At 59.9% G+C, this 57,671-nt stretch carries 44 protein-coding genes and 1 tRNA gene (1 of these 45 running past the window's edge); 19 read left to right on the top strand and 26 right to left on the bottom strand.

The features are described from left to right. On the top strand, window positions 1–1,257 hold the 3' portion of the coding sequence (gene uvrB, locus Q0L62_RS13260) for an excinuclease ABC subunit UvrB (RefSeq protein WP_296680705.1). Its footprint begins 930 nt before the window's first position; only the last 1,257 of its 2,187 coding nucleotides appear in the window; the start codon falls outside the window, past its left edge; its stop codon occupies window positions 1,255–1,257. A 108-nt stretch (window positions 1,258–1,365) separates the two neighbouring features. Here uvrB and Q0L62_RS13255 read toward each other — a convergent pair whose 3' ends face one another. The 4 genes from Q0L62_RS13255 to tsaD are packed head-to-tail and all read right to left on the bottom strand — an operon-like array spanning window position 1,366 to window position 5,433. Further along, a complete protein-coding gene (locus tag Q0L62_RS13255; RefSeq protein WP_296680702.1) occupies window positions 1,366–1,893 on the bottom strand; it encodes a hypothetical protein in 528 nt (175 codons plus the stop codon). A 17-nt stretch (window positions 1,894–1,910) separates the two neighbouring features. Continuing rightward, entirely contained in the window at window positions 1,911–3,401 is a 1,491-nt protein-coding gene (locus Q0L62_RS13250; RefSeq protein ID WP_296680699.1) for a lipopolysaccharide biosynthesis protein, read from the bottom strand. Beyond that, entirely contained in the window at window positions 3,398–4,396 is a 999-nt protein-coding gene (locus Q0L62_RS13245) for an NAD(P)H-dependent glycerol-3-phosphate dehydrogenase (RefSeq protein WP_296680695.1), read from the bottom strand. The genes Q0L62_RS13250 and Q0L62_RS13245 overlap by 4 nt, the downstream gene beginning before the upstream one ends. Next, entirely contained in the window at window positions 4,393–5,433 is a 1,041-nt protein-coding gene (tsaD, locus tag Q0L62_RS13240) for a tRNA (adenosine(37)-N6)-threonylcarbamoyltransferase complex transferase subunit TsaD (protein WP_296680692.1), read from the bottom strand. Before tsaD ends, Q0L62_RS13245 begins: the two co-directional genes overlap by 4 nt. Before the next feature lie 43 nt (window positions 5,434–5,476). Between tsaD and hemC the strand changes: the two genes are divergently transcribed. Genes hemC through Q0L62_RS13225 form a run of 3 tightly spaced genes read left to right on the top strand, consistent with a single transcriptional unit; the run spans window position 5,477 to window position 8,067 of the window. After that, window positions 5,477–6,400, top strand: a complete 924-nt coding sequence (gene hemC, locus Q0L62_RS13235) for a hydroxymethylbilane synthase (RefSeq protein ID WP_296680690.1) — start codon at window positions 5,477–5,479, stop codon at window positions 6,398–6,400. A gap of 3 nt (window positions 6,401–6,403) precedes the next feature. Further along, window positions 6,404–7,105, top strand: a complete 702-nt coding sequence (locus Q0L62_RS13230) for a uroporphyrinogen-III synthase (RefSeq protein WP_296680687.1) — start codon at window positions 6,404–6,406, stop codon at window positions 7,103–7,105. Window positions 7,106–7,125: 20 nt separating this feature from the next. Beyond that, a complete protein-coding gene (locus Q0L62_RS13225; protein ID WP_296680685.1) occupies window positions 7,126–8,067 on the top strand; it encodes a hypothetical protein in 942 nt (313 codons plus the stop codon). On the opposite strand, the gene Q0L62_RS13220 is transcribed toward Q0L62_RS13225, so the two are convergent. Further along, on the bottom strand, window positions 8,064–9,278 hold the full coding sequence (locus Q0L62_RS13220) for an FAD-dependent monooxygenase (protein ID WP_296680682.1): 1,215 nt from the start codon (window positions 9,276–9,278) through the stop codon (window positions 8,064–8,066). The two genes, Q0L62_RS13225 and Q0L62_RS13220, sit on opposite strands and share 4 nt — an antisense overlap. Next, a complete protein-coding gene (locus tag Q0L62_RS13215; protein ID WP_296680679.1) occupies window positions 9,275–10,981 on the bottom strand; it encodes an alkaline phosphatase family protein in 1,707 nt (568 codons plus the stop codon). The genes Q0L62_RS13220 and Q0L62_RS13215 overlap by 4 nt, the downstream gene beginning before the upstream one ends. Window positions 10,982–11,043: 62 nt before the next feature. On the opposite strand from Q0L62_RS13215, the gene Q0L62_RS13210 reads away from it, so the two are divergent. Beyond that, entirely contained in the window at window positions 11,044–13,110 is a 2,067-nt protein-coding gene (locus Q0L62_RS13210; RefSeq protein WP_296680676.1) for a thioredoxin family protein, read from the top strand. Here Q0L62_RS13210 and Q0L62_RS13205 read toward each other — a convergent pair. Next, window positions 13,103–14,623: an acetyl-CoA acetyltransferase gene (locus Q0L62_RS13205; RefSeq protein ID WP_296680673.1), complete on the bottom strand. Its 1,521-nt coding sequence runs from the start codon at window positions 14,621–14,623 to the stop codon at window positions 13,103–13,105. The genes Q0L62_RS13210 and Q0L62_RS13205 overlap by 8 nt on opposite strands. After that, window positions 14,620–15,375, bottom strand: coding sequence for an SDR family NAD(P)-dependent oxidoreductase (locus tag Q0L62_RS13200; protein ID WP_296680670.1), 756 nt, complete (start codon window positions 15,373–15,375; stop codon window positions 14,620–14,622). Before Q0L62_RS13200 ends, Q0L62_RS13205 begins: the two co-directional genes overlap by 4 nt. Before the next feature lie 400 nt (window positions 15,376–15,775). Here Q0L62_RS13200 and Q0L62_RS13195 point away from each other — a divergent pair, with 400 nt between their 5' ends. The 3 genes from Q0L62_RS13195 (at window position 15,776) to Q0L62_RS13185 (ending at window position 19,639) form a co-directional block, all read left to right on the top strand. Further along, a complete protein-coding gene (locus tag Q0L62_RS13195) occupies window positions 15,776–18,067 on the top strand; it encodes a cadherin-like domain-containing protein (protein ID WP_296680667.1) in 2,292 nt (763 codons plus the stop codon). A 106-nt stretch (window positions 18,068–18,173) separates the two neighbouring features. After that, complete coding sequence (locus tag Q0L62_RS13190) at window positions 18,174–18,857, top strand: DJ-1/PfpI family protein (protein ID WP_296680663.1); 684 nt, start codon at window positions 18,174–18,176, stop codon at window positions 18,855–18,857. A 179-nt stretch (window positions 18,858–19,036) separates the two neighbouring features. Beyond that, window positions 19,037–19,639, top strand: a complete 603-nt coding sequence (locus tag Q0L62_RS13185; RefSeq protein ID WP_296680662.1) for a LuxR C-terminal-related transcriptional regulator — start codon at window positions 19,037–19,039, stop codon at window positions 19,637–19,639. Window positions 19,640–19,714: 75 nt separating this feature from the next. Here the strand turns inward: Q0L62_RS13185 and Q0L62_RS13180 are convergent, their stop codons facing one another. After that, entirely contained in the window at window positions 19,715–20,161 is a 447-nt protein-coding gene (locus tag Q0L62_RS13180) for a hypothetical protein (RefSeq protein WP_296680660.1), read from the bottom strand. 136 nt (window positions 20,162–20,297) lie between these two features. Continuing rightward, window positions 20,298–23,285, bottom strand: a complete 2,988-nt coding sequence (locus Q0L62_RS13175; RefSeq protein WP_296680659.1) for a TonB-dependent receptor — start codon at window positions 23,283–23,285, stop codon at window positions 20,298–20,300. A 268-nt stretch (window positions 23,286–23,553) separates the two neighbouring features. Here Q0L62_RS13175 and Q0L62_RS13170 point away from each other — a divergent pair, with 268 nt between their 5' ends. The 3 genes from Q0L62_RS13170 to Q0L62_RS13160 are packed head-to-tail and all read left to right on the top strand — an operon-like array spanning window position 23,554 to window position 27,245. Continuing rightward, complete coding sequence (locus Q0L62_RS13170) at window positions 23,554–25,119, top strand: toll/interleukin-1 receptor domain-containing protein (RefSeq protein WP_296680657.1); 1,566 nt, start codon at window positions 23,554–23,556, stop codon at window positions 25,117–25,119. 18 nt (window positions 25,120–25,137) lie between these two features. Then, window positions 25,138–25,650, top strand: coding sequence for a hypothetical protein (locus tag Q0L62_RS13165; protein ID WP_296680654.1), 513 nt, complete (start codon window positions 25,138–25,140; stop codon window positions 25,648–25,650). Further along, on the top strand, window positions 25,650–27,245 hold the full coding sequence (locus Q0L62_RS13160) for a hypothetical protein (RefSeq protein ID WP_296680651.1): 1,596 nt from the start codon (window positions 25,650–25,652) through the stop codon (window positions 27,243–27,245). The genes Q0L62_RS13165 and Q0L62_RS13160 overlap by 1 nt, the downstream gene beginning before the upstream one ends. Window positions 27,246–27,250: 5 nt before the next feature. On the opposite strand, the gene Q0L62_RS13155 is transcribed toward Q0L62_RS13160, so the two are convergent. The 3 genes from Q0L62_RS13155 to Q0L62_RS13145 are packed head-to-tail and all read right to left on the bottom strand — an operon-like array spanning window position 27,251 to window position 30,957. Then, on the bottom strand, window positions 27,251–27,934 hold the full coding sequence (locus tag Q0L62_RS13155) for a Crp/Fnr family transcriptional regulator (RefSeq protein ID WP_296680649.1): 684 nt from the start codon (window positions 27,932–27,934) through the stop codon (window positions 27,251–27,253). Window positions 27,935–27,979: 45 nt separating this feature from the next. After that, window positions 27,980–29,449 carry a glycerol kinase GlpK gene (locus Q0L62_RS13150; RefSeq protein ID WP_296680647.1) on the bottom strand — a complete coding sequence of 490 codons (1,470 nt, stop codon included), beginning with the start codon at window positions 29,447–29,449 and terminating at the stop codon, window positions 27,980–27,982. Continuing rightward, window positions 29,446–30,957: an SLC5 family protein gene (locus Q0L62_RS13145; protein ID WP_296680644.1), complete on the bottom strand. Its 1,512-nt coding sequence runs from the start codon at window positions 30,955–30,957 to the stop codon at window positions 29,446–29,448. Before Q0L62_RS13145 ends, Q0L62_RS13150 begins: the two co-directional genes overlap by 4 nt. 140 nt (window positions 30,958–31,097) lie before the next feature. On the opposite strand from Q0L62_RS13145, the gene Q0L62_RS13140 reads away from it, so the two are divergent. From Q0L62_RS13140 to Q0L62_RS13130, 3 genes are all read left to right on the top strand, one after another. Then, window positions 31,098–33,230 (top strand): alpha-galactosidase, encoded by a 2,133-nt coding sequence (locus tag Q0L62_RS13140; RefSeq protein ID WP_296680642.1) that lies wholly within the window; start codon window positions 31,098–31,100, stop codon window positions 33,228–33,230. Between the two features lie 211 nt (window positions 33,231–33,441). Next, window positions 33,442–33,705 carry a hypothetical protein gene (locus tag Q0L62_RS13135; protein ID WP_296680640.1) on the top strand — a complete coding sequence of 88 codons (264 nt, stop codon included), beginning with the start codon at window positions 33,442–33,444 and terminating at the stop codon, window positions 33,703–33,705. Between the two features lie 312 nt (window positions 33,706–34,017). Beyond that, window positions 34,018–34,155: a hypothetical protein gene (locus tag Q0L62_RS13130; RefSeq protein WP_296680639.1), complete on the top strand. Its 138-nt coding sequence runs from the start codon at window positions 34,018–34,020 to the stop codon at window positions 34,153–34,155. 11 nt (window positions 34,156–34,166) lie between these two features. Here the strand turns inward: Q0L62_RS13130 and Q0L62_RS13125 are convergent, their stop codons facing one another. From Q0L62_RS13125 to Q0L62_RS13105, 5 genes are all read right to left on the bottom strand, one after another. Then, window positions 34,167–34,562 (bottom strand): recombinase family protein, encoded by a 396-nt coding sequence (locus Q0L62_RS13125; RefSeq protein WP_367183294.1) that lies wholly within the window; start codon window positions 34,560–34,562, stop codon window positions 34,167–34,169. Window positions 34,563–34,855: 293 nt separating this feature from the next. Continuing rightward, window positions 34,856–39,055: a glycosyltransferase gene (locus tag Q0L62_RS13120; RefSeq protein WP_296680635.1), complete on the bottom strand. Its 4,200-nt coding sequence runs from the start codon at window positions 39,053–39,055 to the stop codon at window positions 34,856–34,858. Then, window positions 39,055–41,838 carry an FkbM family methyltransferase gene (locus Q0L62_RS13115; RefSeq protein ID WP_296680633.1) on the bottom strand — a complete coding sequence of 928 codons (2,784 nt, stop codon included), beginning with the start codon at window positions 41,836–41,838 and terminating at the stop codon, window positions 39,055–39,057. Before Q0L62_RS13115 ends, Q0L62_RS13120 begins: the two co-directional genes overlap by 1 nt. Before the next feature lie 923 nt (window positions 41,839–42,761). After that, a complete protein-coding gene (locus Q0L62_RS13110) occupies window positions 42,762–43,616 on the bottom strand; it encodes an integrase arm-type DNA-binding domain-containing protein (protein ID WP_296680631.1) in 855 nt (284 codons plus the stop codon). 177 nt (window positions 43,617–43,793) lie between these two features. Then, window positions 43,794–43,880: transfer RNA gene (locus Q0L62_RS13105), tRNA-Leu, on the bottom strand. Window positions 43,881–44,096: 216 nt separating this feature from the next. Here Q0L62_RS13105 and Q0L62_RS13100 point away from each other — a divergent pair. Continuing rightward, complete coding sequence (locus tag Q0L62_RS13100; RefSeq protein ID WP_296680629.1) at window positions 44,097–45,047, top strand: SDR family NAD(P)-dependent oxidoreductase; 951 nt, start codon at window positions 44,097–44,099, stop codon at window positions 45,045–45,047. Here Q0L62_RS13100 and Q0L62_RS13095 read toward each other — a convergent pair. Together Q0L62_RS13095 and Q0L62_RS13090 are read right to left on the bottom strand one after the other, a co-directional pair. Next, the gene (locus tag Q0L62_RS13095; RefSeq protein ID WP_296680626.1) at window positions 45,044–45,526 is read right to left on the bottom strand and encodes an NfeD family protein; all 483 of its coding nucleotides are present in this window, start codon (window positions 45,524–45,526) and stop codon (window positions 45,044–45,046) included. The genes Q0L62_RS13100 and Q0L62_RS13095 overlap by 4 nt on opposite strands. Beyond that, window positions 45,526–46,539, bottom strand: a complete 1,014-nt coding sequence (locus Q0L62_RS13090; RefSeq protein WP_296680624.1) for an SPFH domain-containing protein — start codon at window positions 46,537–46,539, stop codon at window positions 45,526–45,528. The genes Q0L62_RS13095 and Q0L62_RS13090 overlap by 1 nt, the downstream gene beginning before the upstream one ends. Before the next feature lie 214 nt (window positions 46,540–46,753). Here Q0L62_RS13090 and Q0L62_RS13085 point away from each other — a divergent pair, with 214 nt between their 5' ends. Beyond that, entirely contained in the window at window positions 46,754–47,431 is a 678-nt protein-coding gene (locus Q0L62_RS13085; protein ID WP_296680622.1) for a CDP-alcohol phosphatidyltransferase family protein, read from the top strand. Between the two features lie 13 nt (window positions 47,432–47,444). Here Q0L62_RS13085 and Q0L62_RS13080 read toward each other — a convergent pair whose 3' ends face one another. Beyond that, the gene (locus Q0L62_RS13080) at window positions 47,445–48,353 is read right to left on the bottom strand and encodes a dienelactone hydrolase family protein (protein ID WP_296680621.1); all 909 of its coding nucleotides are present in this window, start codon (window positions 48,351–48,353) and stop codon (window positions 47,445–47,447) included. A gap of 145 nt (window positions 48,354–48,498) precedes the next feature. On the opposite strand from Q0L62_RS13080, the gene Q0L62_RS13075 reads away from it, so the two are divergent. Then, the gene (locus Q0L62_RS13075) at window positions 48,499–50,649 is read left to right on the top strand and encodes a PQQ-dependent dehydrogenase, methanol/ethanol family (RefSeq protein ID WP_296680617.1); all 2,151 of its coding nucleotides are present in this window, start codon (window positions 48,499–48,501) and stop codon (window positions 50,647–50,649) included. 19 nt (window positions 50,650–50,668) lie between these two features. Here Q0L62_RS13075 and Q0L62_RS13070 read toward each other — a convergent pair whose 3' ends face one another. Then, a complete protein-coding gene (locus tag Q0L62_RS13070) occupies window positions 50,669–51,679 on the bottom strand; it encodes a nitronate monooxygenase (protein WP_296680616.1) in 1,011 nt (336 codons plus the stop codon). A gap of 214 nt (window positions 51,680–51,893) precedes the next feature. On the opposite strand from Q0L62_RS13070, the gene katG reads away from it, so the two are divergent. Further along, complete coding sequence (gene katG / locus Q0L62_RS13065) at window positions 51,894–54,071, top strand: catalase/peroxidase HPI (RefSeq protein WP_296680614.1); 2,178 nt, start codon at window positions 51,894–51,896, stop codon at window positions 54,069–54,071. Window positions 54,072–54,276: 205 nt separating this feature from the next. Here the strand turns inward: katG and Q0L62_RS13060 are convergent, their stop codons facing one another. Next, on the bottom strand, window positions 54,277–55,542 hold the full coding sequence (locus Q0L62_RS13060; protein ID WP_296680828.1) for an aspartate kinase: 1,266 nt from the start codon (window positions 55,540–55,542) through the stop codon (window positions 54,277–54,279). Window positions 55,543–55,611: 69 nt separating this feature from the next. Here Q0L62_RS13060 and ubiG point away from each other — a divergent pair, with 69 nt between their 5' ends. After that, window positions 55,612–56,361 (top strand): bifunctional 2-polyprenyl-6-hydroxyphenol methylase/3-demethylubiquinol 3-O-methyltransferase UbiG, encoded by a 750-nt coding sequence (ubiG, locus tag Q0L62_RS13055; protein WP_296680611.1) that lies wholly within the window; start codon window positions 55,612–55,614, stop codon window positions 56,359–56,361. Here the strand turns inward: ubiG and Q0L62_RS13050 are convergent. The 3 genes from Q0L62_RS13050 to Q0L62_RS13040 all read right to left on the bottom strand — a co-directional run. After that, a complete protein-coding gene (locus Q0L62_RS13050; RefSeq protein WP_296680609.1) occupies window positions 56,322–56,834 on the bottom strand; it encodes an ATP-binding protein in 513 nt (170 codons plus the stop codon). The two genes, ubiG and Q0L62_RS13050, sit on opposite strands and share 40 nt — an antisense overlap. Further along, window positions 56,831–57,403, bottom strand: coding sequence for a nicotinamide riboside transporter PnuC (gene pnuC, locus Q0L62_RS13045; RefSeq protein WP_296680606.1), 573 nt, complete (start codon window positions 57,401–57,403; stop codon window positions 56,831–56,833). The genes Q0L62_RS13050 and pnuC overlap by 4 nt, the downstream gene beginning before the upstream one ends. A gap of 12 nt (window positions 57,404–57,415) precedes the next feature. Continuing rightward, the coding region (locus tag Q0L62_RS13040; protein WP_296680603.1) for an ArsC/Spx/MgsR family protein at window positions 57,416–57,671 on the bottom strand (256 nt) is incomplete at its 5' end.

Here is a 57,671-nt window from a genome sequence, read left to right as displayed (position 1 = left end):
TTGCTTGAAATGCAACGACTGGAACAGCGCACCAATTTCGACCTGGAAATGATTGCTGCTACCGGCTCTTGTGCAGGTATTGAAAACTACTCGCGGTTTCTGACGGGTCGATTGCCGGGCGAACCGCCACCGACGCTGTTCGAATACCTGCCCGACAATGCCCTGCTGTTCGTCGATGAAAGCCACCAGACCGTGCCTCAGATCGGCGCGATGAGCAAAGGCGATCACCGCCGCAAGATTACGCTCGCCGAATACGGCTTTCGCCTGCCCAGCTGTATCGACAACCGCCCACTTCGCTTCAACGAATGGGATGCGATGCGCCCACAAACCGTCGCGGTATCGGCCACCCCAGGCGGATGGGAGATGGAACAATCAGGCGGGGTGTTTGCCGAACAGGTGATCCGCCCGACCGGGCTGATCGACCCGCCAGTAACCATTCGCCCGGTTGAGGATCAGGTCCAGGATTGCATCGAGGAATGCCGCCAGACTGCCGCCAAAGGGTATCGCACGTTGGTCACGACACTGACCAAGCGGATGGCCGAGGACCTGACCGAGTTCATGCATGAGGCTGGGCTGCGGGTGCGTTACATGCATTCCGACGTCGAAACATTGGAACGCATTGAACTGATCCGCGACCTGCGGCTGGGCGTATACGACGTGCTGGTCGGGATCAATTTGCTGCGCGAAGGGCTGGATATCCCCGAATGCGGGCTGGTTTGTATTCTGGACGCAGACAAGGAAGGTTTTCTGCGCAGCGAAACGTCACTGATCCAGACAATCGGCCGCGCGGCGCGTAACGTCGACGGCCGCGTAATCCTATATGCCGACCGGATAACCGGCAGCATGGAACGCGCCATGGCGGAAACCGACCGCCGCCGTGAAAAGCAGCACTTGTACAATATTGAACACGGCATCACGCCCGAAACGATCAAGCGCAGCATTCACGACATCGTTGCGGACACTGCATCGCGCGACGGCGTGCTCGTCGAGATCGATGCCGAAGGCGCCAACAACCTCGTCGGTCACAACCTGCGCGCCTATATCGAAGACCTGGAAAAGAAGATGCGAAACGCAGCCGCCGACCTTGAGTTTGAGGAAGCGGGGCGGTTGCGTGATGAAATCAGGCGCCTAGAGGCTGACGAACTTGGCATCCCCGACCCCGACAAACGCGCGCCGATCGTTGGGCGCAGCAACGAGGGAAAACCAGGCACGCGCAAGACGCGCTTCGGGAAGAGTCAGAAGAAGTGGGGACGGTAAAAGGGTGCGGGACAAGGTGATGTCACGCGGGCTTTTCGATGTGACTCTGGTTTTGTCTAAGGTTGGCGGCGTGGCTTTGTATTTTGCCGCCTTCTGGAAAACCGTCAGCTAGATCTTTCCGAACTTACTTTCAAAGCCCAGTAAATCGCCTGCAGCCAGCATTCGCGCCTGTTCAGCCCAATTATCCTTCGCCGGTCTTCCAGCAAACGGCCCCAGCTTGGCGTCCAGCGCCGCCAGCCCGGCTTCGTCGAGCGCTGCGATCTGGGCATACGTGGTAATACCAAGTGTGGGCAGCAGCGCCTGGAGCTTGGGCCCCAGCCCCTTGATGCGGGAAAGATCATCGCCAGCCGCCGCAGCTTCTTCGATGACGTCCTGCGCGCCGACCGCGACGGCTTCGGCAACGCCGCCCAATATCCCGGCGCCAGGTAGCGGCGTGACCACCACTGCTGCCGGCGGCGCGTCGATCAGCGCCTGATTGCGCGCTGCAGGAGCCTGCCCTTCATCCAGCACATCGGGTTTGTATTCACGCCGTGCAGGCGCGCGGCTGGCCCGTCGCAGCATCCACCAGGCTACAAACAGCGCGGCGACCACCACCGCAGCAAGAACTATCCAGTTCGCTTGAATTTGTTGCAGCATCGTCCGCTCCCTATCCTTCAGGCGCCTACGTTGCGGCGGAACAGCACACGGTCCTCTGGACCAAAGCCCTTGTGCCAGATGACAAACCCATAGGCCAAGAGGATCGTGGGAATGCCGAATGCCAGTTCTGCCCATTCAGGCAGAAAGCTGGTCACCGCCCAGCCCAGCACCACCGCGGGCGCCGCCGCCCAAACCAGCGGCCAGCGCCAGTTGTTGACCGATTGGTGCAAGAACCGGGCAAGCAACCGAGATTTGACCCAGCTGGCCATTGCAAGCGCAACCATCAGCCCCGCCCCGGCCATCGCCGCCTTGTAATTGTCATTAAGACCCAAACGCTCAACCAGTTTTATCAGGCCAATGGTCGCGGCAGCCTGAATGGCCAGCGTGGCCAGACTGACCCACAGATTTTGTATCCGTTTGACATAGATCAGCACGGCTTCGCTAACTACGGCAGTGGCTGCAGAAACTTCCGCCGCCAAAAGGAAACACAGCGCTCCAGTGCCGCCGACGAACAGCGGGCCGACGAGGCCCATCACGCCTTCGCCCGGTATCCCAAGCGCCAGCGCCACTCCGGCTTGGGCAGCCGTGATCCAGAAGCCGACCTGGCAAACCTGCTGTGCTATTGCCGTGAAGTTCTGTTCCTTCAGATTGCGGGTGATCACCGGGCCAAGGATCGGTTCGAAACTGGTTTTCAGCTTTTGCGGGACCGAAGCAATTTGCTGGGCTACGTAATAGACCCCAACTGCCTTGTCCCCGGCAAAGAAGCCGAGCAGGTATATGTCGAACCGCCGCGTTCCCCATTCAATCGCATCGGCAGCAGCCAGCGGCAGATTGGCGATTGCCAGCTGGCCGATAGCCAGGGGATGCGGCTTCCATTGGCGCGGCAAGCCATAAGTTCGAAGCATCGGCCACAGCGCGGTCACTGCCGCGGCCATGACCGAAAGGTTGTAGGCGATTAGCAGCCCCGCCTGGCGATAGACGAAGAACAGCACCCCCGACATGATCGACAAGGTCCACGGTTCAACCAATGCTCGGGCCCGGACCGAAGTAGCAATGTCGAAACGATAAGCCTGTGCCGCCAGGGCGATCTCGGTCAGGGTCAGCGGCAGAATTGCCAGCACCACCAGACGTTCTTCCTGGGTGTAGGCACCATTGAACATGACGTCGGGGAACAGATAGATCACCACGGTGGCCAACAAGGCCAGCGATCCGCCCAGCAGCATGGCATCGGCTACGGCGTTGGCGGGATGCTCACGTTCGTGGCTGAGCCGCATGGCCAGCCCGCGCTTTTGCCCCAGCGTGCACAGCTGCGCTGACAGTTCGACTACCACCAGAGCCAGGGCAAAGCGGCCGAGCGATTCAGCACCATATAGCCGTCCGGCGATGAAAAGGAACGGCAAACGCGCCGCCAGGCGAAGCAGAAAACCCAAGAAATTGGTGCGCCCACCCTTGGCCAGCGCCTGGATATCCTTTTGTTGCTGGTCAGGGGCGGCAGGATCCTCGCTCATCCCGGCTCACCTTCGGCTTTCAAGGGGCGGGATAATAGATCGGCTACCACATCGCGCGCAGGCATCTCGCCGCGAAGCAGTCTGCTGACCGCTGTAACAATCGGCATCGAAATGCCCTCACGTTCAGCCAGCAGCGCAAGCACGGGGGCGGTATGTGCGCCTTCAGCAACACTGTTCTTGCCAGCCAGTGCCTCGGCCGCGCTCATACCCTCGCCCAGTGCTTTGCCGAGCGAAAAATTGCGGCTCGAAGTGGACGAGCACGTGAGTACCAGATCGCCCAATCCGCACAATCCCGCCAGCGTTTCGGCGCGCCCTCCGCGCGCCAGGCCAAAGCGGACCATTTCGGCATAGCCGCGTGCGATCAGCGCGGCGCGCGCGTTTTGGCCCAGCCCCAACCCGTCAACCACTCCGCAGGCGATCGCCAGCACGTTCTTGACTGCGCCCCCGATTTCCGCGCCGATCACGTCATCGGAATAATAGGGCCGCAACATCGGGCGCGAAATCGTCTGCGCGAGCCGCTCCCACTGCGGCTCACCGCCGCCGCAGGCAAGCGTTACCGCTGTGGGCAGACCGGCGGCAACTTCATGCGCGAAAGTCGGACCGGACAGCACGGCGATCTGAGCCGCCGGCGCTGCGTTCATTGCCACTTCCGCCATCAGCCGACCGCTGCCGGCCTCGATTCCTTTGGAGCACAGCACCAGGTCGCGCGGTACATCGGCAAGGCCCGCCACCACACGCGCCAGATGTTGCGCCGGAGTCACAACCAGCAGGACTGACAGATCGGTCAGAGTGGCAAGGTCGGACGTCGCTCTAATTGACGATGCCAGCTTAGCTGAGGGCAGGAACAGACTGTTTGTGTGGGCGCTGTTGATCTCATCGACCAGTTCCGGTTCGTGCGCCCACAGCAACACTGCCCCGCCGTCGCTGGCCAGACTTTGGGCCAGTGCGGTGCCCCAGGCGCCCGCACCAATTACCCCGATCGCCGCGCGGCTCATGCCTTGACCCCCGCGCCGCGCACCGGCGCAGCGCTTGGATCCAGCGGCCAGCGTGGCCGAGCCGCGATGTCAAGTGGATCAGACGCAAAGCGCGGCATGGCAAGCCGCTCCTGACCGGCCCAGGCAATCATCGCTGCATTATCGGTACAGAGCGCCAAAGGTGGGGCGACGAAAGGCAGGCCAAACTCAGCCGCCAGATTCTCGAGAGCGGCACGCACGGCTTTATTTGCCGCAACGCCGCCTGCGACAACCAGTGCAGTTGGCGTGTCGCTTGACTGCAGCGCGCGCCGGCTGCGGTCTACAACGCAATCGATCGCCGCTTGCTGGAACGACGCAGCGATATCGGCCGGGTCATATTTTTCAGAATCCCGCGCCCGCAGAACAGCACTTTTTAGGCCGGCGAAGGAGAAGTGCGGTTCTGCGCTGCCCAACAACGGGCGCGGCAAGGGAACGTTGCTGGCATCGCCGGCGGCGGCTATCCGTTCAACCGCCGGTCCGCCAGGAAAGCCCAGCCCAAGGATCTTGGCTGTCTTGTCGAATGCCTCACCCAAAGCGTCGTCGATTGTGGTAGCCAGCCGCGTGTAGCGCCCCACCCCATCAATCCGCAGTATCTGGCAATGCCCGCCAGAAACCAGCAGCAGCAGATAAGGAAACTGCAACTTCGGATCGGACAGCCGGGGAGAGAGCGCATGGCCTTCAAGGTGGTTGATCGCGATCAGCGGCTTGTCAGCAGCCAGGGCCAGGGCCTTGGCCGTGACCAGGCCAACCATCACCCCGCCGATAAGTCCGGGGCCGGCCGTTGCTGCAATTGCGTCGATATCGCGCAGCGAGACCCCGCCATCGTCCAGCGTGGCCGCGATAAGCGGAGTCAAACGCTCGGAATGGGCGCGCGCAGCGATTTCAGGGACCACGCCGCCAAAGGGGCGGTGCGCTTCATCCTGCGAAGCTATACGCTGCGCAACGATACGGCGGCCTTCATCGACCAGCGCTGCTGCGGTTTCGTCACATGACGATTCAATGCCCAGGACCAGCCCCATGTCCCCTTTCCCTTACCGCCATTGCGGGCTAGCACAAGAACACATGCCTGACCGTCCCCTGAAACTCGGCAGCCGCCGTTCTCCTCTGGCAATGGCCCAGGCTGAAGAAGCGCGCGACCGTCTACAGGCGGCTCACCCGGGTATTGCGGTTGAGATCGTGCCTGTCACCGCCAGTGGCGACCGGGTGCTTGGCTCGCTGGCCGACGCCGGGGGAAAGGCATTGTGGACCAAAGAACTGGACGCCTGGCTGATGGCCGGAACAATCGACTTCGCGGTCCACTCGGCCAAGGATGTTGAAACTATTCGACCTGCCGGCATTGCCATAGCGGCCGTACTGCCGCGCGAAGACGTACGCGATGTACTGGTCGGCGTAGCCAGTCTGGCCGAACTGCGGCCGGGCGCGCTGATTGGCACCAGTGCTCCGCGACGCGCTGCGCTGGTTCTTCACGCACGGCCGGATTGCCGCGTGATCACATTTCGCGGCAATATCCAGACCCGGCTGGCAAAGCTGGCGGCTGGCGAGGCGGATGCGACCTTGCTGGCACTCGCCGGTCTCAACCGCACCGGGCAAGGTTCAGTCGGCACCCCGCTTGACCCTGAAATCTGGCTACCCGCCCCGGGTCAAGGTGCCATCGCGATAGAGTGCCGCAGCGATGATGGCGAGACTTTCGCAATCCTGTCCGCTATCGACGATCGGACAAGCAATGAAGCCCTTCACGCCGAACGCCGTCTGCTGGCTGCTCTCGGGGGCAATTGTCACAGTCCGGTCGCTGTGCTTAGCGGACGCGAAGGCAACACTATCACCATGCGTGCCGCGCTGTTCAGCCCCGATGGGCGGGACCGGGTAGACGGCGCGCGCAGCTTTGCCGCAGAAGATGCGGCGGGCCCGGCGGCTCTTGCTGCAGATTTGCTTGCGCGTGCGGTGCCGTCGATCCGGGAACATTTCGTCGGGAGCCAAGGAGACTGAACAATGGTGCCACTGGTCGTAATTCGCCCCGAACCCGGCTGCAGCGCCAGCCTGGCGGCAGCGCGAGCGGTACGGCTGGAGGCTCACGGCTTTCCCTTATTCGAAGTCGTCGCGAAAAGCTGGGAAGCCCCGATTTCAGGATATTTCGATGCCATCCTGGGCGGCAGCGCAAATGCCTTCCGCCTTGGCGGTAAAGGCTTGAGTGTATTGCGCGATTTGCCCGTATATGCCGTGGGTGTCACAACCGCCGCTGCCGCACACGAAGCCGGATTTTCTGTGACAGCCACGGGCAACGGCGGGCTTCAGGGAATGCTTGCAGACCTTGACCCAGTCCATCGCCGCCTGCTCCGGCTTGCCGGGGATGAGCGCGTACCGCTGAATCTGCCCAAGGGTGTCACGATGGAAGAACGCGTGGTCTATGCCAGCGTGCCGCGGGCAATGCCGCCCGATTTGGCATCCTTGCTGCGTGCCCCGGCTATGATCGCGCTCCATTCGGCCGAGGCAGCGCGGCACTTGGCGGCGCAGTGCGTCACCAATGGCATCCGCCGTTCGTTATTGCGTCTGATCGCGCTGAGCCCCCGGATTGCCAGCGCCGCGGGCGAGGGTTGGGGAGAGGTGGCCACAGCCAGCCTGCCCAACGACAAGGCCTTGCTAGCCTTGGCCCTGCAGATGTGCCAAGACCCTGGACCAAGAGGCCGCGACTGATAACCATGCCGGACAACCCTATGCCCGACGATTTTTATTCGACTGCAACAAGACCGCCCGCTTCGGTTCGCGGCAAATCGTTGCGCACCATTCTACTCTCTGCTGCGTTGGCCTTTGCCGGCGGTGCCGCCTTGGTCGGTTATCTCGCGTGGAACGGCACCCTGAAAATGTCCGATCGGGATATCGCTGCGATGATCGGCGAACCGACACCGGCTGCGCAGACTGCCGCCGCGCTGCCCAACGCGGTGCCACAACCGTCCCCGGCTCCCAGTGCCAGTTCCGCCGCAGTGCTTGCCGCAGGCGGAGTGGACAATCGCGTGGCAGCGCTGGAACAGCGGCTCGCCCGGCTCGATCTGCAGGCTGCCGCAGCTGAAGGCAACGCTGCCCGCGCCGAAGGCTTGCTCGTGGCGTTTGCCGCCCGCCGCGCGATCGAACGCGGTGCGCCGCTGGGTTATCTAGCTGATCAGCTCAAGTTGCGTTTCGCAGCTGCCCAGCCTGCTGCCGTGCAAACCGTGATCGAAAGCGCGGCCATGCCGGTCACGCTGGATCAGTTGGCTGGTGGGCTTGATACTATGGCTCAGGCGCTGGCGGCCGCACCCAAGAACGAAGGCGGCTGGCAGCGCTTGCGCCGCGAAGTTTCAGGGCTGTTTGTGGTCCGCCATGATGATACGCCCTTGACCAGTCCGGAAAATCGCCTCGACCGAGCGCGGATGCTGCTGCGAACGGGCCAGATTGACGCGGCGGTAGACCTTATCGCCCGTATGCCTGGTGCTGACGCGGCGAATGAGTGGGCGACGCAGGCCCGGCGTTTTGCTGCCGCACAAAAGGCGCTCGACCTGATCGAAACGACTGCGCTGCTCGATACGGACAAGCTGCGCGGCAGCACGGGACAAAATGTGCAGCAGGCCAGCCCGGCCGGCCCTAGTGTTGCGCCAGCATTTACACCCGAAGGAACGTTTTAGGCCCTGAGCAGCTCTGGCAGGTCGCCTGACATGCCGCGCGCTTCGTTCATGAAAAAGGTCTTCAGCCAGCCGGAGCGCTGCACGGCCGCCATGCCGAGGCGCCGCACCGCACTTGGTAGCTTGCCAGGCACGCCAAACAGCCGGACAATGGCATCGGTCGCAGCCATTACGGTCAAGCTGTCCAGGCTGCGCCACCGCTCATACCGCGCCAGAACCTGCGCATCGCCTGGGTCGAGCCCCAGCCGAAGGCCTTCCGACAGGCATTCAACCAGTACACCGACATCGCGCAGTCCCAGATTCAGCCCCTGGCCGGCGATCGGATGCATCCCGTGCGCGGCATCACCGACCAGGACCAGCCGCTGATCGACGATTCGCCCGGCATGATGAAAACTTAGCGGATAGCCCATGCGCGGAGCTGCAAGTTCGATCTTTCCGAAAATGCCTTCCAACCGGGCGGCTATTTCGCCCACGAAGACGGCATCGGGCAAGGCGGCAACTCCGTTGGCATCGCTTTCGTCCACGGTCCACACCACCGCGCTGCGGTGTCGTCCGTCGGGCAGGTCATTCAGCGGGAGCAAGGCAAGAGGGCCGGCCGGGAAGAACACTTCCCAAGCAACGCCGCCATGCGGCTTTTCATGGGTGATTGCGGTCACGAAAGCACGGTGGCTGTAATCCCATTTGGCCGAGACCAGTCCGGCATCGGCCCGGGTGGGTGATTGACGGCCCTCTGCCCCTACCAGCAAGCTGCCTTCCAGCATCCGGCCATCGTCAAGTGTCACCGCCACCGCGTGCTCTCCGCGATCACGCGAAAGCGGCTCGACCCCGCTGTGCAATGCTATCAGTGGCCGCCCGCGCGCAGCTTCAAACAGGGCCAGGCGAATATCCCGGTTGGCGAACATCCGGCCCAACGTGCCTTCATCGGCCTTGGGCTGAAAATCGATCCGTCCCGGTTTCATCCCGTCGGTTACCGCGATCGAGGTGATCGGACAGCCAAGCGGCTCAAGCGGCTGCGCCAGACCGATGTTGCAGAACAGGTTCCAGCTGGCGGTGCTGATGGCCGAGGCACGGCCATCCGTGCCTTCAGCAGTTAATTCCGCGGGCGTGGCCTTGTCGATCACATGGCTGGACAGGCCCCGGCGCGCAGCAGCCAAAGCCAGCGTCATGCCAACCAGTCCGCCGCCCAGAATAACCAGATCGCGCCGATCACTCACTTGATAACCTCGCAGGTGTTGCGTTCTCCGCCATCGACGTCGAGGCAGCGGCCGTCAAATGTCCCTTCGGGCACGGCCAGCCCCAGCATGGCCGCCAGCGTCGGGGCGATATCGATCGTTTCCACCGGGGCGGGCTGTTCGAACCCGCGCAGACCTTTGCGCCAGAACAGCATCGGTACGCGCCGGTCATAGTCCCAGGCGCTGCCATGTGTAGCGACGAACGAGCCTACTGCTGGCTCGGGGATCGGGGTCACGGCCCGGTCTAGCAGGATGACGACATCGCCGGAACGGGTTGGATCGAACGAAGCACGTGCCCGGTCCTTAAGCGTGAAATCTTGCGGACTGCCCGAAGGCAGCGGAGTTTTGGCCAGTTCATCGGCGGTGAACACGGCGGCAACCTGCGGGTGCGCACGGGCCAGTTTGACCAGCGCGCCAATCACCCGTGCGCGGTCCGCCGCACCAATTTTGCGGCTGACATAGAAATCACCGAACAGTCCGTCGGATGACAGCAGCGGATCGGGGCTGGTCACGCCTGTCTGAACGCTGAGCGCCTTCGCCAGCGCCTGGGGGGCAAGGCCGGGATCGGCGCGCACCGCCCGGGGTAGCGCCTGTTCGCGCTGACGTTCCGGAATATCAAGTCCGCCGTGATCGGCGCTGAGCACCACAGCGTAATCGATTCCGCGTGCATCCAAATGGGCGAGCAACCGCCCGATCGTGCGATCAAGCTCGGCCATCTGCACGCACATCTCGCCACCTTCGGTGCCGTTTGCATGGCCGATATAATCGGTGGCTGAAAGGCTGACCGACAGGATATCTGCCACCGACCCTTTACCCAGGTTCATTTCATCAATCAGCGCATTGGCCAGATCGACCGTGGCGCTGTCCATCCGGGGGGAAGCGCGCAGGGCGTCGGGCTTACCCGCCTCCAGCGCAAAACGACCGGTGCCCAGCTGACCCTTGCCCACCGCGATCGGTTGGTCGGCAGATGCGCACCACGCCGGCATTGGCATGGCCGGTGCGCCCTTTTTGACCAGGGCGGCTACCGCGTTGTTGATCGCATTGGCAGCCGGGCTTGGCTCGCGGCCCTTAAGCGTCGCAAACTGACCTTTGTAGTACCAGTACGCCGCGTCAATCCGGTGCCCGCCCATCATCATGACCGCGCGGTCCTTTGCCGATACCGAGACGTTGCGGGTGGCCGGGTTGGCCCCTTTCATCAGGTCGCCCAATGTCGGCACCTTAAGGTGCACTGCCGATACGACAGGATCGCGGCTGCTGCTGGCAGGGTCGTTTTCATCCTCGGCGCAGTAGATCTTTTTTTCGGCCCGCGCCGTGCCAAGATCGTACCAGTTGTTAGCAATTATTCCGCTGCGCGCCGGGCGCGTCCCGGTCAGCAAGGTAGCGTGGCCAGGGCACGTTTCGGTGGCCGCATGGGCCTGAAAGCCCGAAGGGAAAACCGCGCCTTGCTGCAGCCGCGCCAGGCCGCTGGAAAAGCGGGAGCGGTACTGCGCAAACAGATCGGCAGAGAACTGGTCAACCGAAATGGCGACGATCAGTTTTGGCGGTCCGGACGGGGCCGTCTCGGGCGTGACATGCGCCGTTCGGGCAGTAGAACAGGCACCCAAAGCCAGGGCAAGGCCACACAGGGCAGAAACGGCAAAGCGGCGCATCAAGGCTCCATCACAAAATAAGTCGGCGGTATCCATCCCTTCCGCTTGCGGCGTGGGGCATGGCTGGGCCATAGGCTGGCGCCAGGATGTTGCGCACTATGCCCACCCCCGGCCCCAGCCGCAAGCGCAAGCAGGCAATGATTGCGGCATTGATGACCGCGTTATTTGCCATTTTCGCAGTGTGCTGCGCCGGTTTGACGCCGGCCCATGCCGCGCCCACGCATATTGCCACCGAACTTGTTGCTGAAAGCGCCGCCCAGCCTGGCCAGACGGCAACCATGGCGATCGTCATGCGGCCCGAAGCGGGCTGGCACGGTTACTGGAGCAACCCCGGCGATGCCGGGCTGGGCATGGTGGTCGACTGGTCATTGCCAACTGGCGCGAAGGCCGGACCCTTGCGCTATCCGGTCCCGGACACCCTGCTGATCGCCGGACTGATGAACCATGTGTTCGAACACGAATACGCCCTTCTGGTCGATGTTCAGATCCCCGCCGGTGCAAAGCCCGGCGCAAAGATTCCGGTCAGCGGCCAGGCGCAATGGCTGGCATGCACCGACAAGATTTGCGTTCCCGAAAGCGGCGAAATTGCCGCCACCGTCACGGTCGGCCCGCCGGGTAATCCCGAACCGCGCTTTGCCGCGTGGCGCGCAGCGCTGCCTGCTCCGCTGGGCAGCCCCGCATCCTATGCGTTTGCTGGAAACGTGCTGCGCATCGGCATACCGCTGCCCGCCGCAGTCGGGCTTGACGATCCGCACCTGTTCGTTTCGAGCGAGCGCGCCGTGGACTATGCCGCAGCCCAGGCGTTTTCGCGGCGCGGCGATATGCTGGTGATCGAACTGCCCCGCGCGCGATTTGAACCGCTTGATCCCGGCACGCTAAACGCCGTCCTGCGCCTCAACCGTGGGGGCGACGGGTTGGAAATCGCGGCGACAACGGGCAATGTTCCGCCCGCCGGAACGCCGTTGCAAACACCCGCCCGCCCGCAACAGGGCATGGGCTGGCTGCTATTGTCAGCGCTGCTTGGCGGCTTGCTGCTTAACATCATGCCTTGCGTGTTCCCGATCCTCAGCCTCAAGGCGCTCAGCCTGGCCCGCGCCGGCGAAAGCGATCTGCAGGCCCGGGCCGAAGGACTGGCCTATACTGCCGGGGTGGTCCTCGCCTGCGTGGCGCTGGGTGTCCTGCTGCTGGCCCTGCGCGCAGCGGGTGAACAGGTTGGCTGGGCGTTCCAGTTGCAGGAACCGGTTGTGGTTGCCGCACTGTTGCTGCTGGCCGTAGCCATTACTGCCAACCTGTTGGGATTATTTGAGTTTGCCGTGCCGGGGTTCGCCCGCGAAGGTTCGCCGCAAGGAGCTTTTGCAACCGGACTCCTTGCCGCATTTGTCGCTACCCCGTGCACCGGACCGTTCATGGCCGCCGCGATGGGGGCGGCCTTGTTGCTGCCACCGTTATCGGCGCTGGTATTGTTTGCCGCGCTCGGCCTTGGGCTCGCCCTGCCGTTCCTCGCGCTCGCCTTCGTCCCCGCATTGCGCCGCCGGCTGCCCAAACCGGGCGCATGGATGAACCGGTTCAAGCTGGCGATGGCGGTACCAATGGGGCTGACCGCATTGGCGCTGCTGTGGCTGGAAAGCCGGGTCGCAGGTTCACGTTTTGCGCTGTTGTCACTGGTGTTCGCGGCAGCGGTCGTCGCCGCATTGTTCCTGATTGGCCTGCGCCAACGCAGCGGACGCAGCGGGCGGGCACCTGCCCTGTTTGCCGTGGCCGCAGCAGTCATCGCCATCTTGGTGTTGCCCGCCACTGCGTCTGCGCCTGGCAAGGCCGCGCCAGGCCTTTTGCCCAGCGCACCTTTCAGCGAAGCGGCGTTGTCCGCAGCCAAGGCGCAGGGCAAGCCGATCTTCGCCTATTTCACTGCGGACTGGTGCCTGACCTGCAAAGTCAACGAAGCAGCCGCGATTGAGCGTGAGGAAACCCGCGCAGCTTTCGCAAAGGCCGGGGTAGTGGTGCTACGCGGCGACTGGACCCGCCGCGATCCAGCAATCACCCGCTACCTGACCCAGCAGGGAGCAGCCGGCGTGCCGCTTTATATGTGGTACCCGGCAGGCGGCGGGCAGCCCCGGCAACTGCCGCAAGTCCTGACCTCGGCCACGCTCAGCGAACTGGTCAGGTAAACCAGAACCGATTTGTTCCGTCATCGTCGCTTTCGATGCGAACAGGGCGGCCCGATACTTTGTCGCTACGCAGCGCCGCGATGACGCCAGGATCGCGGCTGTTCGCCAGCACGCGGGCATCACTGGCGCGGCCTACCAAAGTCGCTTCGTCACCTTGCTTTCCGGGCCGCACGGTAAAGCTTTCTGCCGCGGCTTCCCCGTCATGACGGTCCAGCACGGCAAAAGCAGGCTTGATCCTTTCAAGGCTGCGCCAGCGGCTATGTGGCCAGTCGGCGGGCGTGGTCGAATAAACGCCGGCGGCATACTTGCTCATGTTCCCGCCATTGGCGCCGACAAGGGCGATGCTGCCCGGCGCGGCGCGGCATCGTGCCACCGCCTCGGCAATGGCGTGACTGGAATAGTTGTTTCCCGCGCCGCCGAAGAACGGCAGGCCGCCGGTCAGTGTCCACCCCCGTGGGTCGTCGCGCGCTAGTCCGAAGGCATCAAGCAAGTTGAAAACCGGGATCGCAAAACACGAATAGAGATCTGTATATGTGATGTTTTTCCAATCCGATCCCGCAACCTCAAGTGCAGTTGAGATTGCAGCAACAGCCGCCGGCGACTGCTCCAGATTGGCGCGCGACAGCAGCGACGGCTCGGCGCAATCAGCCACGGCATGGATATAGACCCAGCGGCCTTCCGGCACCCCCAGCCGCCGCGCTTCGGCAATACTTGCCAGCACAATTGCGGCACCCTGATTGACTTGATCGCGTGCCACTACCAGTCTGCCATAGGGTTCGGCGACCAGGCGATTGCGTTCTGTCAATGTCGCCAGTTCTTCGGCCGTGCGGGCGGTTGGTGCAGCACTGTGCGGATTGCGCGCAGCAACCTGCGTAAACGGCGCGAACAACTTTCCGATTTCCAACCGATAGTCCTGAAGCGAAAGACCCAGCCGTTCACGCCGAACATTCTCGGCCAGCGGATAGGCAAAGATCGGCGCAGCGACCCCGTGCTTCAGCGCTGTCTTGTCCAGCACGCCGTCATAGCCGGTTCCGCGATCTTCCAGGCTGCCGCGCCGCCGTTCGGACCAGTCGCGGGTTTCGCCTCGCGCCAAGAGCGATCGCATTGTGGATATCGCTTCGGACCCGACAATAGCCGTCATTTTGGAACGGCCTGCCGCAATTTCTGCGGCCAACTCACCGACCAGGCGCTGTGGCCCCTGTCCGCCAACGACTTCCAGTATCGCTCGGGCAGGGTTAGCTCCGACGCGGCGCGCGATTGACCGCGGCGTGTTGTTGGAATGACCGAACGGCGCGGAGTAACGTGTCGCCGATATTTCGAACTGGCGGATCGCCGCAACTGTATCGAGCGCCGCAGCCAGACTTCGCTTGGCCCGCGCATCGGCAAATGCGGCCTTGAGCGCGGCTCCTGCCAAATCCATTGGCGAGCGTTCGAGATAGCCTTCCTCGCCCACCCGCTCGGATACCTGGCCAACCCCGATAATGACCGGGGTATTTTCGCTGACTCTGCTCACAGCGCCTGACCGTCGTCGATTGTGATGGTCGCCCCAGTGATGTGCCGGGCGGCATCGGAGCAAAGCAGGATCAGCGGCTCGTCCAGCGCATCGATCGGGCACAGACGGCGGCGATGGAAGCTGTTGATATGGTGCTGGCCGCCTTCCGTCTGGAACCAGTCACCGGCGACCTCGGTCTGGATGTAGCCCGGCTGCAGAGTGTTGACGTTGATCCCCTGACGCACCCATTCGCGCGCAAATTGGCGGCCCAGATGCGCCACTGCTGCTTTACTGGCGGCGTAGGCAGCATCGCCATTGCCGGTCAGCCCGGCCGTGATCGACCCGATCAGCACAATCCGCCCGCGTTCACTGTCTCGGTATCCTGCGGCGATCATCCGCCGCGCGCCTTCGCGGGCAGTCAGGTAAAGGCCGGTCAGATTTGTGGCGAGCAGGGTGTCGATGTCGGCCTTGGTCACATCAGTCGACCGCCCTTCCCTTGCCAGACCGGCATTGGCAATCACCGTATCAACCGTTCCGAATCGCGCTTCGGCGGCATCGTAGCCCGCAATGATCGATGCTTCGTCGGTTACGTCGAGGGGGATTGCCAGGGCATTATCGCCGATTTCCAGGGCCAGCTCGGCGATCCTGTCAACGCGGCGGGCACCGAAAACAACCTGCGCGCCCTCGCCCGCGAGAAGCCGCGCAAAGTGAGCTCCGAACCCGGACGATGCTCCGGTGATCATCACGACCCGCCCGTCCATCCTGCCCGCCATGTGCCGCTCTCCCATTAATTAATCATGCGATTAACAGGACGGGCCGAGCGCGGTCAAGGGCGGGACCATGCATCGCACTGTGGGTCAGGTTAACGGCTGGCTTGCTGCGCGTCACAGGCTAATTCACTACACAAGCGTATATATTGAGTAAGATGCGAGATATATAAAATACTGCCGAATTTGAGTAGTTAATTAATCCTCTAACAAATTCATGGTGAATATGCAGTTACTAAATCGTATAGCATCCTGGCAACGTCCCTGCTATTGAACTAGCGGTTCTGTTTGAGATCGAGTCGCAGCTCGACGCGCAACGGACGCAGTTATATTTCAGGGTCGCTCCTCGGGTCGCACCGTATCGGGGCCTGGTCACTGGCCAGGCCTCTCACCAAGGAGGACGACCATGCCTGATGAATTCTGCCCGCGCCAAATCATCTTCACTATCCCGGGCAACCCCGGGGTAACGGTGACCGCGACCGAATCCGGCGGTGCAATTGTGTTTGAAGTTGTGGCCAATGGCACGACCAACAAGATACCCGATTTGCGAGGCCTGTTCTTTGACCTTGACGAAGGCAAGATGGCAGGCCTGACAATCACCGGCGACCTTGCTGTTTCCGGATCACGAATCCAGGCTAACGGCGTGCTCGATCTTGGCCACGGCGCAAATATGACCGGCAAGACACGCGATGGTTTCGATGTGGGTGTCGAATTCGGCTCAGCCGGGCGCGGTCGTGACGCGGTGGGAGACAGCACTTTCACGCTTAGCAACAGTGCCGGCGATCTGACGCTTGACGACATTGCGCACCAGCGTTTTGGCGTGAGGCTTGACGGTGTTGGCGGCGGCACTGGTCCGCGCGATGGCGGGGCCACAAAGCTGATCGGCATTGCGCCTGCCGCGCCCGACGCGATGGATGACGTAATCGCTATGTTCGAAGACGGGGCAAGCGGACTTGATGATCCGTCTAAAACGCCCACCCCAGTAATGCTTAACGTGCTTGTAAATGACACCGACGGCGATGGCGATCCGCTGACCATCACCGAGATTCACGAGCAGCCCGCCCACGGCACAGTTGCCATAGCCGCTGACGGCAAGACAATCATCTACACGCCTGAGCTCGACTATGCCGGACAGGTCAGCTTTGAATATTGCGTGTCTGACGGTGCCGGGGGGCAAGACCACGCCCTGGTAACGCTGAACATTGCGGCTGTTGCTGATCGTCCGGTAATCACGGCCACCTGGGAGACAACCGGAGTAGTCAACGAAGTCCTTCTCCACGTCAGCGCCGACCAGGCGGATGCCGACAGTTCGGAATACCTGACTGGCCTGGTCAGTGGCGGCTTGCCAGCGGGTGTTACGATCACTCCGGTGGGCGTGGCGACGGTCGGTGAACCTGACCATATCAACCAGGACTTCCTGCTGGTTCTGCCGATTGATCAGGACACGGCCTTCGACCTCACCTTTACTGCCACGGCGCAAGAGGTTTCAAACGGCGATACCGAAACCGCAACCTACACGGTCCCGATCATCTACGAATACAACACGACGACCGATCAAGCCCTGTTCGTAGCAGCCGATCAGAATATCTGGGCATCGGGCAATGCCTTCACCTTTGTCGATGATCGCTTTATCGGAGTCGACACGGGCGAGTTCAGCAAGCAAATTGGCGACACGCTCTATGCAGGCATTTCCGGCCATGTGCAGCTTGGGCTGCAATCCACGCTCGTGTTCAATGGCGGTGAAATCGATGCGACAGCCGGCTATGATCTGACGGTTGATACCAACTACAACAAAACCACTGATGTCTTGCTTATCGGCACGGCCGCCTTGGTCACCAGCGCGCATTTCAATACCGTCGGTCCCGAAGGCTCCTACGTCCTGCAATTCCTTTACGATGTGGCACTTACCGCCTTTGCCGGGGTCAATATTGATCTTGGCGCTTTGGGCAGCATCAACGAAGGCGGCGATATATTTTCCATCGGTATCGGGCCGGGCAGCTATGACCTGCTCAACATCGACAGCACTACGCTGGGCGGAACATTCACCCTGCCGCCACCGCTTGATTCGCTATCGGTCGATTTCGCGTGGCCGCACATCGCGACCAGCGAAGACTATCCTCCCAATCCGGTGATAGCCGATGGCGCCAGCAACAACTTCCTGCAGCTCAACCTCGATCTCGACCAGATGGTGTCGCAAATCCTGTTCGGCGGAGCGAACCCGTTTGATCCGCCGCGGATCGACTTTGGACCGTTCTTTGCCGATGCCGATATCCTGGACGTCGATCTGTCGGCCGGGCTTAACTTCATTCAGAGCTTCAGCATGGCGCTGGGCACCCTTAGCGGCTTTCTGCTGTTCGAGGATGGATCAAGCCAGGCCTTTACCTTCGGCGACGACATTCAGTTGCTCAACGCCTCACTTATCGATCAGGGCGGAGACGGCGACGGACTGGTTGAGTTTACTTTCACTCTCGCTCCCGATGCAACGCTGAACAATGATACTGATCTGGGCTTCAACGTCGGGGTCAGTGTCAGCCTGCTATCGGTGGAACTGGGCTATGACATTGAAGTGGCCAGTGACAATATCACTCTGGGGCCGCTAGCCCAGTTCGGTACGGTGGTTCCGGTCGCTTCGATCGGTGTCTATGACGACACTTTCGATCTGGCCTATGCCCAGCAGCAATTCCAGTTCGCAGCCTGAAGGGCGCGCCTGCCGATGATGAGCGGCCCGGTGGTCGAAAGCACCGCCGGGCCGTTGTTCGCTGCTTACGTTGACCCTGCAAGGCTGGTCTGCAACACCGGCCGACATGCACATCGCCTTCCTGCTGTTCCCCGGCGTTACCCAGCTTGACCTGACAGCACCGGCGCAGTTCCTTTCGCGCCTGCCCGGTGCAAAAGTTGACCTTGTTTGGAACCGGATCGAACCGGTGCCGACCGATGCGGGATTTTCAATCCTGCCGACTGCAACCTTTGCCGATGTGCCGCACACCGATTTGCTTTGCGTACCGGGCGGCATGGGCATTGCCCAAGTTATCGATCATCCAGCCGCGCTGGCCTGGATCAGGCAGGTCGGGCCCGAGGCTGAATGGGTCACCAGCGTCTGCACCGGCGCACTGGTTCTGGGCGCGGCAGGTTTGCTGCGCGGATACCGGGCCACTACGCATTGGGCTTGGCATGATATGCTTTCGATGTTCGGCGCCGAACCTGTTGCCGCACGTACGGTGTTTGATCGCAACCGGGTGACAGGAGGCGGAGTGACTGCAGGGATCGATTTCGCCCTGGCCTTGATCGCCCGTATCGCGGGGGACGATCATGCCCGCGCCGTCCAGCTCGCGCTGGAATACGATCCCGCCCCGCCCTTCGATTGCGGCTCACCCGGCAAGGCCGGCCCGGAACTTGTTGCCGTTTTTGCCGAGCGCGCCAATCGCCTGGCCCCTGGCCGCAAGCAGGCCTTGGAAGCCAGCGCAAGGCGCCTGGGGTTCATTGATTAGCGGTTTTTGTGCCCCCGGATCTGACGAATAGTCCGTAACGGACTGAAATAATTCCAGCTTGTCCGCTAGCTGAAGCCTGATCGACGTGTCCCCATTGCTCCATTCCCCATCCATGCGCGCGGGCCTGCACCAGCCGCGCGGGTTAGTGCTTAGGCAGTAACCGGTAGGGGCAACTGCACATGAATAGCGTGGAAATACTGATACTTGTCGATCCTGACAGCCGCCGCCGGGCTGCCATATCCCATCTGTTGATCGGCAGCGCTATCCATGTCGAACCATTTGAGGATGCAAATGAACTTGCCCAGCGCTGGCCTCGCGATGGCGTAATTTTTGTCCATGACAATGGTGCATCGGTTGCCGCGATGGTGGATTGCATGACCCGTCACGAAAACTGGATGGCACTGGTCGCCTATGCCGAGGCGCCCGAAACGGGGCGGGTGGTGCGTGCCGTCATGGACGGCGCTACCGGATATCTGGAATGGCCTTTCACTGCGGAACTAGTGCGTAGTACACTTGCCGCGGCGCAGCTCGGGCACGACGCAATGGGTTCGCTGCGCCTGCGCGAAGCCAATGCACGCAGCCGAATTCAGCGGCTGACGCCGCGCGAACGCGAAGTACTGACCGGGGTCGCCAACGGAATGTCCAATCGCATGATCGGCGAACGTCTTTCGATCAGCCCGCGCACGGTCGAAATCCACCGCGCCAATATGCTGAACAAGGTCGGGGCAAGCCACACTTCCGAAGCGATCCACATCGCGATCGAAGCCGCGCTTGTTCGCTGATGGCTGTTTTTTTGGCTGCCGCATCTGCGCCCGCCCAGTGCGTGATGGGCCCCTGTCACCTACTATGTACCAAGCTCAATTAAACTGAAACGCGCCGCGGCCACCACCTTTTGCCAAGCTATCGACTGCAATTGCCGAGCCGGCAAGTGCCGAAGCAAGTGCGCCGGCCAGGGCCAGCGCTGCGCTATTGCCTTCGGCATGATGCTCCATAGAAGCGCCGCGCGCCACAACCGTTGCCAAGTGTGCCGCGCCGGGCGCAGCCGAGAGCATATAGCTTGCCAGCGGTTCAACCAGGACTAGTACGGCGGTCACATCTGCTCTTGCAGCAAGCAGCTGAGCAAGCTGTTCAGTGTGGTCCGTAAAGCGACCTTGCGGGTGTCGGGCCAGGGCATGGGCCAGATCGGCGATGAGGGCCGCTCCTTCAGCGGCGCCTGTTACGGCGCATGCAAAGGCAATGTCTGCCATCCGCTGAACCCAGGCATCGATCTGCAAACTTGGGACGATCATCGCTGCATCGGTCATTAGGGCAACCTGCTACCTGCACGCGCGGGCGGTCAAGCGCGAAGGCGCTGGTCGCCCCCCTTCGGCACATACGTAAAGGCCCGGACTTGCGCCCGGGCCTCACAGCATTCCCTCCCAGGAATGAACGGTATTCAGATCAGAACTTAATCCCCGCGGTCACACCGTAGCGGCGTGGTTCAAGGGTGAAGATGTTCGTGAAGTTGCCTGATGATTGGTCTGTTACATAAAGACCAGTGACCGAATCTTCATCGAAGATGTTCTGGATCCAGCCGCGGAGGAACCATTTCTTGTCCTGCCCATCGAGCTGGATCTGGGCATTGGCCTGAACGAAAGCGTCAATTGCGTTGACAGGTCCGTTAAAGATGTTGCCCGTAGTCTCTCCGGTCATGGTGATGTCAAAGCGCGGAGTAAGGGTCAAATCATTGCCGAGCGGCGCCGCATACTGCACCCCGGCCGAAAACTTGACGTCCGGTGCGCCCGGCAGCTTGTTTCCGCGAATGTTTGTTTTGAACCCGTCAAGCGCCACAGTGACGCCTCCAAACGCAGCTCCCACACTAGGTGCGAGCGCGTTGAGCACAGCGCAGATGCTGTAGGCACCGGTCGAAGCAATTCCGCTGTTTGCACCGAACGAGGTGGTCGGTTGCAGATTTGCTCCGGCAGTGACACCCGGGATACCACCATTTATCAGTGTGTTGACCTGGTTCACATAACCATTGACCGCCGCGGCGCTGCCGGTGTTGGAGCCGACGGCGCAGTTTGCTGCGTTGGTGATATCCTTGATGATCACAGCATCACTGCGGCCAGCGCCGAAGTCACGCGGATTGGCCAGCAACTTGTCTTCTGACACCGAAGTGTTGAGATAGGATGCCGACAGATTGATCGTCAATTCCGGAACAGGGCGGACAACTGCTTCGGCTTCAAGCCCCCAGATATTTGCGCTGACGTTGTCGTTCACCGAAGTACGGGCAACAATCCGCGAAAGCTGAAGGTCCTTGTACTTGTAGTAAAAGCCGGTGAGGTTGAGTTGAAGCTTACCATTGGCAAACGTGTTCTTCGAACCGATTTCGAAAGCATCAACAAACTCTGGATTGAATGTTTCCGACACCGCGAAGATTGGCGAAAGAGGCGGATTGATACCGCCTGATTTGTACCCGCGCGAATAGGACGCATACAGCAGATTATTGGACGTTATGTTCCAATCGATCACCGCCCGGCCGGTCCACGCCGAGAACTTGGAGTTGCGGATTGCAAACTCTTGCGGACCCGCCAAACCGGCATCGTAGTCCAGACCGGCGTAACCCAAGGCGTTGTTGAGAGAGGCAGCACCCGTTGGCACAAGCACGGAATTGCCAACCGCATCGACGAACAGCGATGTGCGTGCCTTGATGTCTTTTTCATCGTTGTTGTAGCGCGCACCCACGGTCAGCTTCACGTCATCGCTGAACTTGTAGTAAACTTCGCCGAAAATACCGTACGTCTTGATCTTGAGATCGTCCGAGTTGTTACGGTACATTGGCGAACCCAGGAAATACGAGCTGTTCGCACCAGGCGGTATGCCCGCTCCGGCCGCGCCCAGCGCCCCTAGGATACCAGCAGCATAGTCCAGCCCGAACGCGCTGACGTAATAGCTGTTTTCGGTCAGATGGTACTTGCCGTAGATTCCGCCCAGCAGGAAGTTGAGCGGTCCGTCGAAGTTGGAGGAGAGAATGGCTTCTGCAGTCCAGTTGGTGTGATTGTTCACCGAACGGTCAAAGGCCAGTGGGTTCATCGAGCATTCGCGAGCGTTGGCCGCCCCGAACACGCCGACCAAGTTGGGATCGCTTGCCGATGTGCACAACACGCCGGCCGGACCATTGGGTATCAGACGCGCTGCAATCGGCGCCAAATAGGCCTGCAATCCAGGGCCGAAGGTTCCGGCAGCAGCGGCTGCAAGATTGTTAAGACCATTTTGAAGTGGAGCGCGGCTTTGCGCCGCATTGTTGTAATCTTGCTGCGAATCAAGGTTAACCTTCTGCCAGTTTCCGCTGACCTTGAGGTTAAGCGAATCGCCAAGTTCCTGGTTGATCGACCCCTGCACAATCCATTCAGAGGTGTAATAGTTTGGCGTGAAGGCAGTATTCACAACCCGCGGATCGGCGGGGTTGACGGCTGTCCCGAAAACATCAGGTCCGTAAAGGCTCCCCACCGAGAAGTTGGGCGTAAGCGGTGTCTGACCGGACGGAACACCGCGAATGCGGAAGAACTCCTGGCTGGCAAAGATCGTCCCCAACGTCGAGTTGCCGTTGGTGAACTGATAGTCGCGCGTAGCGTTGAGACAGCCAAGAATGCCGGTCGGATCGCGCTGGCACAGCTGCTTCTGAATGCGCATCCGGTTGTCGTCTTCGCGGAAATACTGCGCCACGATATCGATCGTCGTTCCGCTGCCCGGCTCAAAGCGCAGCGAGCCGCGAAGGCCGTACATATTGCGATCGTCAATACGCGAATTATCGTACAGATTCTGAGTGTAGCCATCGCGCTTCAGATAGAAACCGGCAAGACGCACGGCGAGCGATTCGCCGACGGGAATGTTGACCATTCCCTTGACCTTCATGGAATCGTAGTTGCCATATTCGATTTCGGCACCAGCGCCAAAATCGCCCAGCTGCGGCCGGGCCGATTTGATGTTGACCACACCCGAAGTCGCGTTGCGGCCAAACAGTGTGCCTTGCGGCCCGCGCAGCACTTCGATCTGCCCGATGTCGTAAAACTCGCCTTCGAACAAGCGGGTGCCGAACAGCGGTGCGTCATTCATGTGAATCGCAGTCGCGCTGTCGCAGGTTACGCCCACGCACAGATCGCCGATTCCGCGAATGGTGAAGCTGGCGCTGGTAAAGTTCGTTTTGGTGAAAGTGACGTTGGGAAGAGTAAGCTGCAAATCCGAAGTATTTTTGATCTGCTGGCGCTCAAGCGCCTCGGTATTGAAAGCGCTGACCGCAATTGGAACGTCTTGCAGACGTTCGCTCGAACGCTGTGCGGTGACGACGATTTCACTACTATCAGGCGCATTATTGGCTTCCTGCGCATAGGCAGGAAATGCAATCGCTCCGGCACATACGCCGGCCAGCAGAGTCAATTTACCCCTCATCAGCCCTCTCTCCTAACTTGCCCGTCGCTTTTCGCGGGTCGTTGCCAGGGGAATAGAACATTGTCCGCAGCCGTTGACAACCCGTTTTAATCGAACGCTTAGAACTTGTCCGCAGCGTAGCCAAAGCGCCACACCGGCCACAAGGTCCGGATTTTTCGAACAAGCGGTCTGCCCGTAGCGCTGCTTCGCCGCGCTCAAACCGAAACCATTGCCAAGGTCGCGCCGATCCGGCACCAAGGCATGGGTCCAAAAATGCCAAGGGGGCAACATGATACGGCCTGACGGGGTGCCGGCCGAAACGCGCTACCGGGCGTTCATCAGCTATAGCCACGCCGATGATGGATTTGCGACCTGGCTGCATCGCCGCCTGGAACGGTTTGTTTTGCCTGGCGATGGACCCGCTGCGCCGCGGCGGCTTGCACCAGTGTTCATCGACCGCGCGGAACTGGCCGCAGGGCCGGACCTGTCGGCACAGGTCAAGCAAGCGCTTGAAGCGTCCGATGCCTTGATCGTGGTCTGCAGCCCGGCCGCTGCCAAAAGCCGCTGGGTGGCGCAGGAAATTGCGCTGTTTCGCGATCAGCACCCCGACCGGCCGGTTTTGGCGGCCCTGATTACGGGTGAGCCCAGCGCCAGTTTCCCCGAACCGCTGTTGAGCCATGGCATCCGTGCTTTCGAGCCACTTGCTGCCGACTTTCGCAAAGTGGGCGATGGCCGCCGCCTTGCCTTGCTCAAGGTCGTGGCGGGGCTTTCCGCCTTGCCGCTTGACCGGCTGGTTCAGCGCGATGCCCAAGCCCGGCAGCGACGTGTGATGGCCGTCACGGCGGCGACCATGCTGCTTAGTGTAGTGCTGGCCAGCTTGCTGATTGTTGCTTTGCGTCAGCGCGCCGAAGCACGGCGCCAGCGCGCCGATGCCGAAGGAATGGTGGAGTTCATGCTGACCGACCTGCGTGATCGTCTGAAAGGCGTAGGCCGTCTGGAAATCATGGACGCCGTCAATCGCAAGGCAATGGATCATTATGCCGGTGACAGCCTGGACGATTTGCCAGCAGACATGCTTGAACGCCGTGCACGTCTGCTCACCGCCATGGGCGAAGACGATTATGCTGCAGGGCAAACCGATGATGCCCAAAGCAAGTTCGACATGGCATTTCGCGTAACCAACAGCCAGCTGCAGCGTGAGCCGAAGAATCCGGATCGCATATTTAATCATGCGCAAAGCGAATACTGGGTCGGTTATCTGCCGTTTATCAGCCAGGATAAAGCCAGGGCCCAGCCCCACTGGGATCGATACCTTGTACTGGCAAAGCAATTGGTTGCGCTTCAGCCAGATAAGCTCGATTGGCAAAGGGAGGTCGCCTCTGCCGAAGTAAACCTGTGCGCGCTGGCGCTGGTGCCACCGGTGGAAGCCGACGTGGCGGTCCAGCATTGCGAAGCGGCATCAACGATGGCCGGTAACATCGCGCGCAAAGACAAGGCCAATATCCAGTCGCAACTGGACTATGCCAATAACATTGCGTGGCAGGCGGATGCATTGATGCAGACGGGCAAAGCGCAGGCGGCGTTGGAACTGCGCCACAAGCAGCACAAACTTGTTTCCGCCCTGCCCACCGCCTTTCCAGGTGATGTGCGTGCATTGCAGGCCCAGATGCAGGCGGCAATCGGGCTTGCCCGGGCCTATGCGGAGATTGGCAAGCCGGAAGAAGCCCGCGCGACGGCCCGGGCAATGCTACCCGTAGCTGGCCGCCTGATTCAGCGCGATCCGGAGAACCAACGCTGGATCAATTGGCGCCAGCAGCTCGAACGAATTGTCAAGGATCCGACAGATAGTGAGTAATCAAGGGGGAGAGACGTCATGATGGAAGCCAAAACGGTGGAATGCGCGGCCGAGTATTTGCCATCGCTGGATCAGGAACTGGACACACCTGACCAGGTCAGCGTGAAGCTGGACATCAAAATCCACGGCGGCACGCTCAACTTCATAATGATCGACACCACGCCTTGGCCAGAGGGAAGCGATGGCCGTGCAGTGACGACCGATGCCGATGGCAACACGTGCCTGGTAGTAGAGCGCCGTCAAGATCGCATTTTCACCTTCGATCTCAGTCCCGATTGGCGTTGGACGTTCGATACCAAGGCCAATTCGGCCGGCGCGCCATTGACTTTCAAGCGGGGCGATGCCCGCCTTTACAGGGTGACCGACGTTACCGAAAAGCAGCTTGTTATCCATGCCAAGGCCCGTCCCAATATGCCAACTGGCGGAGCTCGCGATAATTTCAATCTGTATGTCCTGATGGACCAGGACAAGGGCGAGGCGATCCCCCTGCGGATTGACCCAACTACCGACAACCCACCTGATCATCCTTGATGCCGACAACGCTTCCCGCCATTGCCGCGCTGGTTCGCGCAGGTGCTGTCGAACGGGCGTGGGACCTGTTTGTGGACAACGGCTATGGCGCACGCAGTGACGATCCAGCGGCACTGACCGTTCGTGGGCGCCTGCTGAAAGCCCGCGCACGGTTAGCCCGTGACACTGATCAGGCCGGGCTGTTTGCCGGCGCGGCAGAAGCCTACAGTATGGCCCATGCCTTTGGCCCGGCGCCGTATCTGGCAATCAATGCAGCCACCTTGCATTTGCTGGCCGGCGACGAGCCGAAGGCGCAAGCTGAGGCACGCAGTGTGATCGCGCTGCTTGATGGAGCCGAACAGCCGGCAGACACTCCATATTTTCTCGCCGCCACCCGCGCCGAAGCCGCCTATCTGCTTCGCGACAAGAGCGCAGCCGAAGCCGCCATGGTCGAAGCGGCGGCCCATGATCCCGATGGCTGGCGCGACCGTGCGACTACAATTGGTCAGTTGCGCGAAATCGCTGATGTGCGGGGCGAGGATCCATCTTGGCTTGATCGCTTTGCCCCGCCAGCCAGCCTTCACTTTGCTGGCCACATGGGCCTTGCTTCGGGGCGCGAAGGCGAAACGGCTTTAGCCGCCGAGGTCGACGCGCTTATCGTGCAGGAACGTATCGGGTTTGCCTGGGGCGCACTGGCAGCCGGCTGTGACATCGTCATCGCCGAGCGGTTGCTTGCGGCGGGCGGAGAGCTGCATGTAGTCTTGCCTTGTGAAGCCGAACTATTCGAAAACCAGTCCGTCGCACCCGCTGGCGAAGCTTGGCAGGTGCGTTATCGCGCGCTGCTTGCCCAGGCTGCTTCGTTACGAGTGGCCGCTGGCGATCCCGGCGCCGTCCACGATCCTATCGCCACTGCCCACGCCGGTGAACTGGCTATCGGCGCGGCGTTGCTTAATGCCCAGGCACTGAATGCGGCAAAATGCCAGCTGATCGTAACTGACGTCAACGGCGGCGGCCGCAACACTGCGCGCCAGGCGCGGATGTGGTTTCCTGCAGCGGGCCCCCAGCTCCACCTGACAATCGATCGCGACGCTGACAGCCAGACGGTTTATCCGCCGGAACGCAATGATCCAGACCGCAAGCTCGTCCTTCATGCGGTGATTACTCTGCAAGATCTGCTGCGGAGCAAATCCCTTGACAGCGAAGCAATCAATCAACGGATCGCCCCGGTTGTCACTGCCTTGGCAGGGATTGACCGCGCACGCATCCGGGCCGCTCCCGGCCGCTGGGAATTGTCTGTCGAAGATCTTGACGCAGGGTTATCGGCCCTGCACGAAGTACAAGCGCACTGCAAAGCCGCAGGAGCGGAAATGCCGTCGGTTGGCGCACACATCGCGATCGCCAGTCTTGTCGCGGATCCGGCAAGCGGCAGCCTAGTCCCTTATGGACCAGGCATGGAACTGGCGGCACGAATGCAGGCGATGGCTCCGCCGGGATTAACCCTGATCAGCGACGCTCTGGCCGTGACCATGGCGGCCCATGGGCTTTCAGGCGTGCGCAGCGAACTATATCATCTTGGCGATCGCGATACCGGCGGGGCGGTCCACGTCCTGCTGTAGCCGGTTCAGTACACAATTTCCTGGAGCCGGTGCGGTGCCACAACCTGCAAGCCGCCTTCCACCCGACGGACCAAGCCGCGCTTTTCCAGCTGTGAGATCGTCCGCGATACGGTTTCGCGGGTTGATCGTACGCTTAGCGCCAATTCAGACATGACCGGCATGGGCCTGATCGTGCGATCGGGGCTGAACGCCGATCGGCGCAGGAGTTCTGCACTTATCCGGCCGCTGACGGACAGCAGCGTGCTTTCCACCATGCGCCGGCGAAGCGCCTCCAACCTGGAGGCAAGCTGCCGGTTTATGGCGCGCGCGACCGCGCTGTAGCTGTCCATCAGCCGGACCAACGAAGCCGTAGTGAAGTGCGCGCCGCGCCCTTCACTGACGGCTTCGGTCTGGGCCGCGCCGCTTTCGTCTGCGCCCATGAGCGATCCGTAGAGATCGCCTTGCCCCAGGATCATCAACTGCAAAACTGACCCATCCTGACCGTAAGCTACCTCTTGGGCGCTGCCCGCCATGATCAGGGTTGTTTCGTCGCGATCAGCCAGAGGCCACAGCACGGCACCTCGGGGATGCGCGGTTTCATGCGCGAAAGCTTCTATCGTTGCGGCCAGGTCGCCGTCACACGCAAAGGCTTCCGCAATCGCCTGCAGCGCATGTAAAGCTCCCGCGTGCCGTGAAACCCCCGTTGCCATCAGCAGCGCGATAACAGCTTGCGCGGCAACGCAAAAGCCTTGCGATTAATTCAGAACGCGGGCCATTGCATCGGCCCAGCCGTCTAGCCGTATCCGCCGGGACGACGGGTCAAGAGCGGGCATAAAACGCTGCACGCTGCGGCGCATCGCCGCAGCTTCATGGAGTGAAGAATAAATCCCTGCCCCAACACCGGCCAGCATGGCGGCGCCCATTGCCGTCGTTTCGATGAAGTGTGGCCGTTCAACCGCGATATCCAGCATGTCGGCTAAATCCTGAGCCATCCAGTCATTTGCCACCATGCCTCCGTCGATGCGTAATTCGCCCCAATCGGCTCCGTCGGCAGCAAAGGCGGTCTTGAGGTCGTTAGTCTGGTGGGCCATCGCTTCCAAAGCAGCCCGCGCGACATGTGCCTTGGTTGAGGAAAAGCTCAACCCGCAGATCAAGCCGCGCGCATTGGGCATCCAGTGCGGCGCGCCCAGCCCGGACAAGGCTGGCACAAGATAAACCCCGCCATTGTCGCTAACGCTGCGCGCCAGCGGTTCGGTGTCAGCTGCTGCTGCGATCAGTCCCAGGTCATCGCGCAACCACTGCACCAGGCTGCCTGCCACAAAGACCGACCCTTCCAGCGCATAGTGCCGCTCGCCGGCCAGCTGCCAGCAGATCGTTGACAGCAGGCGGTTATGCGATTGCGGCAAGCGCCGGCCAGTTTGCGTCAGGACAAAGGCACCGGTGCCGAACGTTGCCTTGGTCTGCCCTTCATCAAGGCAGGCCTGACCGATCGTCGCGGCCTGCTGATCTCCTGCCATCCCAGTGATTGCGATTGGCCCGCCCAGTAATTCGGGCAGTGTGGTCCCGATTTGTCCGGCACAGTCGACAATTTCAGGCAAAATGGCGCGGGGAACGCCAAACAGTTCTAGCAAGCCGTCATCCCAACCGCTCGATCCGATCGCCATCAGGGCGGTGCGCGATGCGTTGGTCGCATCGCTGACATGCGCGCCGCCAGTCAGCCGGAACACCAGGTAACTTTCGATCGTCCCCACCGCCAGATGCTCGCCAGCATCCGCCAGTCGCGGCCAGTTCTGCAGCGCCCAACCGATCTTCGATCCGGAAAAATAGGGGTCGAGCAACAGGCCGGTCTTCGCCTGGACCAATGGCTCTTGGCCTGCAGCTTTAAGCGCCTCGCATCGATCAGCCGTGCGCCGGTCCTGCCAGACGATGGCCGGAGCCAAGGGGACTCCGGTACGGCGGTCCCAGAACACCACGGTTTCACGCTGGTTGGTAATACCGATCCCGGCGATCCGTTCCGATCCTCCAGCCTTGGCCACCATTGCGCGGGCACAGGCCAGTGTCTGCTCCCAGATCTCGTGTGCGTCATGTTCAACAAGACCGGGCGCAGGATAATACTGTGTCAACGCGCGCTGCTCTGATCCCAGGCACTCGCCGCCGGCCCCGAACAGCATAGCCCGGACAGAAGTAGTCCCTTCATCAATTACCAGAATTGTATCGCCGTTCACGCCGCTGCCGCTCCTTTGGCGAATATGAATTGCGCCCGGTTGCCAAAGGCTAACCGGTTAACCGCCAGCGCAACCCCGACCGAGGCGATCAGCACCATAAGCATCACGTCGATATAGTGCAGCGCCGGCACGCCCCAGGCTTGATAAGCAGTCTGCCCAGGATAAAGTGTGTCAGGCTTGTACAGCACAAAGTTGTGCAGCGCATAGCAGCCCAGGCCAAAAACAAGTCCAGCAATCGCCGCACGCGCATCAACATTGCGGAACAGCAGCCCGGCGATGAAGGTCGACAGAATCGGCATGGACAAAAGCCCGTTAAGTTCCTGCAACAGGTTTATGATGCTTTTAGCGCCTTGGAACACCGGCACGAGAGCGATGGTCGTGACCATCAATATCGCTGACGCAATTGCAGCAAGCCGCCATTGATCCGTCGCTGCATTGACGAACTTGTTGTGAAAATCGACGGTGTAGAGAGCTACCGAGCTGTTCAGGATCGCCGCCGTATGGCCGACCACCGCTGCTGCCATCATTGCCGCGAACGCGCCCGACAGCCAGCCGGGCAGAACATGGGCGACAATTCGGCCGTAGCTTTGATCGCCCAATGGGCCAAACAGCTTATAAGCAACAACGCCCGGAATGACGACTATGGCGGGGATGATCAGGATGCGCACCACTGCAGCGGCGATCACGCCCCGCTGCGCTTCACGCACGGTCGGAGCGGTCATCGCTTTTTGCGTGATGTTTTGGTTGGTCGACCAATAGAAGATCTGGATGAACAGCATCCCGGTGAACAGCGTGTGAAACGGGATCGGCGAATCCACTGCCCCCATCATCGTCGTGCGTTCGGCTGGTACTCCGGACAGGTCGAAGCCAATCGCCTGCAAAGCAAGGAAAACGATCAGCAGGGCCACCGCCAGCACACCGATGCCGGAAAAGGTATCCATCACGGCCACCGCGCGCAGCCCGCCAGTGATCGTATAGATGGCCGCCAGCACTGTCATCGGCACGGCAAACCATAGCAGCGGCCAATCGACGCCGAACATTGATTTGAGGAACAGGCTTCCCGAATAAACCGCCGCCGGCAGGTAAATCACCACGTTGCCGATAAGGAACAGCAGCGAAATGACCGTGCGAACTGCGCCGCCATTGTAACGCTGTTCCAACAGTTCGGTCACCGTCGTGCACTGGTTACGATAGTAGATTGGCACGAACACGAACGCCAGCATCATCAGCCCGACAAACCCGGCCAGTTCCCACCACGCCAGCAGGAACATCTGGTTGCCGTTCATCCCCACCAGCTGTTCTGTCGAGAGGTTCGTAATTGTGATCGATCCCGCGACGTAAATCCAGCTCAGGCCGCCGCCAGCCAGGAAAAGTTCCCGGTCAGCGCCCTCTCCGCTGCGCTCTGCCGAACCGGTGCCATGCACTTTCCACCATGTAAGGATGCCGATCAGCGCAGTCAGTGCCGCGAATACCCCGATCTGTATGCTCAGTCCGCCTGAACCCGACATTCCATGCTCCCCCCTTAGCAGCGCGCTCTTCCCAGCGGCTTGCGCGCAAGCTAGTCGCAGGACGCGGGAATACAAGCTTGCATAATCCCGTGGGGACGTTCAGCAATCGATTGTTATCAGGACTGATAGCGGAGTTGGCGATGGACACTTTTCGTATCGATGGAGGCTGTGTAAGCTTGGTCCTCTCATGTGCAAAAAACGCGCCACCATCGATAATCTACTGGGGCCCGCGTCTTGGCCGGGCGACTTCAGCTGACGATCTGACCCGACTGACGATCCAGCAAGGTGCGCACGGCTCACCCGGTACCAAAATCGTCCCGTCGCTCGCGCATGAACCGGGCATCGGCTTGCTCGGTCCAACCGGTATCGGTGCTCACCGCGGCGGCCGCGATTGGGGAAGTGTGTTTGCAGTCCGCGATGTGCGCTTGATCACAAATGGGCTGGAACTGGCTTGCCACGATCCTGCTACCCGGATCGCGCTCGATTACGTGTTTTCCCTCGACCCGGAAACAGGGGTGTTGAGCCTGGCGGCCACCCTGACTAACACTGCCGATGCGCCGCTCGATCTGACAGAAATGGCCACCGCAATCCTGCCGCTCCCTCAGCATATCGACGAAATCGTCGGCTTTACGGGGCGGTGGACGGGCGAATTCCAGCGCGAACGCTTTGCCCGTCATGCTGGCACCTACCTTCGCGAAAACCGCCGGGGTCGCACCTCGCACGACAGTTTTCCCGGCGTCATCCTGTGCACCGGCGAAACTACGGAATGTGCTGGCGAGGCCTACGCCCTGACCCTGGCGTGGAGCGGCAACCACCGCGTACGCGTCGATACCATGTCCGATGGCAGTTTTTTTGCTTCGCTTGGCGCACTACTGCTGCCGGGCGAAATCTGCCTCGCCCCGGGCGAAAGTTACGTATCGCCCGTGCTGATTGCGGCTTATGCCGACCAGGGCTTCAGCGCACTCAGCCAAGCGCTTCACAGCCATGTGCGCAGTGCCGTCCTTACACCGGCGATGCAGGCCAAGCCCCGGCCGGTGCATTACAACACCTGGGAGGCGGTGTATTTCGACCACGATATGGGCCGGCTCAAGCTGCTGGCTGACCGGGCAGCGGCAATCGGGGTAGAACGTTTCGTACTCGACGACGGCTGGTTCGGCAGCCGCCGGGACGATACGTCAGGCCTGGGTGACTGGATCGTATCGCCGCAAGTCTATCCCGAAGGTCTTGGCCCGCTGGTCGATCATGTCACCGCACTCGGCATGGAAATGGGCATCTGGTTTGAACCCGAAATGGTCAACCCCGACAGCGACCTTTACCGCGCCCATCCTGATTGGGCTTTACGTGTGCCGGGCGTGCGGCAGATCGGTTATCGCGATCAATACGTCCTCGACATCAGCCGGACAGAAGTGTCGGATTACTTGTTCGGACAGATTGACGCAGTCCTTTCGGATTACGCAATCTCATACATCAAGTGGGACATGAACCGCGACCTCAACCATCCCGGAGGGCATGACGGCACCCCCCGCTCCCACGCGCAGGTGGGCGCGCTTTACGCTCTGCTTGACCGGATCCGCGCCAAGCATCCCGATGTGGAAATCGAAAGCTGCGCGTCCGGTGGTGGGCGGACCGATTACGGCGCGCTGGCTCATACTGACCGGGTCTGGACATCGGACAGTAACGACGCGATCGACCGCCAGGCGATCCAGCGCGGCGCTAGCTATTTTCTCCCGCTCGAAGTCTTGGGCGCACATGTTGGCCCGCGCCATTGCCACGTTACCGGACGCAAGCTGCCTATGGCGATGCGCGCCGCAACCGCGCTGATGGGTCACATGGGTCTGGAGCTTAACCTGCTGACCGAGCCGGGGCATGAGCTGGAGGAGCTCCGCGGTGCGATCAGTCTCTACAAACAATACCGTGCGCTGCTCCACACCGGGCGTTTCTTCCGGCTAGACACCCCGTCACACGCCAACGCAGTCGGCGTGGTCGCGAAAGACCAAACCGCTGCACTGTTTTCTTACGCCTATCTTGCCAGCAACCCCAGGGTCATGCCCGGGCGCCTGCGCTTTGTCGGCCTCGACCCGGATAGTTCCTACCGTTTGCGCCTGGTCTGGCCCCAAGGATGGACCTCTGTACACCCGCCGTCGATCAGCGAAGCGCTCGACCTTACCGAAAAAGGCGCGCTGTTCACCGGCGACGCTTTGATGAAAGCCGGCTTGCAACTACCTCAAGCGCGGCCCGAAACAGTCCTGCTGTTCAGCCTGGAAAACGCATGAAACGCTTATTGCGAAGAAATGGTGCCCAGAAGAGGGCTCGAACCGTGAGAGTCGGATGAAGGTTGACGGTCAACCTTGGCGATGTCGGGTGCGTCTTCGTTTGTCATCAATTCAGCGTTGCACAGATCGGCGGGGCGTCAACCTTTGCCTTATTCGAGACGGTGATGCGTGAGACAAATCTCAACCATATGAATGGGCTTCGGAGTGTCCGATGGGATTATGGGATGGTCTGTTTGGTCGCTCGAAGGAGCCTGTGAGAATTGAGGGTGAAGATGATGTTCGTCCTGAGTTGATGGAAGTAACCCAAGGAGCAGTAGCTTCGATTCTGGTCCAGAACTTCATGATAATGGAGTTAGAGCCGAAGTCTGTTCCATTATCCGGTTCGACAGGAAGCTTCCGATCTAGCGGTTATCTTGTGGGCCTGACCGAAGCTGTGCTTGGTCAGTTTGATGCGATGAGCCCCACCAAAGCCTAGTTCATAACCGCACTCTCGACTATCTTTGCGATGACCTACCACAGGCGTGACGGGAGTTTCGCGCGCGACACGATAGACAAGTTTCAGGCTCACGATCCTTAGGCGATGGATCGCTTCAACCTAACCTATCGCGATGTCGAGTCCGACTTTATCCCGCCAACCGTTCGCTATCCCGACGGGCTTCTGGCTACTAAACAGCGGTGATGAGAACGCGATCCGCTATAACCTTGACGGCTGTTGAGTCGATCAAGTTGACTCAGGTCGTCAGCAAGATGATGGCCGTGCCCGAAGGCACGACCTCATCCCCCATCGATGTCTGTGCATATCGAAACCGAGGATGGTTGTGCAGGTGGGCTGGATCGGCGGCTCGGGGAGCTTCAGTGTGCGGCGGTGCTGGATGATCAAGCTGGCGACTTTAGCGACAGTGCCGATAACAGTCAGGAACGCTAAGATGACGGCAATTATGAGGCCGGGATCGGACATTCATTTCTCCTATGCAATGCCCGCATTTTAACCCTTTGCTGTCTTCGATTTACGAGAAGAGGGGCGCACCGCGATGCACCGCGGATATCCACCATCGACCCGGCAAGCCAGAGGAAGCCAACCCCGGCCCCTTTCACCGCATGCAGAATGCTCAACAGGTCGCGAGGATTGCGGGCAAGGTGATCTGTTGCAGTCACCATCACCACGTTACCATCGTCAAGCGCGCCGATCGCGCGCTTGAGCTGGGGCCGCTCGGCCGTCGCTCCGCCGATCTTCTCGCGGTAGATTTTGACAAACCCGCCAGCGGTGGGCTGGGCAATCTGTTGGGCCAAGTCCTGGCCAATGGTTGAGACGCGCGCATAGCCGTAGATCATGATCGAAATCGTGCATGAGATTTTTGCATCAGGGAAGGGGCAGGTTTTCCTCAAGCTTCAATCTGATGCAAAAGTTTTGAGTTTTGCATCCGAGTTGTCGGGAGTATCTGCCACGCCATGCCCTCAATTCGAAAGTGCAATCGGATATCCGTGTGCCCCATCGCAATCCACACCCTAGCACCCAATGAAATAATCACAGCGCCTTCAACACTGACGCCGCCAGATCCAGAGAAGCCGAAGCAAAGATGCTGATCCGATTGCCGCGCGACAAACCAAAACAACCTAGCCCACGGCTAAACAGCGGGCGCACGACTTGTTTTTATTTCTACTCGATAATTCAGGCTGGTCTCCATGAGCAACTTTCCGTCATCGACAGCTTCGGCTGCGCGAGGGGTCAGGCTTATTCCTGTCAGTGACAAGTCGCTGCTGTCTGCGACCCAAAGCCGAATTTCTACACTTTCAGCCCGTTCGGCCATGACGTAGTCGCCCTCAACGACCCATCGGTCGCCCATGCGCGTCAATGGAGCAGTAAAATGCACATTGCCCCCCCCGTCCGAGACGATGTCAAAGAACTCCGAACCGTCGAGGCGAGTCGTTTCCCCTTCTGCCCTGATTGTCCAAGAACCGGCTTCAAGCGGCAGATAGTGGCCATATGCAAGGAAACCGGCCTTTGCGTTGGTGCGCATCTGTATGCCGTTGGCTATGCCGACCTGCGACAGTAACCGATGATCACTGCCCCAGAAGCGCTGGACGCCATCGGGCATCCAGCGCTGATAAGGCTGGTTGATGCGCAAGATGCAGGCAAGGAGATCATCGGCGCTTTGCGCCCAAGTCAGCCACTTTATCCGCCGTGGCTTTCCCACGCCCTCTTTGGGCTTGAGCAGGGTTTCGATAGCCCGAGCCAGAACGGCAGGATCTTTGGAATTGGGGAAGTAGCTTGCGGCATCGCCCGCCACTTCGCGAAATACCGGAATATCGCGCGCTAGCACCGGCAGCTTATAGCGAGCTGCTTCGATCAGCGGCAGTCCAAACCCCTCTCCCTGGCTTGCCGCGATCAGATAACGGCAGGCGCCATAGACCGCAAAAAGATAGTCGTCGTTGATGCCTTGAAGCCAGAAGAGGCGTTCATCAAGTTCTGGGTGGGTTTGCAGCCGGGCGATGAAATCGTCCATCATCCAGCCCGGCTTGCCAACAATAACGAAGTTGGCATCAACTCCCTTGGCCCACAACATCTCCATCGCGTCGAGCGTCTGACGAAACCCCTTGCGCGGTTCGACTGTCGCGACTGACAGGAAGGAAGGAGTTTTACGGAGCCGGGCTAGTAGGACGTCCGCTTCCGCAGGCAGGGCGTCTGAGCCGGCAGGTCCCATTTCGGGGTCACAGCCCAGATGAAACCAGTCTATTTCCAGCGGGGTGATCCGATCAGGGCCGTAATGGTCGAGCCATTCGCGATACTCGTCCGCGACGGCGCGCGAAATGCAGACTACGCCGTCAAACTCGGAGACTGTCGCCAGCCATGCATGATGGCTGGGCCGGGCGCCGGGGAAGAAATATTCGGGCGCAATCACCGGCAGCAGATCGTAAATAATGAAGCAGACCTTTACTCCCATTCGGCGCCATTCCTGCAACAGAGGCTGTTGTTGCGGCACGATGGCAGGCTGCAGGTCGAGGCCGACGAAAATGTCGCCGGTCACCGGTTCGACCATTTCGTCCTCACACCAGAAAGGCCAGATGTCGAGCATCCGGCTGGTGAATTGCCGAGCATAGCGGTAGCCAGGTCTGTTAGGTTCCGCATAGACAGGCTCGACGATATAGTCAGCCGGCGGGTTGAGCAGCCAATGGTTCAGGATTGAGCGGACTACACGTTGGATGCCCGAACCCCAATCCCGCTGGACCAATTCGGAAATGTCGACCAGCAATCTCTTGCGGCGTAGCGCCGGAGGAGCATTGCGTTCCATCGCATGCAAAAGGTTGAGCCAGTCATTCTCGCCCAATGCGCTGTCGCTTTCCGCCAGTACCCTTTCAAGGCCGGTCTGGCCGGTCTCAGCCCGCGCATAGGCCGCTTCGATGGCTCTGGCATAATCCGCTGCGCAGTTGCGTGGATTATGGTGATCGGCGATACGTGCACGGGCGTGATTGCCCATTTCCCGACGTCGGGTAGCGTCGGCATGAAGCGTTGACAACGCCTTGATCAGATCATCATCGCTGAAATCATCCGGTATCATCCACACTGCGTCAGCGTCCAGTTCAGCCATCGAGCCATTGGCATTGACGATGGTGGGCAGACCCACGTTCATGCAGTCGAGTACAGTCCCGGACGTCTCCCCACGTGAAAGGGTCCGCAACTGGACGCCGAGATCGGAAGCGGCAAGCCATTGACGAAAGCTGGTCTGATCAGCCCATCCCGTGATTTCAATCCTGCCCGCTGATCGGCCTGACCTAATGCGGCGTTCCAAGTCCTCACCATAAGTGCCAGGGTTATTCTGGCCGACAAAAATCAGGTGACAGTTAGGATTGTCTGCAAGCGGACTCTCGAGCCATGCCGACAACAGCCGGTCGTTCATCTTCATCGGGCCAAGAATGCCGAAGCTGCACACCACGAAATCGTCCTGGCCCAGCCCTAAAACCTTACGGGCGGCACCACGGTCAAGACCGGCAGCAGTCTGACGCAAATGCGGGATCAGCGCCCAGTCGTCACCCACACCGACGCCATAGTATGTCTGCGCAAGTTGACGAGAGAAATCGGCGTGGACAATCAAGCCTAACGCATGCTGCAGCACTGCTATGTTAGCGGGATAGGCCCAAACCACATCGGCCGTGTCCGCAGCCTTGAACCGATGAACGACTGCAGGCCAGCCATGCGTTTCGAACAATGCGCGCGCCCACCCGCCGGGCTCTTCGTCATATACGTCGCGGTGGGCGACAATGCCAGACAGGAAGAAATCGTGCAGCACGACCATGCCGGGATTTTGGCGCATCAGGTCGAACATATGCGAATGAAAATGAGAATTGCCGAAATGATACAGGATTCGGTCGAAGCCATGCGCATGCTGCCTAAACCAGTCGATCGACCGGAGCGGGTAGTTGGCGACGATCGCCGGATCGCTGACGCTTTCCTGGCATACAATCACGTCAATGCGATAATGTCGGGCAAGCTCGGGAAGCAGTTCGGCGCTGTAATCACTGATCCCGCTGGCTTCGGGCGGAAGCGGTGAGACATAGGCGAGCCTGGGTTTTCGAGATGAGACACAAAGACGCGGCGGACTGATGGCATATCGCCGATGCGCGGCCAGAATCGCGTCCCACGCCGCCTGAGCAGTCAAATCCCAGCTGAACCGCTTCGCCTGCTCCAGCCCATGCTGTTCCAGGTTTTCCCGCAACGCATCGTCCGTGAGCACGTTGCCGATCGCCCGGCTGATTGCGGCGATGTCATGGGGATCGAACAGTGCCTTGCTGTTGCCGATAACTTCGGGGAGGCTGGAGCAGTCGCTAGCGATCACGGCACGGCCGCACCGCATGGCCTCTAGGGCGGGCAGGCCGAACCCTTCATGCCATGACGGGAAAACAAACATCTTGCACGCCCGGTAGCAAGCGAGAAGATCATCTTCAGGAATGTAGCCGGTCAGAATAAACTCATCGTCGCCAAGCCCATATTCAGCTGCCAGCGCTGTCAGCCGATCACGGTCAGCCGGCTGGATGGAACATACGATCGCAAGCTGATGTGCACGGCGGAGGGCAGGAGACAACATGGCATAAGCCTCGATCAGCCCTTCAATATTCTTACGATGGTCGATGCCACCCGTATACATGACAAACGGACGCACCAGCCCGTAAGTCTTGCCTAGCTCCGCCCGGCGCTTGGCGCTGACCGAAGCCGGTGTGAAATAATCTTCAGCTGCGGTCGAGATGTTGACCGCTTCATCCCGCTCGGTCCCAAGCCACTCGATTGCCTCTTGGCGTGACGATTGAGAAATGGCTAGCAACAGGTCTGAATCGCGAAGACTAGCCAGCTTGCGTTCGTACCATTTGGCCAGCACGGAATTCTTGAGATAGATTGCGCTGTTGATAAGCGGAATGAGGTCATACAAAACGGTCGCAGTCGGTACGCGGGTGGTGAACCGTCCGATGCTCGAAACGACATCGTCCCCCAGCCCCTCAAAAAGCGAGGTGATAAGCACGAAATCTGGGTTGAGGCTGGCAAGGAAGTGCTCCCGCATTAGTTCGGCAGCCTCGCGCCGTGCATCGCACTGAGGATCGGCGCCGTGAACCGGACCTGCCAGATGCATGATCCGGATTGCCTCGGGCGGCAATACGTCCCTAAGCGACCGGCGCAGAGGTTCGATGGTATCCGGGAACAGGGCACTCAGCACAACGATAACCTCGTGCTCGCCCCTCAACCGGGCCAGTCCCTGCGTCAGAGACAGACAATAGCGGCCAATGCCCCGATTGCGGTTGGATCCCTGCGCACCCTGTAGATCGACGACCAGACGCATCAGGCGTTCCCCCCTTCCACACCGGGCGTTCGCATACGCTGCAATATCTGCCTCGCCTGAGGCCCCAGGAGTCCAGCATCGATCTTGTGTAGCGTTGGTGCAGCTGCTGTCTGCTCCGCCCGCTGTCTTTCCAAGTGACGATCAAAGCTTGCCTGCGCAGTGGTGGAATCCATGTTGGCCTGTCCGCCTTGAATCTGCTCGCGCATCGCGTCCATTGTCTGCATAATTTGACTCTGGTCGCGAGCGTCGTGACGACCGATGCGAAACGCGTTCGCTTCGCTTTCAATATTTCTGATCCGCTGTTCCCAACGTCTCCGACCGAACCAGCGCCACCATTGCCGGCTATATTGATGAATTTTAACGAGACGCTCCAGTTCATAGGGTAATGACCGATGTTCGACAGCCTCGATGGATGCAGCGACATCAGCCTCAACTGCTGCACGGCTCTTGCGTTGAATCAAATTCCCATAATGCGCGAGACCCTGGGGGTCCGCCCTGCGCCCCAAATAGCTCTGGTAGAGCCATTCAATAAATTCCGTATCGCTGCCTTGCTTACGTTGCATGCCACGATGACTGTCGGCCTCGGCCGACTGATGAATCTCTGCGATCATTGGGATCCGGCCGCATCCCAGACACAGTGACCGTTCACGGGCTTTTTGTTCAGATGATGAAGGCGCGCGGCCCAACAATAGTTGGAAGCTTCGATGGACAAAATCAGGTGCCGGGAGCGAAAGCAGGTCAACAACGGACTGAGAAGGCTGAAATGTAATGGTCATAACTTCCTGGGGTTCGGCATGGCCGATTGGCAAAGAAACGGCGCTAAAGACCGAAGCCAGTGCCGGCTCGGGCGAAGGTTGATCAATTATCTTCTCACGTAGGATCCAACGAATGGGAGTGGCAAGGATCCAGCTTCGGCTGTTGATGACAGAACGCATGCGATCTTCACTATGGCTAAGTCGCGTCGCAAACGCTTCCTTTTCCGCACGCGCCGCTAGGGCCGTTTCTTGCTCTTGCCGCTCTAATTCGACAATCCGGAGCTGCGCTGATCTTTCTCGCTCGATCGCCGCGTCAGTGACGCGGGCAATTTCACCTCGAAATGCCTCGGCCTGCTCCAGTATCTCGGCATGATGAGATAGCGCCCGCTCCGTTACCAAATGTTCGGCGGCCACAATCCGGTCATGAGCATCGACCAGCAAACGCTGACTTTCAGCCCGCTGGCGTTCGGTATCCCCGCGCAGCTGTTCTGCATCGTGTTCCGCTTTAGCCCGAAACCGTTCCAGCGCTTGGTGCATTTGATCCCGAATTGCGCGTTCCTGCATTACCGCAGCCTCACGCACCCCGTCCAGAGCACGCTGTGTCTTATTCACCTGCGCTAAGGCTGCAGCGACGCGGTCTTCTGATGTCAGTAATTCAATGCGTTCTTCAGCCAGACGTGTTTCAAGGCGAGCTGCTTCTATCGCAACAGCGCGATTGACCGCCTCCTCGCGCTGAGCGAATAGTTCCCGCTCTCGCCTGGCCATTGCGTCGCGCAAACTCTCGATCCGATCGCGAGCGGCGGCGAGATCACGTTCCAGCGCCGCAACTTTTACATCCGCCTCGTGCGTAAAACGCCGGACATCACGCTCACCAGCAGCGAGCAAATCGGCTTCGCGCTGAACCGCGGCATTCAGCTTGCCTTGAAGATCGGCTCGCAGCATAGCTTCTTGCTTGCTAGCTTCCAGCCTGTTGCTCGTTTCGGCGGCGGCAACCGCCCGAAGTTTGTCAAGCAGGCTCGTCAATTCAGCCTCACGGGCCGAAGCCTTAGCAAGGTCGCTTTCCGACGTAGCACGCAGTGCTGCAATCTGCTGTTCTAGGCGAGCCTTATCCGCTGCCGCTGCGATCGCACCATCCCGCTCCCGCTCCCGCAGATCGGCCAGTCCGGCATCTGCCGTGTGTCGCACATCGGCGATAATGTGCTCGGCATCGATTCGAGATTGTTCGATGAGCGCTTCTGTTTCCGAGCGCATGTCCACAAGGCGCTTTTCTAGTGATGCTACCGTCCTTTCAAGCACCTCGATATCCGCTTGGTGCAACTGCTGGACAATAATCGCATGATCGGAAAGAGGATCGAACTGAAACCCGTCGAAAATATTAGGGGGGAGCGCAAAATGATCGTCCAACGCGCTATGCGCATCGTTGATGTAGAAGCGATTGAGTCCATCATAATAAACAAAATGATAGCCTTTGGCGAGGATGAGTTCTTCCCAGGCTTCATGGCTGGGCGTCTGGCTGCCGGGGAAATTGGCTTCTATTACGACGATCCATGGTCGCCGTTGAGACGTGCGCCAGCTTCCAAGCACCTCCTGTTCCATCCCCTCGACGTCAATCTTCAACCAGTGGATGTCACCCGATGGGGCAAACGCCAGAAGATCGTCGAGTGAAATCGTCGGGACAGTGATTTCCTGATATACGTGCCCGGCGGCAGCGTGAGCTTCCGCGATGTCGCGACGTCCGGTGGAAAGACCTGTGTCGGCAATTTTGAAAAAAGTGACTGCCCCGTGCTTTTCCGAGACGACTGCGGCAATAACCGTTTCGTTAGGACGGTCCGCACGCAACATGTCCGAAAATTCGGGCGTCGGTTCGATATGGATACCGCGCCAGCCATGTTCCGAAAATATCTTGCTGACCGAATCCTTGATCGGATGCTGCGCCCCGACGTCAATGAAGAAACCGGCCTCCACGTCACCAAGGGCCCGCCATAGCATGACGTCCTCAAAGTTTTGGGCGCGGGACCGGATACCCATTGAGCGACAAACTTCCTAATGATACGTCCCGTTAATCGGGTACAAGATTTGAGTAAGGCAACGGCTCAAGGCTTGCGCTGGCTTGATATATCAAAGCGCTAACGGCACCATATATTCATTTTCCCGCTATTGCGGTGCAAAGCAATGCCAAGACGCACATTGGTATTGCGCAGCACATAATATTATCCTTCCAGCATCTAGGCGATGTGTCACGCAATTCGTGGTAAGCTGTTGTCCAGTCAGATTTTCGATCTTAATGCGATCAGCCCAGGCAGGCAAACACCATTCTGGCCAGAAATTCCTGTTACTATCGCGGTCTTCATATGCGTCGTCATAAGACACAAATATCCGGCGTCAGGCCGGGCAATAGGATCCGAACGGCTTTGTCGCCGATCCTTACGCCAGATGCAACTCGAAGCGCCCGTTTTGCTGGAAGCTAAAGGCATTGGCTTTACAGCCATCATCTTCGTCAGCCCCAAGAGGGCGGGCTTAGGAAAGATCATCACCGCCCTACTGCTTGCCTCCGAACTGGCGCGGCGCCACCTATCACTGCGGTCTATGCAGACCGCAATCATTTGATCGCCGCCAGAGGTAAAAGCTCCACCCTGCCCACTAAGCCATATCAGAATAGACCGCAGCAGCGAGTTCATTCGCGCAGGTGAGGTCACCTCGGCGGCCTACGCCGATGGACGCATGTTGCGCCATGTGATCGCAGAGAATAGCAGCAGCGAGGTCTCGGCTGATACTTACTATCGCTCCGTGACGAACGAAGCTTGGCTGGCCGATCGCATGCTGACTAGCCGCAGCCACCGGCGCAAACACAAAGACAACGGTACCATCAGCGCCCCAGTTTTTGCGGGTGTCCAGCTAGGATTCACCCCTCTTGATCGGGCCGTTGCGCCCTGACGCACCCAGTAAACATCTCATCGTGGCTTGGCACGACGCCGATGTTGCGCACTTGTCACCGTCCCGCACATTACCAAGCGTAAACACCCGGCCCCAATCGAGCTGGTCCGAGATTCACTCCCGCGCGTACGCTGCATCCCGCACTGCGCCTTCCCAGACACGACGGGCACACGCGCAGCCTGCACAGCTTCGACCACGGCGTTTCTAAAGTCGTCTGAAAACTCTGGGATCAAGAGTTGATTGACATCTTCAAGTAGGAAACTTTGCTGAACGGCGCCGCGCGTCAATCGCCTGATCTGGTTGTTTCCATGCACGGACTGTAAAAATGCCGCCAAGAACTCCGGCTCAATTGAGTGCGGTCTGAATATTGCAAGCTTGCAACTGCAGGTCGCATCGTTCTCGCTATCGACGAGGCTTAGTTCGCCGATTGTCCCAATGATCGATAGAAGGACATCACCCTTCTTCAAATGCGATCGTTTCATGTACTGACGGTTGAAAGCGTCCTCAGTGATGAAATTTGGTGAGGCGCTATCGATGAAAAACCTACCGGTGACGTCTTGCCCACGGTAATATGGGATATTCTCAGCGCCGAGCTTGATCCTCGCCTTCTTGCGCTTCCGCTCCAGCATCGGATCGATGCCATCCGAAACCTTTAGCCGCGCTCGATCGCGAAGCTCGCGCGCTTGCGACAAGCTGACCTCTGGGAACGCGCCGATGGGCAGCTTCTTTTCCTTCCCGCCGAAGCGGTACTTGAAATACCAGAGTTTGGAGCCGTTCGGCTTCACCAAGAGCAGCAGCCCCCGCGAGTCGTATTTCTTGTACGACTTGTCGGCAGCCCGGAAGCCTTTGATCTCCTGCACATTGAGGCTCATTTGGGGGCCTCACTTTTTTGAAAGTTGGGGGCTTTTGAGCTGGAGCCCCCAGCCGAGGCCCCCAGAGACGTTGGAACAAAGCGGAACAAAACAAGACCTCGCTTTCTGCGCTAGAGGTCAAGAATGGCAGAATTCCGCCATTTCTGCAATGTTTTGGAACGTTCTGATGAGAACAAATGGTGCCCAGAAGAGGACTCGAACCTCCACGCCCTTGCGAGCGCCAGCACCTGAAGCTGGTGCGTCTACCAATTCCGCCATCTGGGCACCGGAGCGGACCGGACGTTGGTGCCGGGCCGCGGGTAGGAGCGGGCCGATAGCGAAGGGGCGGCGGCATTGTCAATCGCAATACGTCTTACCGGCCCATCTTTAGCGGTAGCCCAAACACCATTCTTGCGCAGGAACGGTTGCGGGGCAAGCGGCGTTGAGGCATGGCGATGGCGCGCACCCGCGCATCGGAAAAGACAACTGCAGGTAGGCATAATGGCAGGCAGCAAGGCGCTGAAAGACAAATTGGTGGTGATGACCGGCGGCAGCGGCTTTTTTGGCACGCATCTGGCGCAGGCGCTGCTGGAGCAGGGCGCAAGACTGCGCATCGCCAGCCGTCACCCGGAAAAGGCCTATCACCTCAAGCCGCTCGCCAATCTGGGCCAGCTGCAATTTGTCCGCTGCGATGTCCGGCGCGCTGGCAGCGTTGCAGCAGCGGCAGAAGGGGCCGACGCGGTGGTAAATCTGGTCGGTTCATTCGACGGAGATTTGATGGAACTGATTGCTGGCGGCGCGCAGAATGTCGCGCAAGCAGCAGCCAGTAACGGCGCAAAGGCGATGGTCCACATCAGTGCAATCGGTGCGGATCTTGAATCGCAGGCCGAATATGCGCGCGCCAAGGCCCAGTCAGAAGCGGACGTGCTGGCAGCATTTCCCAAGGCTGCAATCCTGCGCCCATCGCTGCTTTTTGGCGATGACGATGCCTTCCTGACCATGTTTGCCAATTTGATCAGAAAATTGCCTGTGCTGCCAGTATTTGCGCCCGACGCAAAGCTGCAGATGCTGTTCGTGGACGATGCGGCAGATGCAGTTGTTGCTGCACTGAGTGACCCGGCGCGGCATGGCGGCAAGACGTTCGAGATTGCCGGGCCCGAAGCGATCGGGATGCTCGACCTGCATCACCGGATTGCCGCGGCGCAGGGCCGCAAACGCGCCTTCATCGAAGTGCCGGACCTTGTGTCGGGCGCCTTTGCGGCCGTACCGGGCACGCCGATGGGGCGCGACCAGTGGATCTTGCTGCAGCCAGGCAATGTGCCTTCGGGCCGCTATCCCGGTATTGACAAGCTGGGGGTCGAACCCCGACCGCTGAGCCTGTTTCTGGACCGATGGATGCGGCGTTACCGCAAGCATGGCCGCTTCAGCCAGAGTGAACCGGTCGGCGCTTAACTTGCCGCAGGCGGCGGTTCCCTGCTGATCAGCTGTGCTGCGGGCTCGACCAGCAACTCGGTCCCGTCTGTGCCAACGATACGCACCTGAACCCCCACAGCCAGGTCGGGTCCGCGCGCTTTCCATTCCCCATCACCGTAGCGCACCCTGCCCGCGCCGCCTGCAAGCGCCGTGGTGACAATAGCGGTCTGGCCGATCATTCGGCCGCCGCGATTATTGAGCAGCGGGTCAGCGCTTGCGATCGGCCGGTCGTGCAAAAACCGCTTCGCCGAAAACACCGCAATCAGCGCGAGGAAGAAGAAATTGCTGACCTGCACGGCAATGCCCGGGTCCAGTACATAGGTAATGACCCCGGTGATGAGCGCCGCAATTGCCAGCCAGATCAGATAGACGCCCGGCACCAGCATTTCGAGCGCGGCCAGAGCCAGACCAAGCGTCAACCACACCCAATGTGCATCAAATGAAAACAGATCCTCCATCAGCGGCTGCCACCGGATCGCGGCGTGGTGGAAGGAACGCTGCTGCGCGGCAGAGGACGCGGTTCGCGCGCGGCAGGTGGGGGAGCCTTGGCGGTAACATCACCTGTGCCCGGTTTCAGCGCGTCGCCCAGCAGTTCGCCAATCCCGCCAAGCGATCCGATAAGCTGCGTGGCTTCAATCGGAAACAGGATGGTTTTGGCGTTAGGGGAAGTGGCAAATTTGCCGACCGCTTTGGTGTATTCCTGCGCGATGAAGTAATTGATCGCAGCATTGCCGCTGTCGGCAATCGCATCGGACACCATCTGCGTTGCCTTGGCTTCCGCTTCAGCGGCACGTTCACGCGCTTCAGCATCGCGGAATGCCGCTTCGCGCTTGCCTTCAGCAGACAGAATGGCGCTCTGTTTTTCGCCCTCAGCGCGCAAGATACGGCTTGCGCGATCCCCTTCGGCCTCTAGAATTTCGGCACGTTTCAGACGCTCTGCCTTCATTTGCCGCGCCATCGCTTCGGAAATGTCAACCGGTGGGCGGATGTCCTTGATCTCCACCCGAGTGATCTTGACCCCCCAGGGCGACGTTGCCTCGTCCACCACCACCAGCAGCCGGGCATTGATCTCATCGCGTTTGGACAAAGTATGGTCAAGGTCCATTGAGCCCATAACCGTGCGCAGATTGGTCGTCGTCAGCGCCATGATCGCGCCGTACAGGCTGGACACTTCATAAGCTGCCTTACCCGCATCGAGCACCTGAAAAAACACCACTGCATCAACGCCGACCATCGCGTTATCTGCCGTGATGATCTCCTGCCCCGGGATATCGAGCACTTGCTCCATCATGTTGACCTTGTGGCCGACCCGGTCGATCAGCGGTATGATGATGTGCATACCCGGCTGTGCGGCAAGTGTATATTTGCCCAGCCGTTCGATAGTATAGACATAGCCTTGCTTTACCACACGCACCGCCATCATCAAAAAGATAACCAGCACCATCAGCAAAACGATCAGAAAAATACCCATGATATAAACCCCTTTACCATTTCAGATCGTAGCGCCTGCATGGCTTTGGGCAAAGCAAAACCGGAAACAATCGCGCCAGATTCGTGCAGCACAACAGATCGGTGCTGGTGATTTTCTCGTGTAACTATGTTGGCAATGGCGCAATTACAGTTCTATGACACGCGCGGGAGTTGCCCGGTGGCCTTTTGCAGACTTCCGATGTGGAAGTGTTTTGATGTCTAAACCCAATTCTGACGTTCAGCAGCCGGTTAACCGGATCCAACAAAATGTTCTGGCGGCATCTGAGCGGCGGCTCATTAACTGGATTTGCCCGCGCTTGCCCGCTTGGGTTACACCCGACTTGCTGACGTTGATTGGCGTTATTGGCGCAGTTATTATCTTTGCCGGCTATGCGCTTAGCGGTTTTTCGCGCGACTGGCTATGGCTGTGCATAGTTGGGTACAGCGTGCAATGGTTCGGGGATTCGCTGGACGGCAGCATTGCCCGGTTTCGCAAGATTGAGCGGCCCAAGTTCGGGTACTTCATTGACCATAGCTGCGACGGGCTGACCTTGCTGCTGATCCTGGGCGGTATTGGCCTCAGCCCATGGGTGCGCAGCGATGTCGCGCTGTTCACATTGGCAGGTTATCTGCTGCTTTCGATCCACGCTTTCCTCTCGACCCATGTGACTGGCGAATTCAAACTTTCCTATCTTGCCGCCGGGCCAACCGAATTGCGCTTCGTGCTGATCGCAATGACGTTGCTGATGATGGCCTTGCCGCACAACGCCGGAATGACCAGCGGATTAAGCGGCTTTGACATGTTCGTCGGCATTGTCGGCGTGGTGTTTGTGGTCCTGTTTGTAATCCAGACACTGGTGACCGCCAAGAAGCTGGCAGCGATCAAGGAATAGGCGCGGTTCAGGCTTAAAGTTTCTGGTAGAGCGCCGTTTTGCGGGCATAGGCCTTTTCTGCGGCTTCCTTGGCATAAGCCGGGCTGTCAATCACGGTCCACCCGTGATCGCCATCGTAAACTTCGATCTCTGCCGGGCGGCCTGCAGCCTCCGCCGCAACGCGCAATTCACCTTTTACTTCAGGTGCTTTGGCATCATCGTTGCGCGCCACTGCAAACAGGTGGCTGGCGCGTGATTTGACCAGCAATTTGTCCGGGCTCATCGGATCTTCCGTGACCAGGCCGCCGCCATGGAAGCTGGCCGCACCGCGAATTCGTCCGGGCACGCCGGCGGCGCTCCACACCGTGAAAGGCCCCCCCATGCAATAGCCTTCGGTGCCGATCCCGCGGTCCTTGTCAACCGCGCTCTGCGCATCGAACCAGTCAGCCAGCGTTGCGGCATCCTGCATAATCGCGGTGGCAGTGAGCCTGGCGCGCCACGGCCCGACCTGCTGAAAACCGCCATTGGTCATGAACGCGCCAAAGTCGGCAAATTGCGGTGCGGGAACATCGCGGTAATAGGGATTGGCAACGAGAACTGCATAACCCTGCGCGGCTGTGCGCCGCGCCATCATCTTGAACGCATCACGCAGCCCGGCAATATCGGGCCAGCAAATGACAGCAGGATGAGTACCAGTTGAAGGGTGAACGAAAAAGGCGTCCATCGTGCCGTCAGCGGTTGTGATCTTCACATTGCTTTCGGTCAACGGCGGCTGCGCCACCATTCCTGCGCTATCGACCCTGCTGCAGGCAGCCAAGGTTGCTGCGGCCCCTGCTGCACCAAGCGCACCAAACTGCCGCCGGTTCACTTGTTCACGCCAGTTTGACAAGCTGGTTTCACCCCCATCGCGGGTAAAATTGGAAATCGTGTTTTCATCGCACATGGAAGGCTCCTGAACTTGGGGCAGACTGACCGCCGGTAACATAAGAGCAATGATTTCCAATCACAGCAATGGACAAGATCGAAAACACCTCGCAAATTACCAGCGAAACGGTAGACGCCAATAATGGCGCGTTAGGGAGACTGAGATGGTATTGGGCAAATGGTTCGTAGCAAGCGCAGCAGTGGCAATGATCGCGACCTTCAGCGGTTGTAGCAAGCCAGGGACTCCGGAAGCGCCATCGCTGGCAACCACAGGTGTTACCGATGCGATGATCAACGCTGGCGTTGGCAATGAATGGCTCACCTATGGCGGCGGCTATGATGAGCAGCGCGATTCCCCGCTGACCCAGATCAGCGACAAGAACGTGGCCGGCCTGGGTCTGGCCTGGTTCGCCGATCTTGATACTGCGCGCGGGCAGGAAGCCACGCCGCTGATGCATGACGGGGTACTTTATGTAACCAGTGCATGGTCAAAAGTTTTCGCATACGATGCCAAAACCGGCGCGCTCAAATGGTCCTACGATCCGCAGGTCCCGCGCGAAACGGTGGTGCGGGCGTGCTGCGACGCGGTCAACCGCGGTGTTGCGCTCTATGGTGACAAGGTCTTCATTGCGACGCTCGATGGGCGGTTGGTGGCGCTCAACCAGTCTGATGGCAAGGTGGTCTGGTCCAAACTCGCCGTTCCCGATCAGGAGAGTTACACTATCACCGGCGCACCACGTGTGGCCAAGGGGCTGGTACTGATCGGCTCTGGCGGGGCGGAATACAAGGCACGGGGTTCAATCTCTGCGTTCGACTGGATGACCGGCCGGAAGGTGTGGACCTTCCACACTGTGCCCGGGAACCCTGCCGATGGCTTTGATCAAGAAGGCCCTAACGCCAAAGCCATGGAAGATGCCGCCAAGACCTGGGGCGGCGATTGGTGGAAGTTGGGCGGCGGCGGAACGGTGTGGGATTCGATCACATATGATCCGCAGACCAATCTGGTGCTGTTTGGCACTGGCAATGCCGAACCGTGGAACCCGAACGCGGTTGACCGCGGTGTTGGCGATGCACTTTACACAGCCTCGGTCGTCGCGGTCGATGCCGATACCGGTACCTATCGCTGGCACTTCCAGGAAACGCCAGAGGACCGCTGGGACTTTGACAGCGATGCGCAGATTATGCTCGCCGATCTGGAGATAGGCGGGAAGAAGCGTCATGTCGCGCTCCATGCACCCAAGAACGGCTATTTCTACGTGCTTGACGCCAAGACTGGCGAGTTCCTCAACGCGAAGCCATTTGCAACCCAAAACTGGACCACTGGGATTGATCCCAAGACTGGCAAGCCGACAATCAATCCGGAAGCGCGCTATGAAAAAACCGGCAAGGCGTTCATTTCGCTGCCCGGCGCGATGGGCGCACACACGTGGCAGCCGATGAGCATGAGCGACAAGACCGGGCTGGTCTATATTCCGACCAATCAGGTCGCGCAGGCTTATCTGGCGCAGTCAGACTGGAAACCGTCAGCGATTGGTTACCAGATTGGCCTCGACGCGGGAAAAACAGCCATCCCTGCGGACAAGGCTGCCCGCGCAGCTGCGCGGGCGATGACTACTGGTGCGCTGCTGGCTTGGGACCCGGTCAAACAGGCTAAGGTCTGGTCGGTAGAGCTTAAGGGTCCGTGGAACGGGGGCACGCTGGCAACAGCTGGCAATCTGGTGTTTCAGGGCAATGCCGCAAGCCAGTTCGTCGCCTACAGCGCCGACAAGGGAGCCAAATTATGGAGCTTCCCGTCGCAAACGGGCATCGTGGCTGCGCCAATGACGTACTTCATCGATGGCAAGCAATATGTTGCTGTGCTGGCCGGATGGGGCGGGGCTTACGATCTGGTGGCTGGCGCGGTGGTGAACAAGTCGGGCATTACGCGCAACATCAGCCGCTTGCTGGTGTTCAAGCTGGGCGGCACTGCCAAGCTGCCGCCGATTCCGCCGATGGCCAAGCAAGTGCTCGATCCGCCACCGTTTGTCGGCACGGCCGAACAGGTGGCACTCGGCTCAGACCTCTATGGGCGCTATTGTGTCGTCTGCCACGGCGATGCCGCGATCTCAGGTGGTCTGGTACCCGACCTGCGTCATTCAGGGGCGATTGCCAGTGCTGATGCGATCAAGGCAATCGTGCTGGGCGGCGCGCTCAAACACAATGGCATGGTATCCTTCAAGGATGGATTGACGCCGGATGATGCCGAAGCAATCCGCCAGTATCTGATCAAACGCGCCAATGAGGACAAGGCGCTGGAAACGACGTCGATGAAATAGTCTGATGAAGGGCGGGGGCCTAGCGGCGCGCCAAGGCCGCTTCGCTCTCGTCCATCAGCTGCCGGATGATGTCTGCAACCGGTTCTTCTTGCTTGACCATGCCGACCGACTGACCGGCCATAAGACTACCGTTTTCGACATCCCCGTCGATTACCGCTTTGCGCAGTGCGCCCGCCCAGAAATGTTCAATCTGCAGCTGCGCTTCGCCCATCTCGATGCTTTCGCTGTCAAGCAAACGGGCAACCTCGATCTGCTTGGCGGTGAACTCTTCAGTGCCCTTGTTCTTGAGCGCGCGAACCGGGATCACCGGCAAGCGCGGATCGACCTGCACACTGGTAATTGCATCGCGGGCGTTAGCCCGGATAAACGCCTTCTTGAACGCTGGGTGCGCGATACTTTCGCTGGCGCAGGCGAAGCGTGTGCCAAGCTGCACGCCAACCGCGCCCATTTCAAGATAGCCCGCAATCGCCTCGCCCCGACCGATGCCGCCAGCGACAAACACCAGATGATCGTCGGCCAGTGCGGGCAAGAATTCCTGCGCCAGCACGCTGGTGGATACAGGGCCAATATGTCCGCCCGCTTCCATGCCTTCGATCACCAGAGCGTCGCCGCCAGAGCGCAGCAACTTCTTGGCTAGCGCCAGTGTGGGCGCAAATACGATTACCTTGGCACCGAACGCCTTGATCGCCTCGACACTGCCCTTGGGCGGGATCCCGCCTGCCAGCACGACGTGCGTAACACCTTGCTTCGCGCACACGTCAATAAGATCAAACAGTGCCGGATGCATGGTGATCAGATTGACGCCGAACGGGCGGCCGGTCAGCGCTTTGGTCGCAGCGATTTCAGTATCGAGCAAATCAGGCGTCATCGCGCCGCAGGCAATTACGCCAAATCCGCCCGCATTACTGATCGCAGACACCAGATTGCGCTCGCTCACCCAGCTCATCGCGCCGCACAAGATGGCATATTCGCTGCCAAGAAAATCACTCCCGCGCTGCATCAGGGCGGAAGTTTTGGGGAAAGCTGTCATGAAAACTCCGGAAAATCTGTGTTCCGCGCATTAGGGCGCTCATGACGCCGGGGCAAGCGGGTCAGATTTGCCGGAACAAGGCACAAAGTCAGCCGTTTTCAAACAGAGTCAATAATCGGATTATCCGATCATGCTGATGCTATTAATCGTTTCGAGTAATGGCGGGTGATCTGGTAAACCTTTCGTATATTCTATTTTCAAAGGAGTCGAAAATATGGCCGAAGCAGATCCACAGGCAAATGGTTGCCCCTTTACCGGCGCGGGTACGCGCCCGCTGACCGGGCGCACGAATGAGGATTGGTGGCCGGATGCGCTGCCGCTTGGCATGATTACCGATCGCGGGATCTCGCCCAGCCCGATGGACCCCGATTTCGACTACAGCGAAGCGTTCAAGTCGATTGACTACAAGGCGCTGAAGGAAGACCTGACAGCGCTGATGACTGACAGCCAGGATTGGTGGCCAGCCGATTATGGCCATTATGGTCCGTTCTTCATCCGGATGGCCTGGCATGCGGCCGGGACCTATCGTGTTTCGGACGGGCGCGGCGGTGCTGGCGAAGGCCAGCAGCGGTTTGCCCCGCTCAACTCTTGGCCCGACAACGGCAATCTCGACAAGGCCCGCCGCTTGCTGTGGCCGGTCAAGCAGAAATATGGCGATGCGCTGAGCTGGGCCGATTTGTTCGTGTTGGCAGGCAATGTCGCAATCGAATCGATGGGCGGCCCCATTTTCGGCTTCGGAGGCGGACGTCCCGACGTCTATTATCCGGAAAAAGTATATTGGGGCACCGAAGACGAATGGGTCAACACGGGCGCGCAGACCCGGATCCAGCCGGATAAGAACTGGGACCTCGAAGGTCCACTTGCCGCGATCCAGATGGGTCTGATTTACGTCAATCCGGAAGGGCCTGGCGGTAATCCCCATGACATGACCGGGATGGCGCGCGACATGCGGGAAACCTTCGCCCGCATGGCAATGAACGACGAGGAAACCGTCGCGCTGGCGGCAGGTGGGCACACGTTTGGTAAATGCCACGGCAATGGCGATGCCGGCAAGCTGGGGCCTGCGCCCGAGGGTGCCGATATGGCTGCACAAGGCTTCGGCTGGGCCAACCCCGGCGGTACCGGCGTGCTTGATGATGCAATCACATCGGGGATCGAAGGTCCGTGGACCAATACCCCATTTGAATGGACGGAAAATTATTTCCGGCTGCTGTTCAAATACGATTATGAACTGACCAAGTCCCCTGCGGGTGCTAATATGTGGACCCCGGTCAACCCTGATCCGGAAGACCTTGCGCCTTCTGCTGGTGATCCTTCCAAGAAGGTTCCCACAATCATGACCACAGCCGATATGGCGCTAAAGATGGACCCGGAATATCGCAAGATTTCCGAGCGCTTCATGAAAGATCACGAGGCATTCAAGGATGCCTTCGCGCGCGCATGGTTCAAGCTGACCCACCGCGACATGGGCCCCAAGTCGCGCTATATCGGGCCTGAAGTTCCAGCCGAAGATCTGATCTGGCAGGACCCTGTCCCAGCAGGCACCAAGCCTTCAGATGCAGATGTTGTAGCCTTCAAGACAGCTATTCTGGGCAGCGGGCTGACAGTGAGCGAACTGGTCAAAGCGGCTTGGGCTTCGGCTTCAACCTATCGCCGAACCGACCATCGCGGGGGCGCCAATGGTGCCCGTGTGCGGCTTGCTCCGCAGAAAGACTGGGCAGTCAACGACCCGGCTGAGCTGGGCAAGGTGCTGTCCAAAATCGATGAACTGCGCGGCAGTCTGTCGATGGCCGATGCGATTGTTCTGGCCGGTACAGCAGCGGTGGAAAAAGCTGCCAAGGATGCCGGGCACAGCGTCCACGCTTCTTTCACCGGTGGCCGCGGCGATGCCAGCGAAGAGCACACCGATGCCGAAAGCTTCGATTGGCTGAAGCCGCTGGCCGACGGATTTCGCAATTACCGTTCAGGCAAGCTGAGCGTTTCGACCGAGGAAATGCTGGTCGAGCGGGCTGACCTGCTCGGGCTGACGATTCCCGAAATGGCTGTCCTGCTAGGCGGCTTGCGCGTGCTTGGGGCCAACACTGGTAATAGCGCGCATGGGGTATTCACTGACCGCAAGGGGCAGCTGACCAACGACTTCTTCGTCAATCTGCTCGATATGTCGACCAAATGGTCGGCCACTGGCGCTGACGGGGAAGAATTTGTTGGGACCGATCGCAAGACCGGTGCCGCCAAGTGGACTGCAACCCGCGCTGACCTTGTCTTTGGTTCGAATTCGCAGCTGCGCGCTGTAGCTGAAGTCTATGCCCAGAACGGCAATGCAGCGAAATTCGTCAAGGATTTCGTCGCTGCATGGACCAAAGTGATGAACGCCGACCGGTTCGACGTATAAAGGGCACGATGGTACGTCTGAAAAACGGCGCACCACCAGTAAACTAGGAACGGCATACCTTAGGGTCGCAAGGGACCCCTGGCAGCGATGCCGGGGGTCTTTGCATATCAGTGACTTCAAGCCGTCAGATATCGCCAGCTATTGGTCCCGAAGCGGCGCTCATGACGCTGCTCGCGGATCGGGTGTTTGAAGCACCTGGCCCGGGCTACGCCGCTTCGTCTTTCGCGTCTAACCCATAGGCTGTGTGCAGCACACGGACCGCCAGTTCGGTCTCGTCCTCGTCGATCAGGACACTGACCTTGATTTCACTGGTGGTAATGGCCTGAATATTGATCGCGCGCTCGGCCAGTGCCTTGAACATGGTTGCGGCAACGCCCGCATGGCTTTTCATCCCCACGCCGACCACACTGATCTTGGCGATCTTGCTGTCAGTGATGATCCGGTTGAAGCCGATATTGCTGCGCTGGTCTTCCAGCAGCGCCTGCGCGCGGGCCAGATCGGTTTGCGGCACAGTAAAGGTCACGTCGGTCTCGCCCTTGTCGCGGCCCACATTCTGAATGATCATGTCGACATTGATCGACGCATTGGCGAGCGGTTCGAAAATATGCGCCACCGCCCCCGGCTTGTCGGGGACGCGGGTCAAAATGATCTTCGCCTCATTCTTGTCATGCGCGATGCCGGTAACGTGCTGGCGTTCCATTTCACCATCCTCCAAAAGCGTTTCCATCTCCTCTTCGGAGACAATCATGGTGCCGGGCAGTTCATCCGCTGGCGTGGCATCATCATCGATGAAACTGGACAGGACTTGCACCCGCACGCCTTCCTTCATCGCCAAACCGACCGACCGGGTCTGGAGCACTTTTGCGCCCACCGACGCCAGCTCGAGCATTTCCTCATAGGTCACAGCCTTGAGTTTGCGCGCCTTGGCCACAATGCGCGGATCGGTGGTGTAGACCCCGTCGACATCGGTGTAGATATCGCAGCGATCGGCCTTGATCGCCGCAGCCACGGCAACCGCCGAAGTATCCGACCCGCCGCGGCCCAGCGTGGTGATCCGCCCGTCAGCAGAAACGCCCTGAAAGCCAGGAATGACCGCAATCTGGCCCGCCTCCATCGCCGCAATCAATGCCGCAGAATCGATCGACTCGACCCGCGCCTTGGCATGAGCTTCGATTGTGCTGACCGGCAATTGCCAGCCAAGCCAGCTGCGCGCCTTGCAGCCGAGCGATTGCAACGTCAAAGCCAGTAGCCCGGAAGTTACCTGTTCGCCGCTGGCCACCACCACATCATATTCGGCCGGGTCATACAGCGCATTGGCCTCGCGGCAGAAATTGACCAGCCGATCCGTCTCGCCCGCCATGGCGCTCACCACCACCGCCACCGAATGCCCGGCGGCCTGCTGACGCCGCACGATATTGGCGACCCGGCGGATACGCTCGGTCCCCGCCATCGACGTGCCGCCGAATTTCATCACTATCCGGGCCAATACCCTGTTGCCTCTTTACTGGAACCTGTCCTCGCGCGCTGTTAGGGAGGGAACATGGTCGATGCAACTGTAACAAATGAAACGATCCGCCCCAGCGAAGCGGCGCATTTCGGCGCGCTGGCGCAGGACTGGTGGGATCCTGAAGGGTCCTCTGCCATGCTCCACAAGCTGGGTCCGGTGCGGCTGGCCTATATTCGCGAGGCGATCGACCTGCAATGGGGCGGCAATCCTGAGAGCGCCCGGCCGCTTGCGGGCAAGTCCGCGCTCGATGTCGGTTGCGGCGCGGGCCTGCTGTGCGAACCGCTGGCCCGTCTGGGCGCAGCGGTGACTGGCGTCGATGCGGCAGCGGAAAATGTGGCAGCAGCCAGCACGCATGCACAAGGATCCGGGCTCGATATTCGCTATCTGACCGGAGAGCTGGGCGCGCGCGGCCTTGGGCAGTTCGATCTGGTTACTGCGATGGAAGTGATCGAGCATGTTGCAGACAAGCCGGCCTTCATCGCGCAATTATCTGCGCGGCTGGCACCGGGCGGGCTATTGATCCTTTCCACCCCCAACCGCACGGCCCGCTCGCGGCTGCTGCTGGTCGAAGCCGCTGAAGCTGTGGGCATGATCCCGCGCGGCACACATCACTGGGAAGATTTCATCACACCAGAGGAACTTGCGCAGTTGCTGCAAGAAGCCGGGCTGGAAGCTGGCGAGCCGCAAGGGATCGGGTTTTCGCCGCTGAAGGGCCTGCATTTATCCGGCGATCTGGCGCTCAACTATATCGTTTGCGCCCGGGCGATGACCGCCCTCACCTGAGCTTCACGCGCGGCCCAGCCACCGGTAATTGTTTCAAATGGAACTCCGGAACGTTCCAGCATGGTGCGGGCCGTTGCCGCAAACTGGCCGCGCAGCTCGTGCGTTCCAAACAGACGTGTGCCATCTGCTACCCACGGCACATCGGGCGTAAACAATAGATATAGCTCGGCCTTGTCATAAGCGAGCAGCGCGCTCGGAACATCGCCAAACAGCATGTCGGACCACGCAGCAGTCATCAATGGATCGGTGTCGAGCAAGGCCAGCGGCGGCCTGTCAGCGCAGGCCACCTGCATCAGCCGGTTCTGCTCGCGGCCAATTGCAAGCAAATCGTCCGGCGTGAAATCAGTGGAGACATTTTCGGCATACGCGCGCCCATATTCCGGCACCAGCGGGCATTCCCATTCAGCCGCAAGCTTGCGCGCAAGCACTGACTTGCCGGTGCTTTCCGCGCCATGGAAACAGACCCTGATCACGCTGGTAGCCCGCTTTGGCTATTGGACCTGATCCATTCCCTGAGGCCCAGCACCGACAGCACCAGAAAGGCGCCGTACAGCCCCGCAGTTAGGTGAAGGTCGCGCACAATATACAGCGCAATCGCGGCGATATCGACAATGATCCACAGCACCCAGTTTTCAATCCGGCGATAGGATAGCAGGAATTGCGCCGCGATACTGCCCGCCGTGATCGAGGCATCGGCAAAGGGCATGGCTGCATTGGTGAAGCGGCCCATCACAGTAGCCAGCAATGCTGCCATAACCGCGATTGCGACCAGCCACGCGGCCCGTGCGAGCCATCCAAGCCAGCGGACCGCAACCGCATGTTCCATTCCCCCTGCCCGCGCCCACAGCCACCAGCCATAACCCTGCACCAGAAAGAAGAATATCTGCAGGCCCGCCTCGCTATAAAGCCGCGCCTGAAAGAAGATGACGGCGTATAGCGCCACCATCGCCATGCCGAAGGGGTAATTCCAGATGCTGCGCCGCACCAACAAGCTGATATTGGCCAGTCCCAGAACAACCGCGATGATTTCGAGCGTGTTCACCGCCCGCTCCCCTTAACCAAGCGCAGCGTCCCATGCGTGGGGTGTGAAGCCCACCAGCAAGCCGCCGGGATATTCTACGATCGGGCGTTTGATCATCGACGGGTTTGCTTCCATCAGCCGCACGGCTTTGGCATCGTCGATCTCCGCTTTGTCGGCATCATCGAGCTGGCGAAATGTCGTCCCGCGCTTGTTGAGTACCATATCGGTGCCCTTGGCCGCCACCCAATTGGTCAATTTCTCTGGCTCCACGCCGAGCTTCTTATAGTCG

The sequence above is a fragment of the Novosphingobium sp. genome, assembly GCF_024642085.1.
Taxonomy (GTDB): domain Bacteria; phylum Pseudomonadota; class Alphaproteobacteria; order Sphingomonadales; family Sphingomonadaceae; genus Novosphingobium.
The sequence above is the reverse complement of the archived record's forward strand: the minus strand, read 5'-3'. Positions and strand labels throughout refer to the sequence as shown.

Excerpts from the sequence above, each read along its gene's own strand:
- Q0L62_RS13255 (WP_296680702.1), bottom strand. The coding sequence starts at position 1,893 with ATGCTGCAACAAATTCAAGCGAACTGGATAGTTCTTGCTGCGGTGGTG.
- Q0L62_RS13250 (WP_296680699.1), bottom strand. The coding sequence starts at position 3,401 with ATGAGCGAGGATCCTGCCGCCCCTGACCAGCAACAAAAGGATATCCAG.
- Q0L62_RS13245 (WP_296680695.1), bottom strand. The coding sequence starts at position 4,396 with ATGAGCCGCGCGGCGATCGGGGTAATTGGTGCGGGCGCCTGGGGCACC.
- tsaD (WP_296680692.1), bottom strand. The coding sequence starts at position 5,433 with ATGGGGCTGGTCCTGGGCATTGAATCGTCATGTGACGAAACCGCAGCA.
- hemC (WP_296680690.1), top strand. The coding sequence starts at position 5,477 with ATGCCTGACCGTCCCCTGAAACTCGGCAGCCGCCGTTCTCCTCTGGCA.
- Q0L62_RS13230 (WP_296680687.1), top strand. The coding sequence starts at position 6,404 with ATGGTGCCACTGGTCGTAATTCGCCCCGAACCCGGCTGCAGCGCCAGC.
- Q0L62_RS13225 (WP_296680685.1), top strand. The coding sequence starts at position 7,126 with ATGCCCGACGATTTTTATTCGACTGCAACAAGACCGCCCGCTTCGGTT.
- Q0L62_RS13215 (WP_296680679.1), bottom strand. The coding sequence starts at position 10,981 with ATGGATACCGCCGACTTATTTTGTGATGGAGCCTTGATGCGCCGCTTT.
- Q0L62_RS13210 (WP_296680676.1), top strand. The coding sequence starts at position 11,044 with ATGCCCACCCCCGGCCCCAGCCGCAAGCGCAAGCAGGCAATGATTGCG.
- Q0L62_RS13200 (WP_296680670.1), bottom strand. The coding sequence starts at position 15,375 with ATGGCGGGCAGGATGGACGGGCGGGTCGTGATGATCACCGGAGCATCG.
- Q0L62_RS13195 (WP_296680667.1), top strand. The coding sequence starts at position 15,776 with ATGCCTGATGAATTCTGCCCGCGCCAAATCATCTTCACTATCCCGGGC.
- Q0L62_RS13190 (WP_296680663.1), top strand. The coding sequence starts at position 18,174 with ATGCACATCGCCTTCCTGCTGTTCCCCGGCGTTACCCAGCTTGACCTG.
- Q0L62_RS13185 (WP_296680662.1), top strand. The coding sequence starts at position 19,037 with ATGAATAGCGTGGAAATACTGATACTTGTCGATCCTGACAGCCGCCGC.
- Q0L62_RS13180 (WP_296680660.1), bottom strand. The coding sequence starts at position 20,161 with ATGACCGATGCAGCGATGATCGTCCCAAGTTTGCAGATCGATGCCTGG.
- Q0L62_RS13175 (WP_296680659.1), bottom strand. The coding sequence starts at position 23,285 with ATGAGGGGTAAATTGACTCTGCTGGCCGGCGTATGTGCCGGAGCGATT.
- Q0L62_RS13170 (WP_296680657.1), top strand. The coding sequence starts at position 23,554 with ATGATACGGCCTGACGGGGTGCCGGCCGAAACGCGCTACCGGGCGTTC.
- Q0L62_RS13165 (WP_296680654.1), top strand. The coding sequence starts at position 25,138 with ATGATGGAAGCCAAAACGGTGGAATGCGCGGCCGAGTATTTGCCATCG.
- Q0L62_RS13160 (WP_296680651.1), top strand. The coding sequence starts at position 25,650 with ATGCCGACAACGCTTCCCGCCATTGCCGCGCTGGTTCGCGCAGGTGCT.
- Q0L62_RS13155 (WP_296680649.1), bottom strand. The coding sequence starts at position 27,934 with ATGGCAACGGGGGTTTCACGGCACGCGGGAGCTTTACATGCGCTGCAG.
- Q0L62_RS13145 (WP_296680644.1), bottom strand. The coding sequence starts at position 30,957 with ATGTCGGGTTCAGGCGGACTGAGCATACAGATCGGGGTATTCGCGGCA.
- Q0L62_RS13140 (WP_296680642.1), top strand. The coding sequence starts at position 31,098 with ATGGACACTTTTCGTATCGATGGAGGCTGTGTAAGCTTGGTCCTCTCA.
- Q0L62_RS13135 (WP_296680640.1), top strand. The coding sequence starts at position 33,442 with ATGGGATTATGGGATGGTCTGTTTGGTCGCTCGAAGGAGCCTGTGAGA.
- Q0L62_RS13130 (WP_296680639.1), top strand. The coding sequence starts at position 34,018 with ATGTCTGTGCATATCGAAACCGAGGATGGTTGTGCAGGTGGGCTGGAT.
- Q0L62_RS13125 (WP_367183294.1), bottom strand. The coding sequence starts at position 34,562 with ATGATCTACGGCTATGCGCGCGTCTCAACCATTGGCCAGGACTTGGCC.
- Q0L62_RS13120 (WP_296680635.1), bottom strand. The coding sequence starts at position 39,055 with ATGCGTCTGGTCGTCGATCTACAGGGTGCGCAGGGATCCAACCGCAAT.
- Q0L62_RS13115 (WP_296680633.1), bottom strand. The coding sequence starts at position 41,838 with ATGGGTATCCGGTCCCGCGCCCAAAACTTTGAGGACGTCATGCTATGG.
- Q0L62_RS13110 (WP_296680631.1), bottom strand. The coding sequence starts at position 43,616 with ATGAGCCTCAATGTGCAGGAGATCAAAGGCTTCCGGGCTGCCGACAAG.
- Q0L62_RS13100 (WP_296680629.1), top strand. The coding sequence starts at position 44,097 with ATGGCAGGCAGCAAGGCGCTGAAAGACAAATTGGTGGTGATGACCGGC.
- Q0L62_RS13095 (WP_296680626.1), bottom strand. The coding sequence starts at position 45,526 with ATGGAGGATCTGTTTTCATTTGATGCACATTGGGTGTGGTTGACGCTT.
- Q0L62_RS13090 (WP_296680624.1), bottom strand. The coding sequence starts at position 46,539 with ATGGGTATTTTTCTGATCGTTTTGCTGATGGTGCTGGTTATCTTTTTG.
- Q0L62_RS13085 (WP_296680622.1), top strand. The coding sequence starts at position 46,754 with ATGTCTAAACCCAATTCTGACGTTCAGCAGCCGGTTAACCGGATCCAA.
- Q0L62_RS13080 (WP_296680621.1), bottom strand. The coding sequence starts at position 48,353 with ATGTGCGATGAAAACACGATTTCCAATTTTACCCGCGATGGGGGTGAA.
- Q0L62_RS13075 (WP_296680617.1), top strand. The coding sequence starts at position 48,499 with ATGGTATTGGGCAAATGGTTCGTAGCAAGCGCAGCAGTGGCAATGATC.
- Q0L62_RS13070 (WP_296680616.1), bottom strand. The coding sequence starts at position 51,679 with ATGACAGCTTTCCCCAAAACTTCCGCCCTGATGCAGCGCGGGAGTGAT.
- katG (WP_296680614.1), top strand. The coding sequence starts at position 51,894 with ATGGCCGAAGCAGATCCACAGGCAAATGGTTGCCCCTTTACCGGCGCG.
- Q0L62_RS13060 (WP_296680828.1), bottom strand. The coding sequence starts at position 55,542 with ATGAAATTCGGCGGCACGTCGATGGCGGGGACCGAGCGTATCCGCCGG.
- ubiG (WP_296680611.1), top strand. The coding sequence starts at position 55,612 with ATGGTCGATGCAACTGTAACAAATGAAACGATCCGCCCCAGCGAAGCG.